The sequence below is a fragment of the Streptomyces sp. NPDC089915 genome (assembly GCF_040684675.1).
Classification (GTDB): Bacteria; Actinomycetota; Actinomycetes; order Streptomycetales; family Streptomycetaceae; genus Streptomyces.
The window spans coordinates 1-55,067 of sequence record NZ_JBFBGN010000039.1 but is presented as its reverse complement, the minus strand read 5'-3'; the positions used below and the strand labels follow the sequence as shown (position 1 = coordinate 55,067).

The 55,067-nt window shown below is 72.6% G+C and carries 55 protein-coding genes, 1 tRNA gene and 1 pseudogene; 28 read left to right on the top strand and 29 right to left on the bottom strand.

All coding sequences use genetic code 11. The annotated features are described in order from the left end of the window. Window positions 1–134: 134 nt before the first annotated feature. Window positions 135–809 carry a DUF5324 family protein gene (locus tag AB0O29_RS14970; RefSeq protein ID WP_365151591.1) on the bottom strand — a complete coding sequence of 225 codons (675 nt, stop codon included), beginning with the start codon at window positions 807–809 and terminating at the stop codon, window positions 135–137. Between the two features lie 175 nt (window positions 810–984). Between AB0O29_RS14970 and AB0O29_RS14965 the strand changes: the two genes are divergently transcribed. Both AB0O29_RS14965 and AB0O29_RS14960 read left to right on the top strand, forming a co-directional pair. Then, a complete protein-coding gene (locus AB0O29_RS14965) occupies window positions 985–1,524 on the top strand; it encodes a peptidylprolyl isomerase (RefSeq protein ID WP_365151589.1) in 540 nt (179 codons plus the stop codon). A 119-nt stretch (window positions 1,525–1,643) separates the two neighbouring features. Continuing rightward, window positions 1,644–2,519, top strand: coding sequence for a rhomboid family intramembrane serine protease (locus tag AB0O29_RS14960; protein ID WP_365151577.1), 876 nt, complete (start codon window positions 1,644–1,646; stop codon window positions 2,517–2,519). 117 nt (window positions 2,520–2,636) lie between these two features. Here the strand turns inward: AB0O29_RS14960 and crgA are convergent, their stop codons facing one another. Continuing rightward, window positions 2,637–2,894 (bottom strand): cell division protein CrgA, encoded by a 258-nt coding sequence (gene crgA, locus AB0O29_RS14955; protein WP_079428582.1) that lies wholly within the window; start codon window positions 2,892–2,894, stop codon window positions 2,637–2,639. Window positions 2,895–2,986: 92 nt separating this feature from the next. Here crgA and AB0O29_RS14950 point away from each other — a divergent pair, with 92 nt between their 5' ends. The 6 genes and pseudogenes from AB0O29_RS14950 (at window position 2,987) to AB0O29_RS14925 (ending at window position 6,936) form a co-directional block, all read left to right on the top strand. Then, window positions 2,987–3,760, top strand: coding sequence for a DUF881 domain-containing protein (locus AB0O29_RS14950; RefSeq protein ID WP_365151575.1), 774 nt, complete (start codon window positions 2,987–2,989; stop codon window positions 3,758–3,760). After that, window positions 3,729–4,460, top strand: a complete 732-nt coding sequence (locus AB0O29_RS14945; protein ID WP_365151573.1) for a class E sortase — start codon at window positions 3,729–3,731, stop codon at window positions 4,458–4,460. Before AB0O29_RS14950 ends, AB0O29_RS14945 begins: the two co-directional genes overlap by 32 nt. 91 nt (window positions 4,461–4,551) lie before the next feature. Continuing rightward, entirely contained in the window at window positions 4,552–4,728 is a 177-nt protein-coding gene (locus tag AB0O29_RS14940) for a hypothetical protein (RefSeq protein ID WP_045945358.1), read from the top strand. Then, window positions 4,725–5,363, top strand: a complete 639-nt coding sequence (locus tag AB0O29_RS14935; protein ID WP_365151571.1) for an aminodeoxychorismate/anthranilate synthase component II — start codon at window positions 4,725–4,727, stop codon at window positions 5,361–5,363. The genes AB0O29_RS14940 and AB0O29_RS14935 overlap by 4 nt, the downstream gene beginning before the upstream one ends. A gap of 140 nt (window positions 5,364–5,503) precedes the next feature. Further along, window positions 5,504–6,184: pseudogene (locus tag AB0O29_RS14930) on the top strand (class E sortase); the annotation flags it as partial. A 23-nt stretch (window positions 6,185–6,207) separates the two neighbouring features. Continuing rightward, window positions 6,208–6,936, top strand: a complete 729-nt coding sequence (locus AB0O29_RS14925; RefSeq protein WP_365151569.1) for a class E sortase — start codon at window positions 6,208–6,210, stop codon at window positions 6,934–6,936. Between the two features lie 79 nt (window positions 6,937–7,015). Here AB0O29_RS14925 and pknB read toward each other — a convergent pair whose 3' ends face one another. From pknB to AB0O29_RS14895, 6 genes are all read right to left on the bottom strand, one after another. After that, on the bottom strand, window positions 7,016–9,061 hold the full coding sequence (gene pknB / locus AB0O29_RS14920; protein WP_365151567.1) for a Stk1 family PASTA domain-containing Ser/Thr kinase: 2,046 nt from the start codon (window positions 9,059–9,061) through the stop codon (window positions 7,016–7,018). A 156-nt stretch (window positions 9,062–9,217) separates the two neighbouring features. After that, window positions 9,218–10,681, bottom strand: a complete 1,464-nt coding sequence (locus AB0O29_RS14915) for a penicillin-binding protein 2 (protein ID WP_365151565.1) — start codon at window positions 10,679–10,681, stop codon at window positions 9,218–9,220. Next, a complete protein-coding gene (locus tag AB0O29_RS14910) occupies window positions 10,678–12,102 on the bottom strand; it encodes an FtsW/RodA/SpoVE family cell cycle protein (protein WP_042814706.1) in 1,425 nt (474 codons plus the stop codon). The genes AB0O29_RS14915 and AB0O29_RS14910 overlap by 4 nt, the downstream gene beginning before the upstream one ends. A 31-nt stretch (window positions 12,103–12,133) precedes the next feature. Then, window positions 12,134–13,597 carry a PP2C family serine/threonine-protein phosphatase gene (locus AB0O29_RS14905; protein WP_365151563.1) on the bottom strand — a complete coding sequence of 488 codons (1,464 nt, stop codon included), beginning with the start codon at window positions 13,595–13,597 and terminating at the stop codon, window positions 12,134–12,136. Between the two features lie 144 nt (window positions 13,598–13,741). After that, complete coding sequence (locus tag AB0O29_RS14900; RefSeq protein WP_344160193.1) at window positions 13,742–14,242, bottom strand: FHA domain-containing protein; 501 nt, start codon at window positions 14,240–14,242, stop codon at window positions 13,742–13,744. Window positions 14,243–14,252: 10 nt separating this feature from the next. Continuing rightward, window positions 14,253–15,059: a DUF3662 and FHA domain-containing protein gene (locus tag AB0O29_RS14895; protein WP_365151561.1), complete on the bottom strand. Its 807-nt coding sequence runs from the start codon at window positions 15,057–15,059 to the stop codon at window positions 14,253–14,255. A gap of 293 nt (window positions 15,060–15,352) precedes the next feature. On the opposite strand from AB0O29_RS14895, the gene AB0O29_RS14890 reads away from it, so the two are divergent. The 6 genes from AB0O29_RS14890 to AB0O29_RS14865 all read left to right on the top strand — a co-directional run bounded on the left by AB0O29_RS14890 (window position 15,353) and on the right by AB0O29_RS14865 (window position 20,829). Next, a tRNA-Leu gene (locus AB0O29_RS14890) sits at window positions 15,353–15,435 on the top strand. Between the two features lie 173 nt (window positions 15,436–15,608). After that, complete coding sequence (locus tag AB0O29_RS14885; protein WP_365151587.1) at window positions 15,609–17,291, top strand: sensor histidine kinase; 1,683 nt, start codon at window positions 15,609–15,611, stop codon at window positions 17,289–17,291. Between the two features lie 20 nt (window positions 17,292–17,311). Next, window positions 17,312–17,959, top strand: coding sequence for a response regulator transcription factor (locus AB0O29_RS14880; RefSeq protein WP_365151585.1), 648 nt, complete (start codon window positions 17,312–17,314; stop codon window positions 17,957–17,959). 115 nt (window positions 17,960–18,074) lie between these two features. Further along, window positions 18,075–19,523 (top strand): DUF2252 domain-containing protein, encoded by a 1,449-nt coding sequence (locus AB0O29_RS14875; protein ID WP_365151559.1) that lies wholly within the window; start codon window positions 18,075–18,077, stop codon window positions 19,521–19,523. Between the two features lie 71 nt (window positions 19,524–19,594). Then, window positions 19,595–20,422: a J domain-containing protein gene (locus AB0O29_RS14870; RefSeq protein WP_365151557.1), complete on the top strand. Its 828-nt coding sequence runs from the start codon at window positions 19,595–19,597 to the stop codon at window positions 20,420–20,422. Between the two features lie 62 nt (window positions 20,423–20,484). Continuing rightward, window positions 20,485–20,829, top strand: a complete 345-nt coding sequence (locus AB0O29_RS14865) for a rhodanese-like domain-containing protein (RefSeq protein WP_365151555.1) — start codon at window positions 20,485–20,487, stop codon at window positions 20,827–20,829. Between the two features lie 37 nt (window positions 20,830–20,866). Here AB0O29_RS14865 and AB0O29_RS14860 read toward each other — a convergent pair whose 3' ends face one another. The 6 genes from AB0O29_RS14860 to paaA form a co-directional block, all read right to left on the bottom strand. Next, entirely contained in the window at window positions 20,867–22,009 is a 1,143-nt protein-coding gene (locus tag AB0O29_RS14860) for an acyl-CoA dehydrogenase family protein (RefSeq protein WP_365151553.1), read from the bottom strand. Window positions 22,010–22,108: 99 nt separating this feature from the next. After that, complete coding sequence (locus AB0O29_RS14855) at window positions 22,109–23,212, bottom strand: 2Fe-2S iron-sulfur cluster-binding protein (RefSeq protein ID WP_365151551.1); 1,104 nt, start codon at window positions 23,210–23,212, stop codon at window positions 22,109–22,111. Then, window positions 23,213–23,719, bottom strand: a complete 507-nt coding sequence (gene paaD, locus AB0O29_RS14850; RefSeq protein ID WP_365151549.1) for a 1,2-phenylacetyl-CoA epoxidase subunit PaaD — start codon at window positions 23,717–23,719, stop codon at window positions 23,213–23,215. Next, window positions 23,713–24,447: a 1,2-phenylacetyl-CoA epoxidase subunit PaaC gene (paaC, locus tag AB0O29_RS14845; protein ID WP_365151547.1), complete on the bottom strand. Its 735-nt coding sequence runs from the start codon at window positions 24,445–24,447 to the stop codon at window positions 23,713–23,715. Before paaC ends, paaD begins: the two co-directional genes overlap by 7 nt. After that, window positions 24,444–24,728 carry a 1,2-phenylacetyl-CoA epoxidase subunit PaaB gene (gene paaB, locus AB0O29_RS14840; protein ID WP_042801229.1) on the bottom strand — a complete coding sequence of 95 codons (285 nt, stop codon included), beginning with the start codon at window positions 24,726–24,728 and terminating at the stop codon, window positions 24,444–24,446. The genes paaC and paaB overlap by 4 nt, the downstream gene beginning before the upstream one ends. Further along, entirely contained in the window at window positions 24,725–25,729 is a 1,005-nt protein-coding gene (paaA, locus tag AB0O29_RS14835; protein ID WP_365151544.1) for a 1,2-phenylacetyl-CoA epoxidase subunit PaaA, read from the bottom strand. The genes paaB and paaA overlap by 4 nt, the downstream gene beginning before the upstream one ends. A gap of 148 nt (window positions 25,730–25,877) precedes the next feature. Here paaA and AB0O29_RS14830 point away from each other — a divergent pair, with 148 nt between their 5' ends. Genes AB0O29_RS14830 through AB0O29_RS14820 form a run of 3 tightly spaced genes read left to right on the top strand, consistent with a single transcriptional unit; the run spans window position 25,878 to window position 28,472 of the window. Further along, the gene (locus tag AB0O29_RS14830; RefSeq protein ID WP_365151542.1) at window positions 25,878–26,546 is read left to right on the top strand and encodes a DUF5819 family protein; all 669 of its coding nucleotides are present in this window, start codon (window positions 25,878–25,880) and stop codon (window positions 26,544–26,546) included. Next, window positions 26,534–27,709 (top strand): HTTM domain-containing protein, encoded by a 1,176-nt coding sequence (locus AB0O29_RS14825; protein ID WP_365151540.1) that lies wholly within the window; start codon window positions 26,534–26,536, stop codon window positions 27,707–27,709. Before AB0O29_RS14830 ends, AB0O29_RS14825 begins: the two co-directional genes overlap by 13 nt. A 25-nt stretch (window positions 27,710–27,734) precedes the next feature. After that, on the top strand, window positions 27,735–28,472 hold the full coding sequence (locus AB0O29_RS14820) for a TrmH family RNA methyltransferase (protein ID WP_365151538.1): 738 nt from the start codon (window positions 27,735–27,737) through the stop codon (window positions 28,470–28,472). Between the two features lie 31 nt (window positions 28,473–28,503). Here AB0O29_RS14820 and paaN read toward each other — a convergent pair whose 3' ends face one another. Next, the gene (gene paaN / locus AB0O29_RS14815; protein WP_365151536.1) at window positions 28,504–30,186 is read right to left on the bottom strand and encodes a phenylacetic acid degradation protein PaaN; all 1,683 of its coding nucleotides are present in this window, start codon (window positions 30,184–30,186) and stop codon (window positions 28,504–28,506) included. A gap of 168 nt (window positions 30,187–30,354) precedes the next feature. Between paaN and AB0O29_RS14810 the strand changes: the two genes are divergently transcribed. After that, window positions 30,355–31,899 (top strand): 3-hydroxyacyl-CoA dehydrogenase, encoded by a 1,545-nt coding sequence (locus AB0O29_RS14810; RefSeq protein WP_365151534.1) that lies wholly within the window; start codon window positions 30,355–30,357, stop codon window positions 31,897–31,899. Next, window positions 31,896–32,483, top strand: coding sequence for a TetR/AcrR family transcriptional regulator (locus AB0O29_RS14805; protein ID WP_365151532.1), 588 nt, complete (start codon window positions 31,896–31,898; stop codon window positions 32,481–32,483). Before AB0O29_RS14810 ends, AB0O29_RS14805 begins: the two co-directional genes overlap by 4 nt. A gap of 48 nt (window positions 32,484–32,531) precedes the next feature. Here the strand turns inward: AB0O29_RS14805 and AB0O29_RS14800 are convergent, their stop codons facing one another. Then, window positions 32,532–33,194 (bottom strand): Lrp/AsnC family transcriptional regulator, encoded by a 663-nt coding sequence (locus AB0O29_RS14800; RefSeq protein ID WP_365151583.1) that lies wholly within the window; start codon window positions 33,192–33,194, stop codon window positions 32,532–32,534. 121 nt (window positions 33,195–33,315) lie between these two features. Between AB0O29_RS14800 and pdhA the strand changes: the two genes are divergently transcribed. Genes pdhA through AB0O29_RS14785 form a run of 3 tightly spaced genes read left to right on the top strand, consistent with a single transcriptional unit; the run spans window position 33,316 to window position 36,766 of the window. Continuing rightward, window positions 33,316–34,449 (top strand): pyruvate dehydrogenase (acetyl-transferring) E1 component subunit alpha, encoded by a 1,134-nt coding sequence (gene pdhA / locus AB0O29_RS14795; protein WP_365151530.1) that lies wholly within the window; start codon window positions 33,316–33,318, stop codon window positions 34,447–34,449. After that, window positions 34,449–35,447 (top strand): alpha-ketoacid dehydrogenase subunit beta, encoded by a 999-nt coding sequence (locus AB0O29_RS14790; RefSeq protein ID WP_365151527.1) that lies wholly within the window; start codon window positions 34,449–34,451, stop codon window positions 35,445–35,447. The genes pdhA and AB0O29_RS14790 overlap by 1 nt, the downstream gene beginning before the upstream one ends. Further along, window positions 35,447–36,766, top strand: coding sequence for a dihydrolipoamide acetyltransferase family protein (locus tag AB0O29_RS14785; protein WP_365151524.1), 1,320 nt, complete (start codon window positions 35,447–35,449; stop codon window positions 36,764–36,766). Before AB0O29_RS14790 ends, AB0O29_RS14785 begins: the two co-directional genes overlap by 1 nt. 65 nt (window positions 36,767–36,831) lie before the next feature. On the opposite strand, the gene AB0O29_RS14780 is transcribed toward AB0O29_RS14785, so the two are convergent. Genes AB0O29_RS14780 through AB0O29_RS14765 form a run of 4 tightly spaced genes read right to left on the bottom strand, consistent with a single transcriptional unit; the run spans window position 36,832 to window position 41,102 of the window. Continuing rightward, window positions 36,832–37,809 (bottom strand): NAD(P)H-quinone oxidoreductase, encoded by a 978-nt coding sequence (locus AB0O29_RS14780; protein WP_365151521.1) that lies wholly within the window; start codon window positions 37,807–37,809, stop codon window positions 36,832–36,834. A gap of 22 nt (window positions 37,810–37,831) precedes the next feature. Next, entirely contained in the window at window positions 37,832–38,932 is a 1,101-nt protein-coding gene (locus AB0O29_RS14775) for a potassium channel family protein (protein WP_365151518.1), read from the bottom strand. Beyond that, window positions 38,920–40,188, bottom strand: coding sequence for a molybdopterin molybdotransferase MoeA (locus tag AB0O29_RS14770; protein ID WP_365151581.1), 1,269 nt, complete (start codon window positions 40,186–40,188; stop codon window positions 38,920–38,922). Before AB0O29_RS14770 ends, AB0O29_RS14775 begins: the two co-directional genes overlap by 13 nt. 23 nt (window positions 40,189–40,211) lie before the next feature. Further along, window positions 40,212–41,102 (bottom strand): NTP transferase domain-containing protein, encoded by an 891-nt coding sequence (locus AB0O29_RS14765; protein ID WP_365151515.1) that lies wholly within the window; start codon window positions 41,100–41,102, stop codon window positions 40,212–40,214. A 72-nt stretch (window positions 41,103–41,174) separates the two neighbouring features. Here AB0O29_RS14765 and AB0O29_RS14760 point away from each other — a divergent pair, with 72 nt between their 5' ends. Then, on the top strand, window positions 41,175–41,912 hold the full coding sequence (locus tag AB0O29_RS14760; RefSeq protein WP_365151579.1) for a VOC family protein: 738 nt from the start codon (window positions 41,175–41,177) through the stop codon (window positions 41,910–41,912). Here the strand turns inward: AB0O29_RS14760 and AB0O29_RS14755 are convergent. Then, a complete protein-coding gene (locus tag AB0O29_RS14755; RefSeq protein WP_365151512.1) occupies window positions 41,909–42,277 on the bottom strand; it encodes an ATP-binding protein in 369 nt (122 codons plus the stop codon). The genes AB0O29_RS14760 and AB0O29_RS14755 overlap by 4 nt on opposite strands. Window positions 42,278–42,417: 140 nt before the next feature. On the opposite strand from AB0O29_RS14755, the gene AB0O29_RS14750 reads away from it, so the two are divergent. Next, the gene (locus AB0O29_RS14750; protein ID WP_365151509.1) at window positions 42,418–43,242 is read left to right on the top strand and encodes a helix-turn-helix transcriptional regulator; all 825 of its coding nucleotides are present in this window, start codon (window positions 42,418–42,420) and stop codon (window positions 43,240–43,242) included. Further along, entirely contained in the window at window positions 43,239–43,418 is a 180-nt protein-coding gene (locus tag AB0O29_RS14745) for a DUF397 domain-containing protein (protein ID WP_365151506.1), read from the top strand. The genes AB0O29_RS14750 and AB0O29_RS14745 overlap by 4 nt, the downstream gene beginning before the upstream one ends. Here the strand turns inward: AB0O29_RS14745 and AB0O29_RS14740 are convergent. From AB0O29_RS14740 to AB0O29_RS14705, 8 genes are all read right to left on the bottom strand, one after another. Then, window positions 43,408–43,680, bottom strand: a complete 273-nt coding sequence (locus AB0O29_RS14740) for a DUF1876 domain-containing protein (protein ID WP_365151503.1) — start codon at window positions 43,678–43,680, stop codon at window positions 43,408–43,410. The two genes, AB0O29_RS14745 and AB0O29_RS14740, sit on opposite strands and share 11 nt — an antisense overlap. Before the next feature lie 57 nt (window positions 43,681–43,737). Further along, a complete protein-coding gene (locus tag AB0O29_RS14735; RefSeq protein ID WP_365151500.1) occupies window positions 43,738–44,232 on the bottom strand; it encodes a carboxymuconolactone decarboxylase family protein in 495 nt (164 codons plus the stop codon). A 149-nt stretch (window positions 44,233–44,381) separates the two neighbouring features. Continuing rightward, complete coding sequence (hemB, locus tag AB0O29_RS14730) at window positions 44,382–45,383, bottom strand: porphobilinogen synthase (protein WP_365151497.1); 1,002 nt, start codon at window positions 45,381–45,383, stop codon at window positions 44,382–44,384. A gap of 173 nt (window positions 45,384–45,556) precedes the next feature. Then, complete coding sequence (locus AB0O29_RS14725) at window positions 45,557–47,227, bottom strand: uroporphyrinogen-III synthase (RefSeq protein WP_365151494.1); 1,671 nt, start codon at window positions 47,225–47,227, stop codon at window positions 45,557–45,559. After that, window positions 47,224–48,192, bottom strand: coding sequence for a hydroxymethylbilane synthase (gene hemC / locus AB0O29_RS14720; RefSeq protein WP_365151491.1), 969 nt, complete (start codon window positions 48,190–48,192; stop codon window positions 47,224–47,226). The genes AB0O29_RS14725 and hemC overlap by 4 nt, the downstream gene beginning before the upstream one ends. Then, window positions 48,189–49,916, bottom strand: a complete 1,728-nt coding sequence (locus AB0O29_RS14715; RefSeq protein WP_365151488.1) for a glutamyl-tRNA reductase — start codon at window positions 49,914–49,916, stop codon at window positions 48,189–48,191. Before AB0O29_RS14715 ends, hemC begins: the two co-directional genes overlap by 4 nt. Next, window positions 49,913–50,734, bottom strand: coding sequence for a redox-sensing transcriptional repressor Rex (locus tag AB0O29_RS14710; RefSeq protein WP_365151485.1), 822 nt, complete (start codon window positions 50,732–50,734; stop codon window positions 49,913–49,915). Before AB0O29_RS14710 ends, AB0O29_RS14715 begins: the two co-directional genes overlap by 4 nt. A 273-nt stretch (window positions 50,735–51,007) precedes the next feature. Next, complete coding sequence (locus AB0O29_RS14705; RefSeq protein ID WP_365151482.1) at window positions 51,008–51,286, bottom strand: glutaredoxin family protein; 279 nt, start codon at window positions 51,284–51,286, stop codon at window positions 51,008–51,010. A 99-nt stretch (window positions 51,287–51,385) separates the two neighbouring features. Between AB0O29_RS14705 and AB0O29_RS14700 the strand changes: the two genes are divergently transcribed. The 3 genes from AB0O29_RS14700 to AB0O29_RS14690 all read left to right on the top strand — a co-directional run bounded on the left by AB0O29_RS14700 (window position 51,386) and on the right by AB0O29_RS14690 (window position 55,009). Next, window positions 51,386–52,396 carry an HAD-IB family hydrolase gene (locus AB0O29_RS14700; protein ID WP_365151479.1) on the top strand — a complete coding sequence of 337 codons (1,011 nt, stop codon included), beginning with the start codon at window positions 51,386–51,388 and terminating at the stop codon, window positions 52,394–52,396. Window positions 52,397–52,736: 340 nt separating this feature from the next. Then, window positions 52,737–53,546, top strand: coding sequence for an ECF subfamily RNA polymerase sigma factor, BldN family (locus AB0O29_RS14695; protein ID WP_365151476.1), 810 nt, complete (start codon window positions 52,737–52,739; stop codon window positions 53,544–53,546). Window positions 53,547–53,791: 245 nt separating this feature from the next. Continuing rightward, a complete protein-coding gene (locus AB0O29_RS14690; RefSeq protein ID WP_365151473.1) occupies window positions 53,792–55,009 on the top strand; it encodes a DUF5667 domain-containing protein in 1,218 nt (405 codons plus the stop codon). Window positions 55,010–55,067 lie beyond the last annotated feature (58 nt).

The following is a 55,067-nucleotide window of genomic DNA, read 5'->3' as shown; positions in this document are numbered from 1 at the left end:
CCGGGGGGTTTAGCGCCCCCACCCCCCCCCTCAACCCCCCCGCACTGGGCGGCCCGCCCCCCGGCTCCCCGCGCCCCCCCGGCAGGGGCCCGGATCCTCCAGGATCCGGGCCCCTGCCGTACGTCGCGGGCCGCTCAGTGCGCCCCGTTCTCCTTCTCCTTCTCCGCCAGCTCGTCGTCGAAGCTCGCCGGCGCGGCGTCCCGGTCCGACAGCTCGGTGGCGGCCGGGGGCTCGACGAGCCAGTCCGGGTTCGACTGCCGGTCCCACCACTTCCAGGCCGCGTACGCCCCTCCGGCGAGGACGCCGGCCAGCGCGAGCCCCTTGAACATTCGGCCGCACCTCGCGCGCCGCTCGCCGCGCCGCACCAGCCGCTGCACCTCCTTGGCGGAGACCTGGCCGCGCAGTGCGGCGAGGGCGGCCATGGACCGGTTCGAGGCCTCCTCGGCCACGGGCTGCGCCGCGGCGATGGCGCTCTCCAGGCGGGGCGTCGTGTAGTCGACGGCGTGCCGGCAGGCGAGCCTGGTCTGGTGGACGGCCTTGGTGGCGGCCCGGTCCACGTTCGGCGGCAGATGGGTGCGGGCCGCGTGCATCCTGGGATGCAGATGGGCGTCGTAGGCGGCGCGGGCCTGCTGGGACGCCTGGGCGGCCGCGTAGGAGACCTTCGGCGCCAGCCGGGCGTTCGCCTCGTGGGCGTACTGGACGGCCGCGTCCCTGGCGGTCCCCGCGTAGGGTGCCACCACTTCCGCCGCGTGCCTCATGGCGTCCCTGGCGTTCTCGGCGGCCAGGCTCACGCTGTCCTTGCGGGTCACGGGATCCTCCTCCTCGGTGGCGGACACGGTTCACCTTTCCACCCTTTGTCGGATCATGCCTGGCATAGCGGCGCGGGGCGCGCGCGACAGGGCATCCGGGTGGAGGAATTTCCGCCGCGTACCGCCCCCCGTGGGAGGATCGGGGCCGACAGTGATGACTATGGAAGGCAGATCCGTGGCCGAGAAGCTCTACGCCACCCTGAAGACCAACCACGGCGACATCGAGATCGAGCTGCTGGAGAACTTCGCGCCGAAGACCGTCCGCAACTTCGTGGAGCTCGCCACGGGCGCCCGCGAGTGGACCCGCCCCACGGACGGCCAGAAGACCACGGCCCCGCTGTACGACGGCACCGTCTTCCACCGCGTCATCAGCGGCTTCATGATCCAGGGCGGCGACCCGCTCGGCAACGGCACCGGCGGCCCCGGCTACCGGTTCGCCGACGAGTTCCACCCCGACCTGGCCTTCACCAAGCCCTACCTGCTCGCCATGGCCAACGCCGGCCCGGGCACCAACGGCTCCCAGTTCTTCATCACCGTCGCGCCCACCGCCTGGCTGACCCGCAAGCACACCATCTTCGGCGAGGTCACCGGCAAGGCCAGCCAGAAGGTCGTGGACGCCATCGCCTCCGGCGCCACCAACCCGCGCACCGAGCGCCCGCTGGACGACGTGATCATCCAGTCCGTGACCGTCGAGCGGCGCGAGGCCACGCGCTGACGGGAACCAACGCGGCCCGTCCGTCCGTACTGCATGTGTACGGACCGCATGTGTACGGACCGCATGGGTACGGACCGGCAGGGGCGCGCCCCCTGCCCCGCCGCTGACCGAGGGGACCGATGGACACCGAGCGCCTGCCGGGCTGCTACCGCCACCCGGACCGGGACACGGGCATCAGCTGTGCCCGGTGCGACCGGCCCATCTGTCCCGACTGCATGATCAGCGCCTCGGTGGGCTACCAGTGCCCCGAGTGCGTCCGGGGCGGCTCCGGCACGGGGCACGCCCCGGCGGCCAACGCCCCGCGGACGGTCGCGGGCGGGCTGGTCTCCGCCGATCCGCAGCTCCTGACCAAGATCCTGATCGGGATCAACGCGGCGGTGTTCCTCGCCGCCTACGCCGTACCCGGCCTGGCCGTGCAGCTGGAGCTGCTGGGCCGGTACGTGGAGTACTACGGGGCGCCGGTGGAGGGGGTCTCCACCGGGCAGTACCACCGGCTGCTGACCTCGGTGTTCCTGCATGTGGAGTGGTGGCACGTCTTCGGCAACATGATCGCCCTGTGGGTGATCGGCGGCCCGCTGGAGGCGGCCCTGGGCCGCGCCCGCTACCTGGCCCTCTACCTGCTGTCGGGCCTGGGCGGAAGCGCCCTCGTCTACCTGCTGACCGCGCCGAACACCCCGACGCTCGGCGCGTCCGGCGCCATCTGCGGGCTGCTCGGCGCCACGGTCGTCCTCGCCCGCCGGCTGCGGTACGAGATGCGGCCCGTGCTGATCACCCTCGGGCTGATGCTGCTGGTGACCTTCGTACCGCTGGGCGGCGGCTGGTCGGTCTCCTGGCAGGCGCACATCGGCGGCCTGGTGACGGGTGCGCTGGTAGCCCTGGGGCTGCTCGCCCCCGTCACGGGCGGGAAGCGCACGCTCGTCCAGGCGGGGGCCTGTGTGGCGGTCTTCCTGCTGGCGGCGGCCCTGATCATGGTGCGTACGGCCGCACTCACCTGATCACACCGGCGTCAACTCTCCACAGAGTTATCCACAGATCTTCTGTCTTTTCCTCAGGTGTGGATGACGCTGTGGATAACTCATGGGGAGAGGTTGCGCCGCTGGGCTATCCGTGTACTACTTCCACTGGGTGGACACGCCGAAGCCGGCTGCGATGAATCCGAAACCGACCACGATGTTCCAGTTGCCCAGCGCCTCGATCGGCAGCTGGGTGTCGGTCACGTAGAAGACGACGATCCACGCGAGACCGATCAGGAAGAAGGCCAGCATGACCGGGGCGACCCAGCCGCGGCTCCCCAGCCTGATCTGCTGCGCCTGCTGCTTCGCCGGCGGCGGCGTGTAGTCGTCCTTCTTGCGGATACGTGACTTCGGCACGAGGGGCTCTCCTGTCGATGCGCTGGGGGACCTTGCCTGCCCCGGGCGTCCGTTAGCGTAGTGGACCTGTGGCGTTGAAGGAGAAGGGTACGTTGACCAATTCCGACGACTCCTCCGCGGGTCCCCGCCGCCTCCGTCCCGTGAGGCTGCTGACGGCCGTGGTGTTCGCCCTGGCGGGGCTCATCTTCGTCACCAGCTTCAACACGTCCAAGGGTACGAACATCCGCACGGACGCCTCCCTCCTCAAGCTCTCGGACCTGATCCACGAGCGCAGCGCCAACAACGCCGAGCTGGAGAAGAGCGCCGCGGCCGTCCGCGCCCAGGTCGACGCCCTCGCCGACCGCGACAACGGCAGCACCAAGGCCGAGGACGCCAAGCTCGCCGCCCTGCGCAAGGCCTCCGGCACCGAGGAGCTCACCGGCAAGGGCCTGAGCGTCACCCTGAACGACGCACCGCCCAACGCCACCGCGCGCGTCCCGGGCGTGCCCGACCCGCAGCCCAACGACCTCGTCATCCACCAGCAGGACCTCCAGGCCGTGGTGAACGCCCTGTGGCTGGGCGGCGCCGAGGGCATCGAGGTCATGGGCCAGCGGCTGATCGCCACCAGCGCCGTGCGCTGCGTCGGCAACACCCTGATCCTCCAGGGCCGGGTCTACTCGCCCCCGTACAAGGTGTCGGCCGTCGGCGACCCGGGCGCGCTGCGCAAGGCCCTGAACGGCTCCCCGGCCATCCAGAACTACCAGCTGTACGTCAACGCCTACGGACTCGGCTGGAAAGTCGAGGAGGACAAGCGGCTGACACTTCCCGGGTACTCCGGCACAGTGGACCTCCACTATGCGAAGCCGCTGGAGTCCGCCTCGCCCTGACGCCGTACTGCGCCTGACGGTACGGACGTTCAGCGAGCTGTGCCTGACCGCCGGAACGCTGATCGTGCTCTTCGTCGTGTACGTCCTGCTGTGGACCGGGGTCAAGGCCGACCGGGCCATGGACGGGGAACGGGCCCGGCTGCGCGACCGCTGGGCGGCGGCGGCCCCCGCCGCCGCACCCGCGCCGGCCGCCCCGGCTCCGCAGGCCCCGGCGCCCCCGGCCGCCGCGCAGCCCTACCCCGCCGGACGGGCCTTCGCCGAGATGTACGTCCCCCGCTTCGGCGCGGACTGGAGCAAGCCGGTCCTGGAGGGCACGGACACCGGCCTGCTCAAGAAGGGCCTCGGCCACTACACCGGCACCGCCCGCCCCGGGGGCGAGGGCAACTTCGCCGTCGCGGGGCACCGGCGCACCTACGGCGACCCGTTCAAGGACCTCGACGAGCTCCGCCCCGGCGACACCGTGATCGTCCGCGACGCCGTGAACCGGTACACCTACACCGTCCGCGGCGGGCCCCTGCGCGTGCTGCCCACCGAGACCGGCGTGGTCGACCCGGTCCCGCGCCGCTCCCCCTTCGCCGTCCCCGGCCGGTACCTCACCCTCACCACCTGCGACCCCGAGTGGGGCCACAGCCACCGCCTGATCGTCTGGGCCGAGCTCACCGCCACCGCGCCCGCCGATCCCGGGGGATTGCCCGGGTGACCCCCGCCGCGGGGGCCCCGGCCCGTAGTCTGGTGCGGTACCGCCCCCGCGGTGCGTGAGTGAATCGTGGACGACGAAGGAAACAGACGGAATGTACGGCTGGATCTGGCGGCATCTGCCGGGCAACGCGTGGGTGCGGGCGCTGATCTGTCTCGTACTGGTCCTCGCGGTGGTGTTCGTGCTCTTCCAGTACGTCTTCCCGTGGGCCGAGCCGCTCCTTCCCTTCAACGATGTGACGGTGGACGAGGGATCGGGAGCCACTCCGTGAGCGCGCGCATTCTGGTTGTCGACAACTACGACAGCTTTGTCTTCAATCTGGTCCAGTACCTCTACCAGCTCGGCGCCGAATGCGAGGTGCTGCGCAACGACCAGGTCGAGCTCGCCCACGCCCAGGACGGCTTCGACGGCGTCCTCCTCTCCCCCGGCCCGGGTACGCCCGAGGAGGCCGGCGTCTGCGTCGACATGGTCCGGCACTGCGCCGACACCGGGGTCCCGGTCTTCGGCGTCTGCCTCGGCATGCAGTCCATGGCCGTCGCCTACGGCGGGGTCGTGGACCGCGCCCCCGAGCTGCTGCACGGCAAGACCTCCCCCGTGGTCCACGAGGGCCTCGGGGTCTTCTCCGGACTCCCCTCGCCCTTCACCGCGACCCGCTACCACTCGCTGGCAGCCGAGCCCGCCGCCCTGCCCGACGTGCTGGAGGTCACCGCCCGCACCGAGGACGGGATCATCATGGGCCTGCGGCACCGGCAGCACGACGTGGAGGGCGTCCAGTTCCACCCCGAGTCGGTGCTCACCGAGTGGGGCCACCGGATGCTCGCCAACTGGCTCGTGCGCTGCGGTGACGCCGGTGCCGTCGCCCGGTCGGAAGGCCTGGCCCCGGTGGTGGGCAAGGCCGTCGCGTGACGGCCGTCGCGCCGTCCGCGCCCAGCGAGGGCCGGGCCGCGCGGCGCAGGGCGGCCCAGGAGGCCGCGAAACGCTCGCAGGCGCGGGCCCGTAAACGGGGCGGGCGGGGCCGCAGGCGCGCCCGTCCGCGCTCCGGAGGGCCGGTGGTGGTGCTCAGCAGGGCCGTCGGAGAGCTGTTCATCACCACCGGAGTGGTGATGCTGCTGTTCGTCGCCTACCAGCTCTGGTACACCAACCTGCTGGCGGAGCGTACGGCGAGCGGGGCCGCGGGCTCGCTGCGGCAGAACTGGGAGCACCCCCCGGCGGCGGCCGCGCCGCCCGTGGCCGCCTTCGAGCCCGGGCAGGGCTTCGCGATCCTGCACATCCCCAAGCTGGACCTCAAGGTGCCGGTGGCCGAGGGGGTCAGCAAGGCGAAGGTGCTCGACAAGGGGATGGTCGGCCACTACTCCGAGGGCGCGCTGAAGACGGCCATGCCGGCCGACCCGCAGGGGAACTTCGCGCTCGCCGGGCACCGCAACACCCACGGCGAACCGTTCCGGTACATCAACCGGCTGGTGCCGGGTGACGCCGTCGTGGTCGAGACCCGGGACGCGTACTACACGTACAAGATGACCTCGGCCCTGCCGCAGACCTCCCCGGCGAACGTGTCCGTCATCAAGCCGGTGCCGGAGGGTTCGGGCTTCACCGGGCCCGGCCGGTACATCACGCTGACGACCTGCACCCCGGAGTTCACGAGCACCTACCGGATGATCGTATGGGGCAGGATGGTCGACGAACGCCCGCGCAGCCAGGGTGCTCCGCCCGCGCTGAACAGCCGCTGAACAGCCGTAAGGACGAATCCGCAGTGTCTCGTGCCCGCCGCCGCTCCGCTCCGCCGCCCGCCGACCGCAGTGTGATCGCGGGGGCCCTGAGCCTGCTGGGGGAGCTCCTGATCACGGTGGGGCTGATCCTGGGCCTCTTCGTCGCGTACTCGCTGTGGTGGACCAACGTCCTCGCCGACCGCGACGCCTCGGCCCGGGGGGACCAGGTCCGCCGGCAGTGGCAGGCGCCTGCGGCCCCGGGGGCGGCCGCGCAGCCGGGGGCCCTCGACACCCAGGACGGGATCGGCTTCCTGCACGTCCCCTCGATGAAGAACGGCGAGGTGCTGGTCAAGCCCGGCACCTCCCCGGAGGTCCTCAACGACGGCGTGGCCGGCTACTACACGGACCCGGTGAAGTCGGCCCTGCCCTGGGACGACAAGGGGAACTTCGCACTGGCCGCGCACCGCGACGGGCACGGGGCGAAGTTCCACAACATCGACAAGGTGAGGAAGGGCGACGCCGTCGTCTTCGAGACCAAGGACACCTGGTACGTCTACAAGGTCTTCGCCGAGCTCAGCCAGACCTCGAAGTACAACACCGACGTGATCAACCCGGTCCCGAAGGAGTCGGGCAAGACCGGTCCCGGCCGCTACATCACGCTGACGACCTGCACCCCGGTCTACACCTCGAAGTACCGCTACATCGTCTGGGGCGAACTGGTCCGCACGGAGAAGGTCGACGCGAACCGCACCCCGCCGGCCGAGCTGCGCTGATCACGCGGCGCACGTGAAACAGGGCCCGGCCCCCGCGAGGGGGGCCGGGCCCTGTTTCACGTGAAACACCGCTCCGCGGCTACCGCCGGCCGCCGCCGGTGAGGCCGCCGAAGAAGCCTCCGCCGCCCTGCTGGCCGCCGTCCTGCGGCTGGTTCGGGTTCGCCATGGTGCGGACGTTGACGACCGTGCCGCCCGGCACCGGGGTACCGGCGGCGGGGTCGGAGGACATCACGATCGCGTTGTCGTCGGTCGGACCGCCCAGGACCGCCCCGAAGTTCAGGTTGGCCTGCTTGAGGGAGTTCTTGGCCTGGGCCACGGTCTGCCCCGTCAGTACCGGAACGGCGGACGGCTGCGAGGACGCCTTGGAGATGGTGACGTTGACCGGGGTGTCCTTGGGGAGCTGCTGGCCGACCGCGTACTGCTGCCCCGTGATCGTCTTCGGCGCGGCTCCGGGCTGGTCGACCTCGGTGGTGCTGCCGAGCTTGAGCTTGGCGTCCTGGAGGGCCTTGACCGCCGCCTCCTTGGTCATGCCGGTGAGGTCCGGGACGACGCCCTTCGCGACCTCCTTGGCGACCTGGAGGGTGACCACCGAGCCCTGTTCGGCCTGGGTGCCCGCCTTGGGGTTCTGGTCCAGGACGGTGCCGGGGTTGGCGCCGTCGGACTCGACGAGCTTCTTCTCGACCTGGAAGTTGCTCTTCTTCAGAAGGGCCTCGGCGTCCTCGAACTTCAGCCGGGACGCGTCGGGGACGGCCGCCTTGGGCGCGCCCGAGGAGACCTTGACCTTGACCGAGGTGCCCTTGTCGACCTTGGTGCCCTCGGCCGGGTTCTGCGAGCAGACGTTGCCCTTGGGCTGGTCCGCGCAGGGCTCCTCGGCCTCCTTCTCCACCGTGAGGCCCATGTTCCTGCCGCTGCCCTGCGCCTGCTCGAAGGTCTGGCCCACGAGTCTGGGCACGGCGGGGCGGTTGTCCGTCCCGCTGAAGAGGGTCCGGCCGATCAGGATCGCGCCGACCAGGACGAGCACCGCGGCCACGGCCAGCAGGATCGTCGAGGCCCGGCTCTTCTTCTGCTGGCGGCGGCCGTGACCCTGGTCGTAGCCGCCGTGGCCCTGGTCCTGGTACCCGTATCCGCCGTCGCCCCCGGGGGGCATCGGCGGCATCATCGAGGTCTGGCCCGCGTCCGGGGAGCGCAGGGCGGTGGTGGGCTGGTCGTAGCCCTGGTGCCCGTATCCGCCCTGGTCGGGGTAGCCGTAGCCGGCGCCGCCCATGGTGGCGGTCGCGGCGACGGGCTGGCCCTCCAGGCAGGCCTCGATGTCGGCCCGCATCTCGTCCGCGGACTGGTACCGGTAGTCGGGGTCCTTGACCAGCGCCTTGAGGACGATGGCGTCCATCACGGGCGTGATCTCGGGGTCGAAGTTCGACGGCGGCTGCGGCTCTTCCCGGACGTGCTGGTAGGCGACCGCCACGGGGGAGTCGCCGACGAACGGGGGCCGCACGCACAGCAGCTCGTAGAGCAGGCAGCCCGCGGAGTACAGGTCGGAGCGCGCGTCGACCTGCTCGCCCTTGGCCTGCTCCGGGGAGAGGTACTGGGCGGTGCCGATCACGGCGGCCGTCTGCGTCATGGTCATCCCGGAGTCGCCCATGGCGCGGGCGATGCCGAAGTCCATGACCTTGACCTGGCCGGTCCGGGTGAGCATGACGTTGGCGGGCTTGATGTCACGGTGGACGATGCCCGCGCGGTGCGAGTACTCCAGGGCCTGGAGGATGCCGATGCACATCTCCAGGGTCCGCTCGGGCAGCAGCTTGCGGCCCGAGTGCAGCAGCTCGCGCAGGGTGGAGCCGTCGACGTACTCCATCACGATGTACGGGATGGAGATGTTGTCGACGTAGTCCTCGCCGGTGTCGTAGACCGCGACGATGGCCGGGTGGTTGAGCGACGCGGCCGACTGGGCCTCGCGGCGGAACCGGGCCTGGAAGGACGGGTCACGGGCGAGGTCGGCGCGCAGGGTCTTGACGGCTACGGTACGGCCGAGCCGGGTGTCGTGCCCGAGGTACACCTCGGCCATGCCACCACGGCCGAGCACGTGGCTCAGCTCGTACCGGCCGCCGAGGCGACGCGGCTCTTCCATAACGTTCCAGCCCTCTCCGTCAGTCCCGACCGCACCCGTGTGTGGTCCGGCGGTGTGCTGTTCGCGGCAAGGCTACCGGCCGATCGTCGGTGATCGGTTCGTGACCACAGGCTGATATCGGACCGGTACCGAGCGCTCGGATCCCGTCTGCGGGTGTCATCCCTTGTTCTTCAGGACGGCTTCCATGACCGCCTTCGCGACCGGGGCGGCCAGGCCGCCGCCGGTGATGTCCTCGCGGTCCTGGACGGCGCTGTCCTCGATGACGACGGCCACGGCCACGGGGGAGGAACCGTCGGGCAGCTCGGCGTAGGAGATGAACCAGGCGTAGGGGCGCTTGGCGTTCTTCTCGCCGTGCTGGGCGGTACCGGTCTTGCCGCCGACCTTCACGTTCTTGATCTTGGCCGTGGTGCCCGTGCCGTTCTCGACGACGTTCACCATCATCTGCTGGACCTTCTGCGCGTTCGCCGCGCTGAGGGGCCGGCTCATCTCCTGCGGCTCGTGCTTCTCGATGGTGTCGAGGTTCGGGGCGGTGAGCTGCTCGACCATGTACGGCTTCATCAGCTTGCCGTCGTTGGCGATCGCCGCGGTGACCATGGCCATCTGGAGCGGGGTGGCCGCCGTGTTGAACTGGCCGATCGAGCTCAGCGCGTTGCCGTCCTTGCCCATCGTCTTGTCGTAGACGCTGGCGAAGGCGCGGACCGGGGTGTCGATGGTGCTGTTGAAGCCGAACTTCTGGGCCGTCTCGACCATGCCGTCGCGGCCGACCTTGTCGCCGATGTGCGCGAAGACCGAGTTGCAGGAGACCTGCAGCGCGTAGTTCAGCGTCGCCTTCTCGCAGCCCGTGGCGTGGTTGACCATCGGGGTCTTCGTGCCCGGCAGGATGTACGGCTCGGGGGTGTCGGTCGGCGCGTTGATGTCGCTGACGACGTTGTGCTCCAGCGCGGCCGCGGTGGTGACCACCTTGAAGGTGGAGCCCGGCGGGTAGGTCTCGCGCAGGGCGCGGTTGACCAGGTTCTTGTCGGCGCTGTCGTTCAGCGTGCGCCAGGCCTTCTCGTCGTTCTTGGAGTTGCCCGCGAAGGTCGACGGGTCGTACGACGGGGTGCTGGCCAGGGCCAGGATGGCGCCGGTGCGCGGGTCGATGGCGGCGACCGCGCCCTTCTTGTCGCCGAGCGCGCCGAAGGCGGCCTTCTGGGCGTCGGCGTTCAGGGTGGTGATGACGTTGCCGCCCTGCTTCTTCTCACCGGTGAACATGCCGATCGTCCGGTCGAAGAACAGCCGGTCGTCGTTGCCGGTCAGGATGCCGTCGTCGATCTTCTCCAGCTGGGTGGAGCCGAAGGCCTGCGAGGCGTAGCCGGTGACCGGAGCCCACAGCGGGCCGTCGAGGTAGGTCCGCTTGAACTTGAAGTCGCTGCCGTCGGTGACCGCCGAGCCCGTGATCGGCTGGCCGCCGACGATGATGTTGCCGCGCTCGGTGGCGTACTGGGCGATCTGGACCCGGCGGTTCTCCTTGCGGGTGCTGAGGTCCTCGGCCTGCACGTACTGCAGCCAGTTGGTCCGGATCAGCAGGGCGAGGACGAGGAGCCCGCAGAACAGCGAGATGCGTCGCAGGGGCTTGTTCATGACGGGCGGACCACCTGGGTCATCTCGGAGTCGGGGGACGGGGCGGGGGCCGGGGCGGGGCGGCGTGCGGTGTCGCTGATCCGGATGAGGATGGCGATGAGCACCCAGTTCGCCAGGACGGAGGAACCGCCGGAGGCGAGGAAGGGCATGGTCATGCCGGTGAGGGGGATGAGGCCCATGACCCCGCCGGCGACGACGAAGATCTGGAGGGCGAAGGCGCCGGAGAGCCCGATGGCGAAGAGCTTGCCGAAGGGGTCGCGGGCGGCGAGGGCGGTGCGCACGCCCCGCTCGATGATCAGGCCGTAGAGCAGGAGGAAGGCCATGACGCCGGTGAGGCCGAGTTCCTCGCCGACGGTGGAGAAGATGAAGTCGGAGTTGGCGGCGAAGCCGATGAGGTCCGAGTTGCCCTGGCCCCAGCCGGTGCCGAGGACGCCGCCGGAACCGAAGCTCATGATCGACTGCCCGACCTGCTCGCAGGCGCCCGAGGTGGTGTAGCAGGCGAAGGGGTCGAGCCAGGCGGTGACGCGGACCTTGACGTGGCTGGCGGTCATGCCGACGACGGTGGCGCCGCCGACCGACATCAGCAGGCCGATGACGATCCAGCTGGTCCGCTCGGTGGCCACGTACAGCATGATCACGAACATGCCGAAGAACAGCAGCGAGGTGCCGAGGTCGTTCTCGAAGACGAGGACGAGCAGGCTCATCGCCCAGATCATCAGGATCGGGCCGAGGTCGCGCCCGCGCGGCAGGTAGAGGCCCATGAAGCGGCGGCTGGCCAGGGCCAGGGCGTCGCGCTTCACCATCAGGTAGCCGGCGAAGAAGATCGCGATGACGATCTTGGCGAACTCACCGGGCTGGATGGAGAAGCCGCCGACGCTGATCCAGATCTTCGCGCCGAAGACGTCCGCGCCCAGACCCGGGACCACGGGCAGGATCAGCAGGACCAGGGCGCCGGCCATCGAGATGTACGTGAACCGCTGGAGCACGCGGTGGTCCTTGAGGACCAGCAGCACGACGGAGAACAGGGCGATGGCGAGCCCCGTGTACATCATCTGCCGCGGGGCGGACTCCGAGAAGGTGCCGAAGCTGCGCTTGGCCAGGGTCCGCAGCCGCTCGGACTGGTCGAGCCGCCAGATCAGGACGACGCCGAGACCGTTGAGCAGGGTCGCGATCGGGAGCAGCAGCGGGTCGGCGTACTTGGCGTAGCGGCGTACGACGAGGTGCGCGATGCCGGAGAGCACGGCGAAGCCGAGCCCGTAGACCAGCATGCCCGGGGGCAGCTCGCCGTGGATCGACAGGCCCACGTTGGCGTAGGCGAAGATCGGGATGACCACGGCGAAGGCGAGCAGCAGGAGCTCGGTGTTCCGCCGGCTCGGCGCCTCGATGGCGCCGATGGTGGTCGTGTTGGTGACAACGCTCATGGTGTGGCGGGCCCCCTGTGCCCGCGTATGTCTACTGCTTCTCGCACTGGCCGACGACAGCCTGCTCCGCGGGAGTCAGGCTGGGGCCGGGCGTCTGATTGCCCTGCGCTTCGGCGGCGCGGCGGGCCTCTTCCTGCTTGCAGGCGGAGACCTGGGTGCCGAGCTCGTCGATCTTCTTGCGCGCCCCGTCGAGGCTGTCTTCGCTGATGGTGGCCTCGACCTGCTTCCGCTTGAAGGACGGCAGGTACTTCAGTTCGATCTCGGGATGATCCGTCTCCACCTGGGAGAGGTGGATCCAGGCCAGGTTCTGGCTGATGCCGCGGTACAGCGCGACGTGGTCACCCTTGACGCCCACGTAGTACTGGGTCTGCGTCCAGCGGTGCGCGGCGTACAGGCCGCCGCCGACGACACCGGCGACGAGCAGCAGGATCAGGGTGCGGGTGGTCCACTTGCGCCCTTTGCTGCGCCGCCTGCGCGGGTGGTCGTACGAGTCGTCGTACTGGCCGTCCGCGTCGTACGCCTCGGGTTCGCCGAAGGTTCCGTACGGGGCGCCGCCGCCCTGGCTCTGGTCGGGGTATCCGTAGCCGGCGGCGTCACCGCTGCCCGGGGGGCCGAAGGCGCCCGGGGACGGCGGGGTCTGGCGGCCGAGGCCGGAGGCCCGGCCGGCCGGGGTCTGCATGGCGTTGCCGTCGAAGAGCTGGTGCGGGTTCTCGGCGACCGCGCCGACGACGACCGGGGTGTCGTTCGGCTGGGCGGCCATGGTGTCGCCGCTGTCGGTGTCGAGGACGTCCGCGACGATGCAGGTGATGTTGTCCGGTCCGCCGCCGCGCAGGGCGAGCTGGATGAGGGACTGCACGGTCTCGTGCGGGCCGTGGTAGTCGGCGAGGGTCTCCTCCAGGGTCTGGTGGGAGACCACGCCGGAGAGGCCGTCGGAGCAGATCAGGTAGCGGTCGCCGGCCCGGACCTCGCGGATGGAGAGGTCGGGCTCCACGACGTCGCCGCTGCCGAGCGCCCGCATCAGCAGGGAGCGCTGCGGGTGGGTGGTGGCCTCTTCCTCGGTGATCCGGCCCTCGTCGACGAGCCGCTGGACCCAGGTGTGGTCCTGGGTGATCTGGGTGAGGACGCCGTCGCGCAGCAGGTAGGCGCGGGAGTCGCCGACGTGGACGAGGCCGAGCCGCTGACCGGTCCACAGCAGGGCGGTGAGCGTGGTGCCCATGCCCTCGAGCTGGGCGTCGTCCTCGACCATCACGCGCAACTGGTCGTTGGCGCGCTGCACGGCGACGCCGAGCGCGGTGAGGATGTCGGAGCCCGGGATGTCGTCGTCGAGCTGGACGAGCGAGGAGATGACCTCGGAGCTGGCCACCTCGCCGGCGGCCTGGCCTCCCATGCCGTCGGCGACGGCGAGGAGCCGGGGACCGGCGTAGCCGGAGTCCTCGTTGCCCTCGCGGATCATCCCCTTGTGCGATCCGGCGGCGAAACGCAGGGTCAGACTCATGCGCACCTGCCCTGTCGACGACGCCTCGGGGTACAACCGGTCTCGAGCCACACTGCCCACCCTCCGGTCGGGAGCGCGCTCGCGTCCGCGTCCCCGATGGGACGGACCGCTGCGGCTCGCTCGCTCCGCTCGCTCATTCTCGTACTACTTCCGCAGCTCGATGACGGTCTTGCCGATGCGGATCGGGGCGCCCGGCGGGATGGGCGTCGGGGTGGTGAGACGGGTCCGGTCGAGATACGTGCCGTTGGTGGACCCGAGATCCTCGACGATCCACTGGCCGTCACGGTCGGGGTAGATCCTGGCATGGCGGCTGGAGGCGTAGTCGTCGTCCAGCACGATCGTGGAGTCGTGGGCGCGGCCCAGCGTGATCGTCTGCCCGGCGAGGGTCACGGTGGTGCCCGTGAGGGTTCCCTCGGAGACGACGAGCTTGGTCGGCGCGCCCCGGCGCTGGCGCTGCTGCGGCGGGGCGGCCTGGCGCCCGGTCTGCTGCGGCGCCGCGGCCGCGCCGCCGCCGCGGCGCGAACCGCGCTGCGTGACGCGCGTACCGAACAGGTCGCTGCGGATGACCTGAACGGCCACGATGACGAACAGCCACAGAACGGCCAGGAAACCCAACCGCATGACCGTCAGGGTCAGCTCTGACATTGCCCCCGCTTCACCCTTCGGCTTGCCGGTAAATGATGGTGGTGCTGCCCACGACGATCCGCGAGCCGTCGCGGAGCGTAGCGCGGGTGGTGTGCTGCCCGTCCACCACGATGCCGTTGGTGGACCCGAGATCCTGGATCGTCGGGGGCGTTCCGGTCCGGATCTCACAGTGCCGGCGGGATACGCCGGGGTCGTCGATCCGCACATCGGCCTCGGTGCTTCGGCCGAGTACGAGCGTGGGACGCGAGATCTGGTGGCGGGTGCCGTTGATCTCGATCCAGCGGCGCATGGTGCCCGGAGCGCCGGAAGACGGGGGGGCGGCGCCGGGGCGGCCGCCGGGAGCGCCCGGGGGCGGACCCGCGGGCATGGGAGGGGCGGCGACCGGCGGGTAGCCGTAACCGCCCTGCTGGCCCTGCGGGGCCTGGGAGGGGTCCTGGGAGGTGCTGGAGGCCAGGGTGCGGCTGCGGACCCGGTAGAGGCCCGTGTCCAGGTCCTCCGCCTTCTCCAGGTGGACCTTGATGGGTCCCATGAAGCTGTAGCGCTGCTGCTTGGCGTAGTCGCGGACGAGGCCCGCGAGCTCGTCGCCGAGCTGCCCGGAGTAGGGGCTCAGGCGCTCGTAGTCGCCGGCGCTCAGCTCCACGATGAAGTCGTTGGGGACGACGGTCCGCTCGCGGTTCCAGATGGTGGCGTTGTTGTCGCACTCCCGCTGGAGGGCGCCGGCGATCTCCACCGGCTGGACCTCGGACTTGAACACCTTGGCGAAGGTGCCGTTCACCAGACCTTCGAGACGCTGCTCGAACCGCTTCAGGACTCCCATCGGGCACCTCCTCCGTCGCTGTCGCCCTGTACTGCTTACTGATCGTATCCACGCGTGGCGGATTCGGGTGGTTCCCCTTCGCTCCTGTCCACAGGAGTGTTGGTCCTCACAAGGGATCGTAGGGGCGCTCCAGGGACAGTGTCCCGCACCCGGAGGGGACTGCGGGAGGGGCCGTCGGGAGGTCCACCGAGGGTGACGGGAAAGCGATTTCAATCCACCCCGTCTGACGTGCTACTGTTCCGATGTCGCCAGGGGGAACGGGCCGCAAGGCAAGATCCACTGGAGAGCTACTCGGGCGAGTGGCGGAACGGCAGACGCGCTGGCTTCAGGTGCCAGTGTCCTTCGGGACGTGGGGGTTCAAATCCCCCCTCGCCCACATCGGGGAAGCCCCGATCCGGAATCCGGATCGGGGCTTCTCGCTGTTTCCAGACCGTTCCCGTTCCTCCCGCGTCCGGCCGTCCGACTTTCGTCGCGCGGGGCGCGACGAAAGAGGGCGGGCGCCGGGCGGCGGTGCTGTCTAGGGTCGGTCGCGTGGATGCCGAGGCGATGATGCGTGCGGGCCGGGACTGGCTGAAGGGGCCGGAGCCCTGGTCCCGGCGGATGCTGGCGGGGGACCTGACCGTCGCCGGGGTGCTGGCCCTGCTGGGGCTGGGCGTCGACGAACTCAGCGACAGCTCCGGCGTCAAGATGGTGCTGGGCGCCGTCTCCGTGCTCGCGCTGGTGCTGCTGCGCAGGCGGCTGCCGGCGGCCACGCTGGTGCTGGGGGCGGCCGCGAGCGCCTTCTTCCCCGCCGTGTTCCTCGTGACGATCGTGCTGGGCTGGTCCGGGGGCCACCGGATCGTCGGCGTGGGCCGGGCGCTGGGCGCTTTCGTGCTGGCCTTCCTCGCCTCCGTCGGGCTCACGCTCGTCGACCAGTGGGCGCAGATGCGGCCCCTGCTGACGGTGGTGTTCACCACCCTGCTGTTCCTGGCCGCGACCGTGATGCCCGGTCTGACCAGCCGGTACTGGCACCAGCGCCGCACCCTGCTGAGCGCCCTCCAGGAGCGCAACGACCGGCTGGTGCGGGAGCGGACCATGGTCGCCGGGCAGGCACGGCTGCGGGAACGGCAGCGCATCGCGCAGGACATGCACGACAGCCTGGGACACCAGCTGGCGCTGATCTCCGTGCACACCGGGGCGCTGGAGGTGGACCCGTCGCTGACCGGCCGGCAGCGCGAGGCGGTCGGGGTGCTGCGGCAGGCCTCGGTGGCGGCGATGCACGAGCTGCGCGAGGTCGTCGGGATCCTGCGGGACGGGGTGGAGGCCCCGGCGCCGGTGGAGGAGGCGCAGCCGGCCGCGCGGGGGGTGGCCGGGATCGCGGGCATCGTGGAGGCGGCGCGGGCGGCGGGGACCGACGTCCGGCTGGGTACGGCGGGGCGGCCCCGGCCGCTGGTCGCGGCCTGTGACCACGCGGCGTACCGGATCGTGCAGGAGGCCCTGACCAACGCCTACAAGCACGCGCCGGGGTCGGCGATCGCCGTGGAACTCCGCTACGAGGACGACTCGCTGGTGGTGGAGATCGCCAACGGCCCGGCGGCCGGCCGGGGTTCCGGCGAGGTGGTCTCCGGCGGGCAGGGTCTGACGGGGCTGCGGGAGCGGGCCCGGCTGGTCGGCGGCATGGTGCACGCGGGCGCCACCGAGGACGGAGGGTTCCGGGTGGCCGGCGTCCTGCCGTACGGGACCGAGCCGGCCGGGCTGGCCGAGGAGGCCGCCGACGACTTCGGGCAGCGGTCGCAGGCGCGGATGCTGGCCCTGCGGGGCGAGCCCAAGGCGGCGCCGCCGATGGACTGGGCGGCGCTGGACCGGGAGCTGTCGGTGCCCGTCCGCAGCCGGGCCGGGGGTGTCGCGGTGGGCTGCGGGATCGCCGTCGCGGCCGTGGTGCTGCTGGTCATCGTGCTGGGCGCCGGGATGGCCCTGCTGGTGGGCTCCGCGGGCAAGGCGATGATCGGCAGGAGCGAGTACGACGCCGTGCACGTGGGCGAGTCCGAACAGGACGTCCGCGGGCGGCTGCCGGACGGCGACAGCGTCCTGACGTCGGGCCTGGAGCGCAAGGGGCCGCCGAGGCCCGAGGGGGCGGACTGCGTCGCGCTGCTCTCGGCGGAGGACAGCAGGATGACGACCGACACGGTTTTCCGGTTCTGCTTCCGGGACGGCAAGCTCGTCGAGAAGCAGGCGTACGAGGTCAAGCAGTAGGAGCGCGGGTGACAGCCAAGGTGATCCGAGTGGTGATCGCTGACGACGAGCCGCTGATCCGGGCCGGGATCAGGATGATCCTGACCTCGGCGCCGGACATCGAGGTCGTCGCGGAGGGGGCCGACGGCCGGGAGGCCGTCGAACTGGCCCGCTCCCACGCCCCGGACGTGGTGCTGCTGGACATCCAGATGCCGGTGATGGACGGGCTGACCGCGCTGGGCGAGCTGGGGCGGGCGGTCCCGGGCACCCGGGTGCTGATCCTGACCACCTTCGGGGAGCGGGAGAACGTCCTGCGGGCCCTGAGCCAGGGCGGGGCCGGGTTCCTGCTGAAGGACTCGGCGCCGGGCGAGCTGATCGGCGCGGTCCGGGCGGCCGCCGCCGGGGACGCCTACCTCTCCCCCGCCGCGACCCGGCACGTGGTGGACCAGCTGGCCGCCGGGCCGGCCGCCGGCCGGGGCGCGGAGGCCCGGCGCCGGCTGGAGGGGCTGAGCGAGCGGGAGCGCGGGGTGCTGGCGCTCCTCGGGGAGGGCCTGTCCAACGCGGACGCCGGCCGCAGGCTCCACATGAGCGAGGCGACGGTGAAGACGTACGTGAGCCGGATCCTCGCGAAGCTGGGCTGTGAGAACCGGGTGCAGGCGGCGCTGCTGGCCCGGGACGCGGGTCTGTAGCAGGGCTGTGGCGCCCCTGTGGCGGTGCCGTGTACGGGACTTGGGGTACGGTCGGGCCCACCTGACCGGCGGAGGAGCCGCCGGCGGGACGCGACGAGGTGCGGGGGCAGCGCAGATGGTGACGGCTTCGGGACAGTACGCGACGGACGCGGCGCACTCCGCCGGCGCGGCACGGGCCGACGGACGGATCCCGCGCGTCCCGGGCTTCGCGCCGAGGGCCGTGACCGGTTCCCCGAGGGAGGCCGGCAAGGCCCTGCGGCTGCGCGTACCGCGTTCCGCGCACGCCGGCTTCGAGATGCCCGCCGACCGTCCGGGCGCCGTGCGCGCCGTGGAGGAGTCCAATGTCGGGCGGGTCGCCGAACTGACCCCGATACGCGTCGGCCGGATGGCCGCCAACCCCTTCGCCTTCCTGCGCGGAGCCGCCGGGCTGATGGCGCACGACCTGTCCGGCGGGCCGGTGACCGGGGTGGGCGCGCAGATCTGCGGCGACGCGCACGCGGCCAACTTCGGCCTCTACGGTGACGCGCGCGGCCGCCTGGTGATCGACCTCAACGACTTCGACGAGACCGTCTTCGGCCCGTGGGAGTGGGACGTCAAGCGGCTCGCGACCTCGCTGGTGCTGGCCGGACGCGTGGCCGGCGCCGACGAGGACACCTGCCGGGCGGCGGCGCGTGACGCCGTGGGCGCCTACCGGCGCACCATGCGGCTGCTGGCCAAGCTCCCCGCGCTCGACGCGTGGAACGCCATCGCCGACGAGGAGCTCGTCTCCCACACCGACGCCCGCGACCTGCTGGGCACGCTGGAGCGGGTCTCGCAGAAGGCCCGCAACAACACCTCCGCCCGCTTCGCCGCCAAGTCCACCGAGGCGGCCGAGGACGGCGGCCGCCGCTTCGTGGACGCGCTGCCGGTGCTGCGCCGGGTCGGCGACGGGGAGGCCGCTGCGGTGGCCGCCTCGCTCGGCCCCTACCTGCAGACCCTCTCGGGCGACCGGCTGCCGCTGCTGGCCCGCTACTCGATCCACGACGTGGCCTTCCGCGTCGTCGGTACCGGCAGCGTCGGTACCCGCTCGTACGTGGTGCTGCTGCTGGACCACCGGGGCGAGCCGCTGGTGCTCCAGGTCAAGGAGGCCCGGCCCTCCGTGCTGCTGCCGCACCTGCCCGCGCTGGGCTTCCACTCCCCGGAGGAGGAGCACGAGGGCCGCCGCGTGGTGGCCGGGCAGAAGCGGATGCAGGTGGTCTCCGACATCCTGCTGGGCTGGACCACCGTCGAGGGGCGCCCGTACCAGGTCCGCCAGTTCCGCAACCGCAAGGGCAGCGTGGACCCGGCGGCGCTGGCCCCCGACCAGATCGACGACTACGGCCGGATGACCGGCGCCCTGCTGGCCCGGGCGCACGCGCACAGCGCCGACCCGCGGCTGCTGGCCGGGTACTGCGGCAAGAACGAGGAGCTGGACGAGGCGGTGGCCGCCTTCGCCGTGGCCTACGCCGACCGCAGCGAGGCCGACCACGCCGACCTGGTGGCCGCGGTGCGCTCCGGCCGGATCGCGGCGGAGTTCGGGGTCTGACCGGTCCGGTCGCCAGGGTCGGGAGATGTTTCACGTGAAACGTCTCCCGGGCCGGGCCGTAGGCTGGCCGGGTGAGCGAGCAGAGCGAACAGACGGCACAAGAGCCCACCGCCTCCGGTGACGAGCGGCCCGAGGCGCGCCTGGAGCGGGCCGTACGGGCCGCCGAGCAGGCACTGATCGAGTTCGAGATCGCGGTCGAGACCTTCCGGGTGGAGGTGGAGAACTTCTCCCGGCTCCACCACCAGAAGCTCGGCCCGATGTACTCGCGCCTCGACGAGCTGGACGCACTGATCGCGGAGGCGAAGGCCGCCCGCAGCGGGGACCCCGAGGACCTGCGGAGGGCCCGTGAGGCCCGTTCGCTGGTCATGCCGATGCCGGGGGTGGACGAGCTGTTCCACGACTGGCTGGACTCGGACGGGATCTCCGACGACGCGGCCGCCATGCTCACCGACCGGCCGGTGCGCCCCCCGCAGCGGGTGCGGCCCACGGAGGAGGTCCGCCGGCTCTACCGTGAGCTGGTCCGCCGGGCCCACCCGGACCTCGCCCAGGACGAGGCCGAGCGGGAGCGGCGCGACGCCTTCATCGCGCGCGTGAACGCCGCCTACGGCCGCGGTGAGGAGCGGCTGCTGCGCGAGCTGGCCGAGGAGTGGGACGCCGGCCCGGTCCAGGAGGCCCCGGCGCCGAGCGAGAGCGAGGAGCTGTACGCCCGGCTGGAGTGGCTGTCCCAGCGCAAGGAGCTGCTGTCGATGGTGGCCAAGGAGCTGGAGGACAGCGCGATCGGCGCGATGCTGCGGATGGCCCCCGACGACCCGGACCGGCTGCTGGAGGAGATCGCCGAGCAGCTGCTGGCCCAGGTCTCCGAGCGCGAGGCGGAACTGGCGGACCTCGCGACTCCGTGAGCCGCGCCCCCGGGGTCGGATAGGTTGGCGGGGCAGATCCGTGAAGAGAGAAGGCGACAGTCATGAACTTCGGACCGCTCCCCTCGGTGGAGGCCTCCGCGGTGCCCGCAGAAGGCCTCGTCCTGGACGTCCGTGAGGACGACGAATGGGCGGCCGGTCATGTCGAGGGTGCGCTGCACGTCCCGATGAGCGACTTCGTCGCGCGCTTCGGCGAGGTGACGGAGGCGGTCGCGGACGGCCGCACGGCGTACGTGATGTGCCGCGTGGGCGGGCGCAGCGCCCAGGTCACCCAGTACCTGATGGGCCAGGGCATCGAGGCCGTCAACGTGAACGGCGGGATGCAGGCCTGGGACGGTGCCGGGCGCCCGATGGTGACGGACAACGGGAACCCGGCCTTCGTCCTCTAGTCCGTCTCCGCGGGGGACGGCCCCGGCCCGGTCCGGTTCAGCCGAGGGGGTGGGCGGCCAGCAGGTCGCCCAGGGCCTCCTCGTGCGCGGCGGCCGGGCCGAGCTGGAGCTCCAGCTGCTTGGCCCAGGCGTGGTAGCGGTGGAGCGGGTAGTCCGTGTCGGCGCCGAAGCCGCCGTGCAGGTGCTGTGCCGTCTGCACGACCCGCCGTACGCCCTCGGAGGCCCAGATCTTGGCGACGGCCACGTCCCCGGAGACGGGCAGCGGGCCGCCCGCCGCTCCGGTCGCGGCGTCGAGCCGCCAGGCCGCCTGCCAGAGGGTGACCTCCATGGCCCGCAGGTCGATGTAGCGGTCCGCGGCCTGGACCGCGACGGCCTGGAAGGTGGCCACGGGGAAGCCGAACTGCTCGCGCTTGCCCGTGTAGTCGGCGGTCATGGCGAGGACGCGCTCCCCGAGGCCGAGCGCGAGGGCGCAGGTCCCGGTGGCCAGGACCTGGCGCAGCCGCTCCCAGGCCCCCGGGGCGTCGATCACGTGGGCGGCGGGCGCGCGGACCCCGTCCAGGGTGAGTTCCGCGAGCCTCTCCCCGCTGGTGGAGTACTGGCCGGCGAGGGTGAGCCCCCCGGTGGTGCGGGGGAGCAGGGCGAGGACGGCCTCGCCGTCGCCCGCGTGGGCGGGTACGGCGATCCAGTCGCAGGTCTGCGCCCAGGGGACGGCCGTCTGCACCCCGTCCAGGATCCAGTCGGAGCCCTCGCGGCGTGCGGTGACGGCGAGTTCGGCCGGGTCGTGGCCGGTGCGGCCGTGCGCGGCGACGGTGAGGACGAGCGTGCCCCGTCCGGCGTCGGGCAGCAGGGCGGCGGCCAGTTCGGGTCCGCCGTGGGCCTGGACGGCCATGGCGGTGGCGCAGTGCTCCAGCAGCGGTACGCGGGCCAGCACCCGGGCCGCCTCGCGCAGCACCAGGCAGAGGGCGACGGTGTCGAGGCCGGCCCCGCCGTACTCCTCGGCGAGGACGAGGCCCAGCAGGTCGGAGCCGGCCAGCGTGGCCCACAGGGGCCGGTCGAAGTCCTCCGCGACGGCTCCCGGCGTGAGCGCGGGGCTGGGCACGCCGTCGGGGGCGACGTCGGCGAACACGGCCCGCGCCGCCTCGACGGCCGCCTGCTGTTCCTCGGTGAAGGTGAAGTCCACTGCCTGTCCTCCCGCGTGCACCGGTGCCGATCCGGTCATGGATCTGACGGGCCGTCAAGATAGAGCAGGAGGCGGCAAAAACACAGCCCGCCGGAGGGCTCAGCGGTCGAAGTCGATCTCCACTTCCTCCGTCACCGGGTGGGACTGGCAGGCCAGCACGAACCCGGCCTCCGTCTCCTCCTCCTCCAGCGCGAAGTTGCGGTCCATCCGCACCTCGCCCGAGACCACGAACGCCCGGCAGGTCCCGCACACCCCGCCCTTGCAGGCGTACGGGGCGTCCGCGCGGTTGCGGAGCACGGCGTCCAGCAGCGACTCCCCGTCCCGCACCGGCCAGGTGCCCGAGCGGCCGTCGAGCCGGGCCGTGACCCGCCCGTGGGCCGCCACCGGCGCGGAGGGCCGTACGGGGTCCTGCGGGGCGGTCTCCTCGACGTGGAAGATCTCCTCGTGCACCCGGGTCCGCGGGACGCCCAGCGCGCCCAGGGCCCGCTCCGCATCCGTCACCAGCCCGTACGGGCCGCACAGGAACCAGCCCGCGACCTCCCCGACCGGCAGCAGCGCGGGCAGCAGGGCCGTGAGGCGGGCCTCGTCGAGCCGTCCGGACGGCAGTCCGGCCTCCTGCTCCTCGCGGGAGAGGACGGTCACCAGCTGGAAGCGGTCGGGGTGGCGGTCCTTGAGGTCGGCGACCTCCTCCAGGAACATCGTCGAGGCCGCCGTGCGGTCGCTGCGCACCAGGCAGAACCGGGCGTCGGGGCGGGCCGCGAGCAGCGTCGCGGCGATCGACAGGACCGGGGTGATGCCGCTGCCGCCGACGATCGCGGCGTAGTGCGGGGAGGCCGGGGCCGCGGCCGGGTCCAGGGTGAACCGGCCGGCCGGGACCATCACGTCCAGGACGTCACCGGCGGCGATCTCCTTGTGGGCGAAGGTGGAGAACTCGCCGCCCTCCACCAGGCGCACCCCCACGCGCAGCTCGGCCGGGCCCGGGCCGTCGGGGGCCGGGGCGGGGGAGCAGATCGAGTAGGTCCGGCGGACCTCGGGGCCCTCGGCCGGGGTCCGGCGCAGCGTCAGGTGCTGGCCGGGGGCGTGCCGGTACTCGGCGCGCAGCTCCGCCGGCACCGACAGGGTCAGTGCCACCGAGTCGTCGGTGAGCCGGTCGACCGCCGCCACCGTCAGGGGGTGGAACGCGCCGTGGCGGGGTGCGGCCATCTACAGCTCCTTGAAGTGGTCGAACGGTTCGCGGCAGGCGACGCACCGGCGCAGCGCCTTGCAGGCGGTGGAGGAGAACCGGCTGAGCAGCTCGGTGTCGGTCGAGCCGCAGTTGGGGCAGCGCACCGACAGGGTGAGCGGGACTGGTCCGCCGGCGGAGTGCGGGCGGGGCGGGGCGATGCCGAACTCGGAGAGCTTGCGGCGGCCTTCGGCGCTGATGTCGTCGGTGGACCAGGCGGGGGACAGCACCGTGGTGACCCGCACGCGCGGTATGCCGTGCTCCGTGAGGACCCGCTCGATGTCGGCGGACATGGCCTCGATGGCCGGGCAGCCGGTGTAGGTGGGGGTCAGGAGCACCTCGGCGTGCCCGTCGTCATGCATCCGCACGCCGCGCAGGACGCCCAGCTCGGTCAGGGTCAGGACGGGCAGCTCCGGGTCGGGGACGCTGCCGGCCAGCTCGGCCAGCTCCGTCTCCAGGCGGGTCGTCCCGGCCGTGGCGGTCACCACGACGCTCCCGGGTGGCTGCGGTGCAGGTGCTGCATCTCGGCGACCAGGCGCCCGAACGGTTCGGTGTGCAGGCCCTCGCGGCCCGCCCCGGCGGCCCAGGCTCCCGTACGGGGGCCCTCGGGCAGGGCGAGCCCGGCCCGCTCCAGCACGTCGCCCACGGCGGCCAGCCAGCGGGCCTCCAGGGCGGCCGGGTCCACGTCGAGGCCCTCGACCGGCCGGAACGGCTCGCCGGTGTACTTCCAGAGGGCGTCCAGCGCGGCGCGCATCCGCCGCCGGCTCTCCTCCGTGCCGTCGCCGAGCCGCAGCGTCCACTGCTCGGCGTGGTCGCGGTGGTAGGCGGTCTCCTTGACGGCCTTGGCCGCCAGCGGGGCGAACGGGCCGTCCCCGGCGGCCAGTTCCGTGTACAGCTCGTGCTGGTACAGGGAGAAGTACAGCTGGCGGGCGATGGTGTGGGCGAAGTCCCCGTTGGGCTGCTCCACCAGCTGGACGTTGCGGAAGGCCCGCTCCTCGCGCAGGAAGGCCAGCTCGTCCTCGTCGCCCGCCATGGACAGCAGGACGCGGGCCTGGCCGAGCAGGTCGAGCGCGATGTTCGCGAGGGCGACCTCCTCCTCCAGGACCGGGGCGTGGCCCGCCCACTCGCCGAGGCGGTGGGAGAGGATCAGCGCGTCGTCGGCGAGGGCGAGGACGGCGGCCGTGGCCGCGGGCGTGGTGGCGGTCTCGGCGCTCACAGGTGGCGCACCCCCTCGGGGATCTCGTAGAAGGTGGGGTGCCGGTAGGGCTTGTCGGCGGACGGGGCGAAGAACGGGTCCCGCTCGTCCGGCGAGGAGGCGGTGATCTCCGCCGAGGGCACGACCCAGATGGAGACGCCCTCGTTGCGGCGCGTGTAGAGGTCGCGCGCGTTGCGCAGGGCCATCTCCGCGTCGGGGGCGTGCAGGCTGCCCGCGTGCGTGTGCGAGAGGCCGCGGCGCGAGCGCACGAACACCTCCCACAGGGGCCAGTTCTGCGTCATGCCTGTACCTCTCGTCCTGTGCCGGTGTGCTTCTGCGCGTACGCCGTGGCCGCTTCGCGGACCCAGGCGCCTTCCTCGTGGGCCTTGCGCCGCTGGCTGATGCGCTGCTCGTTGCAGGGGCCGTTGCCCTTGAGCACGTCCCAGAACTCCGCCCAGTCGATGGCGCCGAAGTCGTGGTGCCCGCGCTCCTCGTTCCACCGGATGTCCGGGTCGGGCAGGGTCAGGCCGAGCGACTCGGCCTGCGGGACGGCGATGTCGACGAAGCGCTGGCGCAGCTCGTCATTGGAGTGCCGCTTGATCCGCCAGGCCATCGCCTGGGCGCTGTGGACCGACTCGTCGTCCGGCGGGCCGAACATCATCAGGGAGGGCCACCACCAGCGGTCCACGGCGTCCTGGGCCATCGCGTGCTGGGCCTCGGTGCCCTTCGAGAGGGCGAGGAGCAGCTCGTACCCCTGGCGCTGGTGGAAGGACTCCTCCTTGCAGATCCGGACCATCGCGCGGGCGTAGGGGCCGTAGGAGCAGCGGCAGATCGGGACCTGGTTGGTGATCGCCGCGCCGTCCACGAGCCAGCCGATGGCGCCGACGTCCGCCCAGGTCAGGGTGGGGTAGTTGAAGATCGAGGAGTACTTCTGCCGGCCGGAGTGGAGCTTGTCGAGCAGCTCGTCGCGGCTGGTGCCGAGGGTCTCGGCGGCGCTGTAGAGGTAGAGGCCGTGCCCCGCCTCGTCCTGCACCTTGGCCATCAGGATCGCCTTGCGGCGCAGGGAGGGCGCGCGGGTGATCCAGTTGGCCTCGGGCTGCATGCCGATGATCTCGGAGTGGGCGTGCTGCGCCATCTGGCGGACCAGGGAGGCGCGGTACTCCTCGGGCATCCAGTCGCGCGGCTCCACGCGCTCCTCCGCCGCGACGGCCGCGTCGAAGTCCGCCCTCAGCTGCGCGCCGAGGTCGGAGGACCCTCCGTCCACCCCGCCCGACGTCCCCGTCTCCGGAGTCACTGCGACCATCACGGCTCCCTGTCCGAATCTGCGTCCGAGACCGCCCGTCCGCCCGACCGACCGATCGTTCGGTTCATGCTCTTCAATGGTGAGACGGCGGCCCGTAGGGTGTCAACCTCTGTGGGCAACCCTGTGGACGCCGGATGATCGGGGCGGGATGGATTCGAACGAGCGCGAGCGCGAGGACGAGCCCTCCACCGCGCCGCCCCGGGCGCCCGGGATCGCCGGCCTGTCCCTCCCGTACCGGGTCCTGGCGGCCGTGGTCCTCGCGGCGCTGGCCGTCGCCGCCTGCCTGCACCTGGGGCTGGTCTTCCTGCACGTCGCCCCGTCCAACACGCTGAGCAAGCGGCACGCGGGCCTGGTCGACGGCTGGGTCTACCCCGAGTTCGAACAGAACTGGAAGCTCTTCGCCCCCAACCCCCTCCAGCAGAACATCGCCGTGGAGGCCCGCGCCCAGGTCCGCGACGCGGCCGGGACCCTCGTCACCACCGGCTGGCGCGACCTGTCCGCCGAGGACGCGGCGGCCATCCGGCACAGCCTGCTGCCCAGCCACACCCGGCAGAACGAGCTCCGCCGGGCCTGGGACTTCTTCACCGGCTCCCACGACGAGGAGAACAAGGCCACCAACGCCGAGCGCGGGGAGCTGGCCGAGGCGTACCTCAAGCGGATCGCGGACGCCCGGCTCGGGGCGGGACTGCCCGCCGGCGACCGGATCGTACGGGTCCAGCTGCGCTCGGCGACCCGGGCCGTGGCCGCGCCCGCCTGGAGCGACGAGAAGACCGACACCCAGACGTACTACCGGGAGCTGCCGTGGTGGACCGTCTGAGGCGGGCGCTCGCGCAGGTCAGCGGGCAGGCGCTCGGCCCGTACCAGAGCGCCGTAGTCCGCATCGGCTTCGCCGCGACCTGGCTGTTCTTCCTAATGCGCGAGTTCCCGAACCGGCACGAGCTGTACGGGCCCGACGGGCCGTGGAGCTGGCAGCTCGCCGAGCGGCTGGTCGCCGGGAACCACGCCTTCACCGTGCTGCTGTGGTCCGCGTCCGGCTGGTGGTTCGAGCTGGTCTACGGCCTCGCCGTGGCCGCGAGCGCCCTGCTGGCGCTGGGCTGGCGGACCCGGGCGACGTCCGTGGTCTTCATGGCCGGGGTGCTGTCGCTGCAGAACCGCAGCGTGTTCATGGGGGACGGCGGGGACAACGTCATCCACCTGATGGCCGTCTACCTGGTGCTGACCCGGTGCGCGCAGGTGTGGTCGCTGGACGCCCGGCGCGCGCGGCTGCGCGGCAGCGCCGCGGCCGGGGCGGCGGGGCCGGTGCTGTGGGGCGCGCTGGGCGCGTTCTTCGCGTACGGGGCGGTGAGCGGGCGGCTGAGCGACGGGTGGACGGCCGTCTTCGCGGCGCTGTGGGCGGGGGCGGCGCTGTGGTGGCTGGTCGAGCGGTACGAGCCGGAGGGGGAGCGGCGGGCCGCGCTGGACGTGCTCGCCAACCTGCTGCACAACGCGGGCATGCTCGTGATCATGGCCGAGGTCTGCCTGATCTACGCGACGGCCGGCTGGTACAAGATCCAGGGCTCGCGGTGGCAGGACGGGACCGCGCTGTACTACCCGTTGCGGCTGGACTACTTCACCCCGTGGCCGGGGCTGTCGGGGGCGCTGGCCGGGAGCGGGGTGCTGGTGATGCTGCTGACCTACTGGACGGTGGTGGTGCAGGTCGCCTTCCCGTTCACGCTGTTCAACCGGCGGGTCAAGAACGTGCTGCTGGCGGCGATGATGCTGGAGCACGCGGGGATCGCGGTGCTGCTGGGGCTGCCGTTCTTCTCGCTGGCGATGATCGCCGCCGACACGGTGTTCCTGCCGACGGGGCTGCTCGTGTGGGTGGGGGCGCGGGTCGGAGCGCTGCGGGTGCGGGTGCCGCGGCAGCTGCCGGTGCGCGGAGCGCTGCTGGGGGCTCCGCCCCCGGACCCCCGCGCCTCGAACGCCGGCGAGGCCGGGTAGTCCTGAGCGGCCTTAGGGTCGGGGCATGAGTGATGTGGTGCGGGAGTGGGCCGGCGCGGCCGGGCGGGACGACGTCGTGTTGCTGGACGGGTTCCACGCCCTGAAGCACGCCCTGCGGTTCGGGGCCGAGGTGCTGCTCGTCGTGGCCGAGGAGCCCGAGGGCGTACGGGCCCTCGCCGCCGAGCTCGCGCCCGACGTGGAGGAGGCGGTGGCGCGGCTCGTGCGCCCCGGGTCGCTCAAGGGGCTGCTGCCGCGCGTGCACCCCACCGGGGTCGCGGCCCTCGCCGTACGCCCCGGCCGGGACGCCGGGCGGGCCGCCCTCGCGCGGACGCCCCGCCCCGCCCCGATCGTCCTGCTCGACAACCCGCGCAACCTAGGCAACGTCGGAGCCGTCGTCCGCCTCGCCGCCGGCTTCGGCGCCACCGGCGTGGTGACCCGGGGCGACCTGGACCCCTGGCACCCCAACGTGGTCCGCGCCGGGGCCGGGCTGCACTACGCGACCACCGTGGACCGGCTGGAGCCGGAGGAGCTCCCGCCCGGGCCCCTGTACGCGCTGGACCCGGAGGGCGAGGACATCCGTGCCCTCACCCTCCCCGACGACGCCCTGCTCGCCTTCGGCTCCGAGCGGCACGGCATCTCGCCCGAGCTCCGGGCCCGCGCCGACCACCTGGTGTCGCTGCCGATGCGGCCCCAGGTCTCCAGCTACAACCTGGCCACCAGCGTGGCCATGACCCTCTTCCACTGGGGCGGGCCCAGGCCCTGAGGCCCAGGCCCTGAGGCCCGGGCCCGAACGGCTAGGCCTGGCGGCGGACCTCCACCACGCGGAAGCGGTTCGAGACGAACGCGCCGTCGCACAGGGCGGCGTTCGCCGCCGGGTTTCCGCCCGAGCCGTGGAAGTCGGAGAAGGCCGCGGTCTGGTTCACGTAGACCCCGCCCGTCAGGTTCAGCGACAGCTGCGCCGACTCCTCCAGGCAGACCTCCTCGATCGCCCGCTCGGTGTCCGCCGACGTCGTGTACGCGCCGACCGTCATCGCGCCCTTCTCCCGCACCGTGCGGCGCAGCAGCTCCAGGGCGTCGGCCGTGGAGTCCACGGCCACCGCGAAGGAGACCGGGCCGAAGCACTCCGACAGGTAGGCAGCCTCCGGGTCCGGCTTGCCCGCGTCCAGCTTCACGATCACGGGGGTGCGCACGACCGCGTCGGGGAACTCGGGGTTGGCGACCTCGCGCGAGGCCAGCGCGACCTCGCCCAGTCCGGCCGCCGCCTCCAGGCGCGCCTTGACGTCCGGGTTGACCAGCGCGCCGAGCAGCGCGTTGGCCCGGGCGTCGTCGCCCAGCAGGCCGCCGACGGAGGCGGCGAGGTCGGCGACGACCTCGTCGTACGACTTGTGGCCGGCGTCCGTCGCGATGCCCTCGCGGGGGATCAGCAGGTTCTGCGGGGTGGTGCACATCTGGCCGCTGTAGAGGGAGAGCGAGAAGGCCAGGTTGGACAGCATGCCCTTGTAGTCGGAGGTCGAGTCGACGACGACCGTGTTGACGCCCGCCTTCTCCGTGTAGACCTGCGCCTGGCGGGCGTTGGCCTCCAGCCAGTCGCCGAACTCCGTCGAGCCGGTGTAGTCGATCAGCTTGATCTCGGGCCGCACCGCGAGGGACTTGGCGATGCCCTCGCCCGGCCGCTCGACGGCGAGGGCCACCAGGTTCGGGTCGAAGCCCGCCTCGGAGAGGACCTCGCGGGCCACCTGGACGGTCAGCGCCAGCGGGAGGACGGCACGCGGGTGCGGCTTGACCAGGACGGCGTTGCCGGTGGCGAGGGAGGCGAACAGGCCGGGGTAGCCGTTCCAGGTGGGGAAGGTGTTGCAGCCGATCATCAGAGCGATGCCGCGCGGCACCGCCGTGAACGTCTTGCCGAGCTCCAGCGGGTCCCGCTTGCCCTGCGGCTTGGACCAGTCGGCCTGTCCGGGGACCCGGGTCTGCTCCTCGTACGCGTAGGCGACGGCCTCCAGGCCGCGGTCCTGCGCGTGGGGGCCGCCCGCCTGGAACGCCATCATGAAGGCCTGGCCGCTGGTGTGCATGACCGCGTGCGCGAACTCGTGGGTGCGGGCGGAGATGCGGGCGAGGATCTCGATGGAGACCAGGGCGCGGGTCTCGGGGCCGGCGTCGCGCCAGGCGGGGATGCCGGCCTTCATCGCGGGCAGCAGCACGTCCGCGTCGGCGTGCGGGTACTCCACGCCCAGCTCCGGGCCGTACGGGGAGACCTCGCCGCCGGTCCAGCCGTCGGTGCCGGGCTGGCCGAGGTCGAAGCGGGTGCCGCGCAGGGCCTCGAAGGCGGCCAGCCCGTCGGCCGGGGCGGTCTCGCCGTAGGCCTTGGGGTGCTCGGGGTGCGGGGACCAGTAGGCGCGGCTGCGGATCGCGGCCAGCGCCTGGTCCAGGGTGGTCCGGTGCTTCTCGGTGAGCTGGGAGGGGGTGAGCGCGGCGGCCATCAGGGACCAACTCCTCGTTGAGCCGGGCAGGATCGGGCTGGTTCTCAGCGCGAGATCAGGCAGGGGCGGGTGAAGAAGAGCAGACTGGAGTTAGAGTAACCGAACGATCGGTCGGGACAAGAGGGCCCGGCAGGACCTGTGGACAACCCGGTGCGGGAGGATCAGGACATGACAGCAATCGAGCGGTCCCGCACTGTGGCGGTCGTCGGCGCCGGAACCATGGGGCAGGGCATCGCCCAGGTGGCCCTCCTCGCAGGTCACCGCGTGCTGATCCACGACATCGACCCCGCCCTCGCCGCCACCGGGGCCGGTCTCGTCCGCGACCGCGTCGAGCGGATGGCCGCCAAGGGGCGCCTCGACCGCGCCGAGGCCGAGGACGCGGTCGGCCGGATCGAAGCCGCCGCGGGCCTGGCCGACCTCGCCGGGGCCGCCCTGGTCATCGAGGCCGTCGTCGAGGACGTCACCGTCAAGCACGCCCTCTTCGCGGCCCTCGAAGAGGTGGTTTCGCCGGACGCCCTGCTGGCCACCAACACCTCCTCCCTCTCCGTCACCGAGCTCGCGGCCGGCCTCGCGCACCCCGGCCGCTTCCTCGGCCTGCACTTCTTCAACCCGGCCCCGCTGCTCCCCCTCGTCGAGGTGGTCAGCGGCTTCGCCACCGACCCGGCCGCCGCCGAGCGCGCGTACCGCACCGTCCTGGGCTGGGGGAAGACCCCGGTCCGCTGCGCCGACACCCCCGGGTTCATCGTCAACCGGATCGCCCGCCCCTTCTACGCGGAGGCCTTCGCGGTCTACGAGGAGCAGGGCGCCGACCCCGCGACCATCGACGCCGTCCTGCGCGAGAGCGGCGGCTTCAAGATGGGCCCGTTCGCGCTGACCGACCTGATCGGCCAGGACGTCAACGAGGCCGTCACCCGCTCGGTCTGGGAATCCTTCTACCGCAGCCCCAAGTTCACCCCCTCGCTCGCCCAGCGCCGGCTCGTCCAGTCCGGCCGCCTCGGCCGCAAGACCGGGCACGGCTGGTACCCGTACGGCGAGGGCGCGCAGCCGCCCGTCCCGAGCACCGCCGGGCCCGAGGAGGCGCCGGAGAAGGTGACCGTCGTCGGCGACCTCGGCCCGGCCGCCGTCCTGGCGGAGCTGATCGAGGAGGCCGGGATCGCGGTGACCTCCACCGCGCACGGCGGCCCGTACATCCAGCTGCCCGGCGAGGGCCAGCTGGTGCTCGCCGACGGCAAGACCGCGGTCGAGTTCACCGACGTCGTCTACTTCGACCTCGCGCTGGACTACCGCGACGCCACCCGCATCGCCCTGTCGGTCAGCGCGGACACCAGCGAGCGGACCCTCGCCGAGGCCGTCGGCCTCTTCCAGCGGCTCGGCAAGCGGGTCTCCGTCATCGGCGACGTCCCCGGCATGATCGTCGCCCGGACCGTGGCCATGCTGATCGACCTCACCGCCGATGCCGTGGCCCGCGGGGCGGCCTCCGCCGAGGACGTCGACACCGCGATGCGGCTCGGCGTCAACTACCCGCTGGGCCCCTCCGAATGGCACGCCCGCCTCGGCCGCGACTGGGCGTACGACCTCCTGCACCACCTGGACGAGCGCTGTCCCGGCGGCCGCTACGCCCCCTCGCTGGCCCTCTTCAAGCTGGGCTACGCCGACGACGGCGGAGCGGACGGGGACGAGGGCGCGGACGAGGCGGAGGAGGGCACCGGATGACCACGGCCAGGCGGGACACCTACACCCCCGAGACGCTGCTGACGGTGGCGGTGCGGGTCTTCAACGAGCGCGGCTACGACGGCACGTCCATGGAGCACCTCTCCAAGGCCGCCGGCATCTCCAAGTCCTCGATCTACCACCACGTCGCGGGCAAGGAGGAGCTGCTGCACCGGGCCGTCAGCCGGGCGCTGGACGAGCTCTTCGCCGTGCTGGAGGAGCCCGGCGCGGTGCGCGGCCGGGCGGTCGCGCGCGTCGAGTACGTCACCCGGCGCACGGTCGAGGTCCTGGTCGCGGAACTCCCCTACGTCACCCTGCTGCTGCGGGTGCGCGGCAACACCCGCACCGAGCGCTGGGCGCTGGAGCGCCGCCGCGAGTTCGACCACCAGGTCGCGGAGCTGCTCAAGGCCGCCGCGGCGGACGGGGACCTGCGGGCGGACGTGGACATCCGGCTGGCCACCCGGCTGCTCTTCGGCATGGTCAACTCGCTGGTCGAGTGGTACCGCCCGCACCCGGGCACCACCCCCGACCAGCTCGCCGACGCGGTGGTCGGCATGGCCCTGGACGGGCTGCGCGCGAAGCCCTAGCGGGCGGCGCGGGAAGCGGGGGGCCGGATTCCGGCCCCCCTTCTCCGTTCAGTCCTCCGTGAGCGCCGGGCCGCCGCCGGCGCCCGGGTCCAGCAGGTCCGTCTCCTCGAACACCAGCAGGGTGCGGGTGGAGAGCACCTCCGGGATGGACTGGAGGCGGGTGAGCACCAGCTCCCGCAGGGTGCGGTTGTCCGCCGTGTGGACCAGCAGGAGGACGTCGAAATCCCCGCTGACGAGGGCGATGTGCGCGGCCCCCGGCAGCTCGCGCAGCTTCTCCCGCACGGTCCGCCACGAGTTCTGGACGATCTTCAGGGTGATATAGGCGGAGGCCCCCTGACCTGCCCGTTCGTGGTTCACCCGGGCCGTGAACCCGCGGATCACCCCGTCGTCGATCAGCCGGTTGATCCGCGCGTACGCGTTCGCGCGCGAGACGTGCACCTGCTCGGCCACCGACCGTATCGACGCGCGGCCGTCCGCCTGGAGCAGCCGCATGATCGACCGGTCGATCGGGTCGAGGGGGCGCGGCGGCACGGGCGGCGCCTGCGGGGCGGGAACCGGCTGCGCGGGCGGGGCCGGCGGTGCCGCGGGGGCTGCCGGGGCACCTCCCGCCGAAGCCGGTACGGAGCCCGTTCCGGCCATTTGTTCATCCGGCATTGCCCACTGCCTCCCTCTCCTGGACGTCCTGCACCCATCCCAGGGCCCCGTCGCCAGTTTGTCCACAGCCTGAAGCCGCCTGTAGCCAAATTGCGCCGACGACCGAACAATCGGTAGGTGAGGCACCCCACAACCGGGGCCTCCCCTGCCCGCTTCCCACGAGGAGGTGTACGCCGCCATGACGGTCCAAGAGCTGCCCGGTGCCGGTGCGTCCCACCGTGTCACCCCGCCGCCCGCCTGGAGGCCCCGTACGGAGGCCGCTCCGCTGCTTCCGGACCCCGAGCCCCACCGGGTCCTGGGCACCGCGGCCGCCGAGCACCTCGACCCCGCGCTGATGCGCCGCTACTACGCGGAGCTGGTCCGGGGCCGCCGCTACAACGCCCAGGCCACCGCGCTGACCCGGCAGGGCCGTCTCGCCGTGTACCCCTCCACCGTCGGGCAGGAGGCCGCCGAGATCGCGGCCGCGCTGGTCCTGGAGGAGCAGGACTGGCTCTTCCCCAGCTACCGCGACACCCTCGCGGCCGTGGCGCGCGGGCTGGACCCCGTGGAGGCGCTCACCCTGCTGCGCGGCGACTGGCACACCGGCTACGACCCGCGCGAGCACCGCATAGCCCCCCTGTGCACCCCGCTCGCCACCCAGCTCCCGCACGCGGTCGGCGTGGCGCACGCCGCGCGGCTGCGCGGGGACGAGGTCGTCGCGCTCGCCATGGTCGGCGACGGCGGCACCAGCGAGGGCGACTTCCACGAGGCGCTGAACTTCGCCGCCGTCTGGCAGGCCCCGGTGGTCTTCCTGGTCCAGAACAACGGCTTCGCCATCTCCGTCCCGCTCGCCAAGCAGACGGCCGCACCCACCCTGGCCCACAAGGCCGTGGGCTACGGCATGCCCGGCCGGCTGGTCGACGGCAACGACGTCGCCGCGCTGCACGAGGTCCTCACCGAGGCCGTGCAGCGGGCCCGCTCCGGCGGCGGCCCGACCCTGATCGAGGCCGTCACCTACCGGATGGAGGCCCACACGAACGCCGACGACGCGACCCGCTACCGGAGCGACTCCGAGGTCGAGGCCTGGAAGGCGCACGACCCGGTGGAGCTGCTGGAGCGCGAGCTGACCGCGCGCGGCTGGCTCGACGAGTCCGGCGTCCGGGAGGCGCGCGACGCGGCCGAGGCGATGGCGGCGGACCTGCGCGAGCGGATGAACGCCGAACCCGTGACCGACCCGATGGACCTCTTCGCGCACGTCTACGCGGAGCAGACCGGCCGGCTGCGCGAACAGGCCGCCATGCTGCGCGCCGAGCTGGAAGCGGAGGGGGAGTGATGACGACCGTTGCCGCGAAGCCCGCGACGATGGCGCAGGCCCTGACCCGGGCCATGCGCGACGCGATGGCCGAGGACCCCACGGTCCACGTGATGGGAGAGGACGTCGGCGCGCTCGGCGGGGTCTTCCGGATCACCGACGGGCTCGCCAAGGAGTTCGGCGAGGACCGGGTCACGGACACCCCGCTCGCGGAGGCCGGCATCCTCGGCACCGCGGTCGGCATGGCCATGTACGGGCTGCGGCCGGTCGTGGAGATGCAGTTCGACGCGTTCGCCTACCCGGCGTTCGAGCAGCTCATCTCGCACGTGGCGAAGATGCGCAACCGCACCCGGGGCAAGATGCCGCTGCCGATCACCATCCGCGTGCCGTACGGCGGCGGGATCGGCGGCGTCGAGCACCACTGCGACTCCTCCGAGGCCTACTACACGGCCACCCCCGGGCTCACCGTCGTGACCCCGGCGACCGTCGAGGACGCGTACGGGCTGCTGCGCGAGTCGATCGCCAGCGACGACCCGGTGGTCTTCCTGGAGCCGAAGCGGCTCTACTGGTCCAAGTCGCAGTGGTCGCCGGAGGCACCCGCGGCCGTCCCGGGCATCGGGAAGGCCCTGGTCCGCCGGGCCGGCACGAGCGCCACCCTGATCACGTACGGCCCCTCGCTGCCGGTCTGCCTGGAGGCCGCCGAGGCGGCCCGCGAGGAGGGCTGGGACCTGGAGGTCGTCGACCTGCGCTCCCTCGTCCCCTTCGACGAGGAGACCGTCGTCGCGGCGGTCCGCCGGACCGGGCGCGCGGTCGTGGTCCACGAGGCCGGAGGCTTCGGCGGGCCGGGCGCGGAGATCGCCGCCCGGGTGATGGAGCGCTGCTTCCACCACCTGGAGGCGCCGGTGCTGCGCGTCACGGGCTTCGACATCCCGTACCCGCCGCCGATGCTGGAGAAGCACCACCTGCCCGGTGTGGAGCGGATCCTGGACGCGGTGGCCCGCCTGCAGTGGGAGAACTGATGCCGCAGGTGATGGAGTTCAAGCTGCCCGACCTCGGCGAGGGGCTGACCGAGGCCGAGATCGTGCGGTGGCTGGTGGCGGTGGGCGACGTGGTCGCCATCGACCAGCCGGTCGTCGAGGTCGAGACGGCCAAGGCCATGGTGGAGGTGCCCTGCCCGTACGGCGGTGTGGTCACCGCCCGGTTCGGCGAGGAGGGCGAGGAACTGCCGGTCGGCGCCCCGCTGATCACCGTGGCGGTGGGCGCGGAGTCGGTGCCCGCCGGGGCGGACGCCGAAGGCCCCGCCGACGCGCCCCGGCCGCTGATCGGGTACGGCTCGGACCACTCGCGCCCGGCGCGTCGGCGACGGGTGCGACCCGTCACCGCCGCGGTGTCGGCGCCCGCCGCGGCCCCGGCCGCGGCTCCGGCCCCGGTCCCGGCGGCTCCCGTGGCCGCGGCTGCTCCCGCCGGGCCGGTGCCCGTCATCTCGCCGCTGGTGCGCAAGCTGGCCCGGGACAACGGGGTCGACCTGCGGGCACTGCGCGGCTCCGGGCCGGAGGGCCTGATCCTGCGGGCCGACGTGGAAGCCGCGCTCCGGGCCCCCGAGCCCGTGGCCGCCCCCGCGGCGGTGGCCGCCCCCGCGGTGGCCACTCAGGGCGAGCGCATCCCCCTCAAGGGGCTGCGCGGCGCCGTGGCGGAGAAGCTCTCGCGCAGCCGGCGGGAGATCCCCGAGGCCACCTGCTGGGTGGACGCCGACGCCACCGAGCTGATGGCGGCCCGGGCCGCGATGAACGCCGTGGACGGCCCGAAGATCTCGGTACTCGCGCTGCTGGCCCGGATCTGCACGGCCGCGCTGGCGCGCTACCCGGAGCTCAACTCCACGGTGGACCTCGCGGCGAACGAGATCGTCCGGCTCCCCGCCGTCCACCTGGGCTTCGCCGCGCAGACCGAGCGCGGGCTGATGGTCCCGGTCGTCAGGGACGCCCAGACGCGCAGCCCGGAGTCCCTGTCGGCGGAGTTCGCCCGGCTGACGGAACTGGCCCGGGCGGGGAGGCTGGCCCCGTCGGACCTGACGGGCGGGACGTTCACGCTGAACAACTACGGGGTGTTCGGGGTGGACGGCTCCACGCCGATCATCAACCACCCGGAGGCGGCGATGCTCGGGGTGGGCCGGATCATCCCGAAGCCGTGGGTGTACCGGGGCGAGCTGGCGGTGCGCCAGGTCGTGCAGCTGTCCCTGACGTTCGACCACCGGGTGTGCGACGGGGGCGCGGCGGGCGGGTTCCTGCGCTACGTGGCCGACTGCGTGGAGAACCCGGCGGTGCTGCTGCGCGGCCTGTAGGGGCCGCGCCCCGCCCTTCCGCCGCTTCCCCGGGCGAGTCCCCGGGGAGCGGCGGAACGCGCGCGTCAGAACGTCAGGAGCAGCTTGCCCACATGGGCGCTGGACTCCAGGACCCGGTGGGCCTCGGCCGCCTCCTCGACGGGGTACGCGGCGTGGACCACCGGCCGGACCCGGCCCGAGCCGATCAGGGGCCACACGTGCTCCCGTACGGCCGCGATGATGGCCGCCTTCTCCTCCAGCGGGCGCGCCCGCAGCGAGGTCGCCGTGATCGCGCCGCGCTTCGCCAGCAGCATCCGCAGGTCCAGCTCCGCCTTCACGCCGCCCTGGAAGCCGATGACCGCCAGCCGGCCGTTCATGGCCAGCGCCTCCAGGTTCCGCGCGAGGTACTTCGCGCCCATGATGTCCAGGATCACATCGGCCCCGGCCCCGTCGGTCGCGGCCTTCAGCTCCTCCACGAAGTCCTGCTCGCGGTAGTCGATGAGGACGTCCGCGCCCAGCTCCGCGCAGCGTTCCAGCTTCTCCTTGCCGCCCGCCGTCACCGCCACCCGCGCGCCCACGGCCTTGCCCAGCTGGACCGCCATGGTGCCGATGCCGCTCGAACCGCCGTGCACCAGGAGGGTCTCGCCCGGCCGCAGCCCCGCGACCATGAACACGTTGGACCACACCGTCGCGACGACCTCCGGCAGCGCGGCCGCCGCCACCAGGTCCACGCCCTGCGGGACCGGCAGCAGCTGGCCCGCCGGGACGGCGACCTTCTGCGCGTACCCGCCGCCCGACAGCAGCGCGCACACCTCGTCGCCCACGGCCCAGCCGGAAACCCCCGGCCCCAGCGCGGCGATCCGTCCGGAGCACTCCAGGCCGGGATGGGGCGAGGCGCCCGGCGGCGGATCGTAGAAGCCCTGCCGCTGCAGGACGTCGGCGCGGTTCACGGCGCTCGCCGCGACCTCGACGAGCACCTCGCCCTCGCCCGCCACCGGATCGGGTACTTCGGCCCAGACGAGGGCCTCGGGGCCGCCCGGCTGTTCGATGGTGATCGCATGCATGGCCCGGAATCTACCGCGCCCGCTACTCCGCCGGGCCGAGCGTGACCTGAGGGGTCGTCGGAGGGCCCGCACGCACGATGGTGATCAGCCGGTCCGTCAGCTGGAGGGGGCTGGCGTGGGGGTCGTCATAGGGGAGCAGCCGGTGCCCGCGCACCACGCTGACCACCAGGTCGTCGGTCTCCCGCACCCCCCGCCCGACCTCGGCCCGGTTCACGGGGCGTTCGATCAGGTCCAGGCCGCTGCCCTGCTGGATCAGGTCCTCCATCACCGCGCCCGCCCGGGGGCTGAGCACCGACAGCCCCAGCAGCCGTCCGGCCGCGCTCGCGCTCGTGATGACGGCGTCCGCGCCGGACTGCTTCAGCAGCGGCGCGTTCTCCTCCTCGCGGACCGCCGTCACGATCTTCGCGCCCCGGTTGAGCTGCCGGGCCGTCAGCGTGACCAGGACCGCGGTGTCGTCCCGCTGGGTGGCGATGATGATCTGACGGGCCTTCTGGAGCTCCGCGCGCAGCAGCACGTCCGAACGGGTGGCATCGCCGACGACCCCCGTGAACCCCTCCGCGTTGGCCATGTCGATGACCTTGGCGCTCGGGTCGACGATGACGACCTGCTCCTTCTGGAGGCCGGTCGCCAGGAGCGTCTGGAGCGCCGAGCGGCCCTTGGTGCCGAAGCCGACGACGACCGTGTGCTCGCGCAAGTTCTTCCTCCAGCGGTTCAACCGCCACTCTTCCCTGGTGCGTTCGGTCAGGACCTCCAGGGTGGTCCCGACCAGGATGATCAGGAACAGCACGCGCAGCGGGGTGATCAGCAGGACGTTCACCAGCCGCGCGCTGTCGCTGTACGGGACGATGTCGCCGTAGCCCGTCGTCGACAGGGTGACCGTCGCGTAGTAGACGCAGTCGAGGAAGTCGACCTTGTCGTTGGCGTTGTCGTGGTAGCCCTCCCGGTCGAGCCACACGATCAGGACGGTCAGGCACAGCACGAACAGCGCCATCAGCAGCCGCCGCGTGACCTGGCGCAGCGGCCTTTCCACCACCCGCTTGGGGAGCTTGATCCGCCGCGCGACGAGCCTCTCGTCGGCGCCGCGCGCCATCGCGTCCTGGCCGTGGAGTTTCACGTGAAACATCCCCCCGCGGCCCACGGCAGGTCGAGGACCTCCAGCTCCTGCCCGGAGCGCGCGCCGTGCGGCGGTACGACGGCCAGCGCGTCGGCGGCGGCCACCCCGCGGAGCATCGCCGGGCCGTTGTAGCGCAGCGGTACGGCGTGCTCGTCGGTCAGCAGGACCGGCACCAGCCGGGTGTCGTGCGGGTGCCCCGGCACGTCGCCCTGGACCGGCACGGCGTAGCGGGGCCGCTGGCGGCGGCCGGCGAGGGCCCGCAGCAGCGGCTCGGCCAGGGTCAGCAGCCCGGACACGGCGGCGAGGGGGTTGCCGGGCAGGCCGACGACGTGGCGGCCGTCGGTCCGGTCGCCGATCCGGGCCAGCAGCATCGGGTGCCCGGGGCGTACGGCGACCCCGTCCACGAGGAGTTCGGCGCCGGCCCGTTCCAGGACCGGGTGGACGTGGTCGACGGGGCCTGAGGCGGTGCCGCCGGTGGTGACGACCACGTCGGCGGTGGACTCGGTCACCGCCCGGAAGAGGGCCTCGGCCCCGGCCGGGTCGTCGCCGAGCCGGCGGGTGGAGAGCACCTCGGCGCCGATCCGGGTGAGCCAGGGGCCCAGCATGGGGCTCAGGGCGTCGCGGATCAGCCCGTCGTGCGGCCGGCCCTCGGTGAGCAGTTCGTCGCCGAGGACGAGGATCTCCACGCGCGGCCGGGGCCGGGTGGCGAGCTCGTCGTACCCGGCGGCCGCGGCCAGCCCGAGCACGGCGGGGGTGACGAGGGAGCCCGCCGGGAGCAGCGGGTCGCCGGAGCGGCACTCCTGGCCGCGCGGGCGGATGTCCTGGCCGGTGCTCACGGTGCGGGTGGCGTACAGCTGGCCGCCGGCCTCGCGGGCGTGCTCGCTGCGGATCACGGCGGTGGTGTCCGCGGGGATCCGGGCGCCGGTGGCGATCCGGACGGCCTCGCCGTCGCCGAGGGGTGCGGAGGCGCCCTCGCCGGTGCCGCCGGCGAGGATCCCGTCGCCGGGGCGGACGCTCCAGGGCCCGGGTCCGGCGACGGCCCAGCCGTCCATGGCCGAGGTGTCGAAGGACGGCAGGTCGCCGAGGGCGTCCAGGGAGGCGGTCAGCACCTCGCCGAGCGCGTCCGCGAGGGGCACGCGGTGGCCTCGCGCCCGGACGGTCGTACCGGCCAGGGCGGCGGTCTCCCGGGCCCGCTGCCAGGCGGTGGCGCGGTGGGTCCCGTCCGCGGGGGTCGTACGGCTGACGAGGGCGAGGGCCTCGTCCAAGGCGCCGTCGGCGTCGGTCCGGGTCACGGCGAGCCGTTCCCCTCGGGGCCGGCGGGCCCGGGGTCGAGGGACTCGGCCTCCGCCGCCCAGCGCAGGGCCAGGTCGGCGGCCTTCCGGGAGGCCTCGGCGACGGCCTGCGCGGGGTCGGCTCCGGCCGCCTCGGCGCGGGCGGCCGCGTAGCCGACGAGGAAGGTCGTCAGCGGTGCGGCGGGCCGGGCGACACCGTGGGCGGCGTCACGGGCGAGGTCGAGCAGGGTCTTCACGTCGACGTCGAGGTCGATGCCGAGCTCGTTCTTGGCGGCGTTGATCCATTGATCCAGCACGGTCCCATGCTCTCTGATGCGGGCGCGCGCCGTCGCCAGGTCCTCCCAGGTGTCGCAGTCGAAGGAGGCGAGTGGCGCAGCGGGGGTGATCCTGGACAGCTCCAGCTCGGCGGTGAGCGCGCGGAGGGGGAGGCCGTGGAGGGTGCCGTGCTCGGTCGCGAGCAGGGCGATCTCGCGGCGCAGGGGCTCGGCGCGGTATGCGGCGACGAGGGGCTGGTCGCGGCCCTCGGGGTCCCTGACCAGGGCCCCGTCGCCCGGGCCGGCGGCGGCCTCGGCGAGGAGGGCGTGGACGGTGTCCCGGTCGAGGAAGGGGAGGTCGGCGGAGAGTACGAGGACCAGCCCGGCGGTCGTGCGCCGCAGCCCGGCGTCCAGCGCGGCCACGGGGCCGCCGCCGGGAGGGGTCTCCAGGGTCCACTCGACGGGGCGGGCGGTGGTCCTGCGGGTGCCGACGACCACGGTTTCGCCGGCGTCCGGGCAGGCCGCCAGGACGCGGTCGAGGAGGGTGCGGGTGCCGACCGGGAGGGTGGGCTTGTCGGCCCCGCCTAGGCGCCGGGCGGCGCCGCCGGCGAGGACGATGGCGTCGTAGCTCATGCCCTTGAGTATGCGGGGGGCTTGTGCGGGGCGCCGTCCTACAAGCCCGGCACCCCCTGCTGGATCGACCTGATGGCCCCCGACCAGCAGGCCGCCCTCGACTTCTACCGCGACCTCTTCGGCTGGCAGGGCGAAGTCGGCCCCGCCGAGACCGGCGGCTACTCCGTCTGCACCCTCAAGGGCAGGCCCGTCGCCGGGATCATGCGGGCCACAGAGCCGGGCATGCCCACCGTGTGGACCACCTACCTCGCCACCGACAGCGTCGACGCCACCCTCAAGGCCGCCACCCACGCCGGCGCGACCGTCATGATGGGCGCCCAGGACGTCATGGACCTCGGCCGCATGGCCGTCGTCCAGGACCCCACCGGCGCCGTCTTCGGCCTCTGGGAGCCCGGCACCTTCCACGGCGCCGGCATCGTCAACGAGCACGGCGCCCTCATCTGGAACGAGCTGACCACCCCCGACACCCACAAGGCCGCCGCGTTCTACGGCGCCATCCTCCCCATCAGCCCCGAGCCCACCACCCTCGAAGGCGCCGAGGGCTACACGGAGTTCAAGGTCGGCGGGCGCGGGGTCGCCGGGATGATGGACATGTCCAACCTGCCGCCCGGCGTGCCCCCGCACTGGATGCCGTACTTCAAGGTGGACGACGTGGACGAGATCCAGGCCGCCGCCGTCCGCGCGGGCGCCACCGTCCTGGCTCCCGCCTTCGACATGCCGGCCGGGCGCATGGCCGTCCTCGCCGACCCGCAGGGCGGCGGGTTCTCCGTCATCAAGGAGAACGCGGCCGCCGCGCCGTCCCCCGCCTAGCAGTCGCCCGACCGGAACTCGGCCCACACCACCTTCCCGGGCGACCGGGGCAGCACCCCCCACAGGTCGGAGACCGCCCCCACGATCCGCAGCCCGGTCCCGGGCGGCCGCCCCATGATCCGCGACCGCCCGGGCCCGCTGTCGTGCACCTCGACGCGGAGGCAGCACCCGAAGTTCAGCAGCCGCACCCGGTAGGAACGGCCGCGCGGCACCCCGTACCGCAGGGCGTTGGTCGCCAGCTCGCTGACGCACAGCACGACGTCGTCCCGCCGGCCCGGGAGCTCCCAGTTCGCGAGCGTCTCGCGCGTGAAGTCCCGCGCGGAGGCGACGGTTTGGAAGGCCCGGGGGAACAACCGCTCGCGCATGAGCCCGGGTTGAGTATTTAGATTCACGGGACGATGGTCGCGCGGCGTGACTAGGCTGCTACAGAGAGCCGACCCGTACTCTGCGATGAGTACGGGCGCCCCAGGGATAGTCCACGCCCGGAGACGGGGAGTTCATCGCCATGCCACCGAAGAAGCGCCCCAGGCCCAACGCGACGACGATGAAGATGGTCGGCAAGCTGGTGGCCGCGGCCAGGCTCGCCAAGAACCTGACCCAGAAACAGCTCGCTGAGCTGATCAAGGTGGACTCAGAGACAATCGGCTCCATCGAACAGGGCCGCCGCACCCTCATGCCGCACGTCGCCGAGCTGATGGACCTGCACCTGGGCCTTCCCGGCATGCTGACCGTGGCTGCTCTAGGGATGCCCGAAAGGGACCCGAGCCCCCCGTGGTCCGACGAGTACATGGAACTTGAGAAAAGCGCGATCGCGATGAGCCGTTACGACTCCATCGTGCTTCCGGGGCTGGTGCAGACCGAGGCATACATGCGGGCCCTTTTCGGCTGCAACATCCCGGCCCACCTGCCGGAGGAAATTGAGAGCCTGACCGTCAAGCGACTTGCCAGGACGGAGATCTTGCACCGTAAGCAGCCGCCGAGCCTCACCTTCGTCATCTCGGAGGCTGCACTCCGGGACCGCATCGGCGGCAATGCCGTCTACACCGATCAGGTGCGCCATCTGCTGGCCTGCATGGAGATTCCGCAGGTCACCCTGCAAGTACTGCCGCTGGGCCTGACGTACCACCCGGGAACGTCCGGCTCGTTCAGCATGCTGGAAACCCCGGAACACGAACACATCGGTTACTTCGAAGGCCAGCGCGGCAGCAAGCTGATCACCGACCCCGACGACGTCAGCATTCTGACCCAGAGGTATGCCATGCTGCGTACTCAGGCCCTCAACCCCCAAGACACACAAGACTTGTTGAGGGTGCTGCTAGGAGAGCTATGAGCGCCGCACTGAAGTGGTTCAAGTCCAGTTACAGCAGCAGCGAAGGCGACGCGTGCGTCGAGGTCGCCACCACCCCCACCACCATCCACATCCGGGACAGCAAGGTCGAGGACGGTCCCGTCCTCGACCTCGCCCCCGCCAGTTGGGCGGCACTCACCGGGTGGGTCAGCGAGTGATCGGGTACGACGTGCGCCCGGACGCGTCGTCGATCTCGTTGTGCGCCTTGCTGAGCAACTGCTCCTTCATGTCGTTGAGCGCACGGGCCGCCGCGATCTCCTCGCCCACCCGGGCCTGATTACCGTCACTGGGGTGGCGGCTGGCATACCCGTGCCCGCGGATCTCGCTCCCGTCAGGCAGTCGGACCAGGGCCGCCGCGCGGGTGCGCTTGGGATCCTCCTGGAACTCCATCTCCACATGCCATCCGACGGCATCCTTCATGGCGATCACCTCCGTGGCCGCTGAATTCCAGCGTGCACCCGGCGGAGCCTCCCCGCATCAGGTCCACTGCTTGGAGGCGGCCTGGCCCGGGAGCGGCTTGCCGATCAGGGCGAGCGGGATGAAGAAGTTGACCTGGCTGATCGCGAGGACGAGGGTCGTCAGGGCCTTCTCGTCGTAGTGCTCCGCGGCCTCCGCGAACACCGCGTCCGACACCCGCTCCCGGCCGGCGGCCGGGGCCGTCAGGACCGCCTCGACCAGGGCCAGTGCCGCCCGCTCGGCCGGGGTGAAGTACAGGGCGTCCGCCCAGGAGGAGACGGCGGTGATGCGCGCCTCGGTCTCGCCGGCGGCGCGCAGGGCCTCGGTGTGCATCGCCGTCAGGTAGGTGTTGGCGACGATCTGGCCCGCCCGCAGGTGCACCAGCGAGATCGTGGACTGCGGGACCGTGCCGTTGCCGATCACCTTGTACATCATCCCGGTCAGCGCCCCGAGGTCGGGCAGCGTCTTCACCGGGTTGGACATGCGGGAGCGGGGGGTCTCGTGGATCTCGGTCATGATCGGCCTCTTCTCGGGTCGGCGCGTCAGCGTGTGGTTCTCACTGCACTGACCCGTCCCGCGAGGCGGATGTGACAGCCCGGGCGAAAAAAATCCGGGCGGAGCGGGGGGCGGCCGCCGGAGCGAGATCCCCCCGCCACCACCGGAGGTCACCGCTCGTTGCGCAGCCAGCCCGCGACCTCGGTCGCCCAGTACGTCAGGATCGTGTCCGCGCCCGCCCGCTTGATGCCGAGCAGGGTCTCCAGGATGGCGCGGTCGCGCTCGATCCAGCCCTTCTCCGCGGCCGCCTCGATCATCGCGTACTCGCCGCTGATCTGGTACGCGGCCACCGGCACGTCCACGGCCTCGGCGACCCGGTGCAGGATGTCCAGGTAGGGGCCGGCGGGCTTGACCATGACCATGTCGGCGCCCTCCTCCAGGTCCAGCGCCAGCTCGCGCAGGGACTCGCGGGCGTTCGCCGGGTCCTGCTGGTAGGTCTTGCGGTCGCCCTGGAGGGAGGAGGCGACGGCCTCGCGGAAGGGGCCGTAGAAGGCGGAGGAGTACTTGGCCGTGTAGGCCAGGACCGCCACGTCCTCGTGGCCCGTCTCGTCGAGCGCGTCGCGGATCACGCCGACCTGGCCGTCCATCATGCCGCTCGGGCCCACCACGTGGACGCCCGCGTCGGCCTGGACCTGGGCCATCTCCGCGTACCGCTCCAGCGTCGCGTCGTTGTCGACGCGGCCGTTCTCGTCCAGGACCCCGCAGTGGCCGTGGTCGGTGTACTCGTCCAGGCACAGGTCCGACATGATCACCAGGTCGTCGCCGACCTCCGACTTCACGTCGCGGATCGCCAGCTGCAGGATGCCGTCCGGCTCGGTGCCCGCCGTGCCCAGCGCGTCCTTGTTCTCGTCCGCCGGGACCCCGAAGAGCATGATCCCCGAGACGCCCGCCTCGACCGCCTCCACGGCCGCCTTCCGCAGCGTGTCCCGGGTGTGCTGGACCACGCCCGGCATCGCCGAGATCGCCAGCGGCTCGCTGATGCCCTCCCGGACGAACGCCGGCAGGATCAGATCCGAGGGGTGCAGCCGGTACTCGGCGACCATCCGCCGCATCGCCGGGGTGGTGCGCAGCCGGCGGGGCCGGGAGCCGGGGAAGGATCCGTACGCGCTCATCTTCTAGTCGCCTCTTCGAGCATCGACAGCAGTCGCCCCCAGCCTAGGCCGTCGCTCCCCCGCCCCCGCGCCCAGCACCCGGGGCCGGCCGCCCCGGACACGCCGAAGGGGCCCGGGCGCTCTGCGCACCCGGGCCCCTTCCGCCACTAACCCCGCTAACGCGGCCGGCCCGCTCACGTCGTACGACGGCGCCGCGCGCCGGGACGGCGCTCGCTCGGCCGGGCCACGGCCTCGCCGGCCTCCTTGGCCGCCTCGCGCCGGGCCTCCCCGTACGCGGCCAGCGCCTCCGCCAGCTTGCCCACGCTCGGCTCCGGCGACAGCACGTCCACGCGCAGGCCGTGCTCCTCCGCCGTCTTGGCCGTCGCCGGCCCGATACAGGCGATGACGGTCACGTTGTGCGGCTTGCCGGCGATGCCGACCAGGTTGCGCACCGTCGAGGACGACGTGAAGAGAACGGCGTCGAAGCCGCCGCCCTTGATCGCCTCACGGGTGTCCGCCGGCGGCGGCGAGGCGCGCACGGTCCGGTAGGCCGTGACGTCGTCGACCTCCCAGCCCAGCTCGATCAGCCCGGCCACCAGCGTCTCGGTGGCGATGTCGGCGCGCGGCAGGAAGACGCGGTCGATCGGGTCGAAGACCGGGTCGTACGGCGGCCAGTCCTCCAGCAGACCGGCGGCCGACTGCTCACCGCTGGGCACCAGGTCCGGCTTCACGCCGAACTCGACCAGCGCGGCCGCGGTCTGCTCGCCGACCGCGGCGACCTTGATGCCCGCGAAGGCGCGCGCGTCGAGCCCGTACTCCTCGAACTTCTCCCGCACCGCCTTGACGGCGTTCACCGAGGTGAAGGCGATCCACTCGTAGCGGCCGGTGACCAGGCCCTTGACCGCCCGCTCCATCTGCTGCGGGGTGCGCGGCGGCTCCACGGCGATGGTCGGCACCTCGTGCGGCACGGCGCCGTAGGAACGCAGCTGGTCGGAGAGCGAAGCGGCCTGCTCCTTGGTGCGCGGTACGAGCACCCGCCAGCCGAACAGCGGCTTCGACTCGAACCAGGCCAGCTCCTCGCGGCGCGCGGCGGCGCCCTGCTCGCCGACCACGGCTATGACCGGCCGGGAGCCCTCGGGGGAGGGGAGCACCTTGCCCTGCTTGAACACCTGGGCGATCGTGCCCAGGGTCGCGGTCCAGGTCCGCTGCCGGGTCGTCGTACCGCCGACGGTCACCGTCAGCGGGGTCTCCGGCTTGCGGCCCGCCGACACCAGCTCGGCGGCCGCGGCGGCGACGGTCTCCAGCGTGGCGGAGACGACCACGACGCTGCCCTCGCTGGCGCCGACCTCGGCCCAGCAGCGCGGCGACGCGTGCCGGGCGTCCACGAAGCGCACGTCCGCGCCCTTGTCCCCGCGCAGCGGCACACCCGCGTACGCGGGCACGCCGACGGCGGTCGCGACACCGGGGACGACCTCGAAGGGGATCCCCTCGTTCGCGCAGGCCAGCATCTCGGCGGCGGCGTTCCCGTCCAGCCCCGGGTCGCCGGTGACGGCACGGACGACCCGCCTGCCGGAGCGCGCGGCCTCCATGACAAGATTGGCCGCGTCGCGGATCACCGGGACCCCGGCGGCGGCTGACTTCTCGTCAGCGACCGTCAGCTGCGGCGTGTCGACGCCCGCGCGCGCGTGGGTCCGTACGACGTCGAGCACCTCGGGCTCGGCGACCAGTACGTCCGCGGCGCCGAGCGCCTCGACGGCGCGCAGCGTCAGCAGACCCGGGTCGCCGGGGCCGGCACCCAGGAAGGTGACCAGCCCTTGGACCGCGACGGCCGGGAAGGCGGAGGTGGTGGGGCTTGAGGGGTTCAAAGGGATCGCTCCCCCATCAGACCGGCCGCGCCCTTGGCCAGCATCTCGTCCGCGAGTTCGCGGCCGAGCGCCATGGCCTCGTCGTACGACTGGGGCACGGGACCGGTGGTGGACAGCTGCACCAGCGTGGAACCGTCGAGGGTTCCCACGACACCACGCAGGCGCATTTCATTGACAATCTGGCCGTCGGCGAGCAGGTCGGCGAGCGCGCCCACGGGAGCGCTGCAGCCCGCCTCCAGCGCGGCGAGCAGGGCACGCTCCGCGGTGACCGCGGCGCGCGTGTGCGCGTCGTCGAGCTGCCCGAGCGCGGCGATGAGCTCCGCGTCGGACGCCAGGCACTCCACGGCCAGGGCTCCCTGGCCGGGCGCGGGCAGCACGTTGTCGACCGACAGCAGGTCGGTCGCCTCGTCACCGCGCCCGATCCGGTTCAGCCCGGCGGCGGCCAGCACGACCGCGTCGAGCTCACCGTCGCGCACGAACTGGATCCGGGTGTCGACGTTGCCGCGGATGGCGACGCACTCGATCGACTTGCCCAGGCCCTTGGCGTACGCGTTCAGCTGCGCCATGCGCCGGGGCGAGCCGGTACCGACCCGGGCCCCGTCCGGCAGCTGCTCGAAGGTCAGCCCGTCGCGCGCCACGAGGGCGTCGCGCGGGTCCTGGCGCACCGGCATGGCCGCGATGACCAGCTCGTCGGGCTGCGCGGTCGGCAGGTCCTTCAGCGAGTGCACGGCGAAGTCGACCTCGCCGCGCACGAGCGCGTCGCGCAGGGCGGTGACGAACACGCCGGTGCCGCCGATCTGCGCGAGGTTCTCGCGGGACACGTCGCCGTACGTCGTGATCTCCACGAGCTCCACGGGCCGGCCGGTGACCGCCCGGACCGCCTCGGCGACGTGCCCGGACTGGGACATGGCCAGCTTGCTGCGCCGCGTGCCAAGCCTGAGGGGCTGGTCGGGACGTGAGTTCATGATGCCCGTCCTGGGTCGTCGTTCTTCGGATCGGCCGCGTCCGCCCGGCTGACGGATGCCACCGTCTGAGGGTCGAGGTCGAAGAGTTCACGCAGCGCCTCGGCGTACCCGGCGCCGCCGGGCTCGCTCGCGAGCTGCTTCACGCGCACGGTCGGCGCGTGGAGGAGCTTGTCGACGACGCGGCGCACGGTCTGGGTGACCTCCGCGCGCTGCCGTTCGTCGAGGTCGGGTACCCGCCCGTCGAGCCGCGCCACCTCCATGGCGACGACCTCGGCGGCCATCGCCCGCAGGGCGACGACGGTGGGGGTGATGTGCGCGGCCCGCTGCGCCGCCCCGAAGGCCGCGACCTCTTCGGCCACGATCCCCTTCACGGCGTCGACGTCGGCCGCCATGGGCGCGTCCGCGCTGGCCTCGGCCAGGCTCTCGATGTCGACGAGCCGCACGCCCGGGATCCGGTGCGCGGCGGCGTCGATGTCCCGGGGCATGGCCAGGTCCAGCAGCGCGAGCCGCACGGGCGCCCCGTCACCCTGGCTCCGGTTCCCCCGCCGCGGCTGCTGCCGCTGCGCGGCGGCCTCGCCCTGATCGGCCCAGGCCCCGTGCAGCTCCAGCGACCCGGCGTCCACCCCGGCGAGCGCGGACCGCCCGTCCCCGACGGGACAGGCCTCCTCGGCGAGCGCGGCGGGCGCGATGGTCCGAGCGGCCCCGGCATCGGCGAGCCGCCGCTGCCCACCTTCGGCGGCGACGACGAGCCGCGCCAGAACGTCGACATCGGCCAAATCCAGCCCCGCCGGCGCGTGAGGCGCGGGGGTCTGGGGGCGGAGCCCCCAGGGGGTCCGGGGCGCAGCCCCGGTTTCGGGAAGGGGCGGGGTGGGGGAAAGCCCCGCAGGGCCCCCCGACACCGCGGCGGCCACGTCATCCCCGGTCAGCACCAGCCCGGTGGCCCCGGTACAGGACACCACCACGTCGGCGAGCACCAGCTCATCGGCCACGGCGGACATCGGCACGGCCCGCGCGGCGACACCGGTGCCCGAGGCAACCAGAATCTCCGCGAGACGCTCCGCCCGCTCCGCGGTGCGGTTCGCCACGACGATCTCCGCGACCCCCACCCGCGCGAGCGTGGCGGCGGCCAGCGAGGACATCGACCCGGCGCCGATCACCAGCGCCCGCTTGCCGGCGGCCCAGTCCGCGACCGGCTCCCGCACGGCCAGCTGCTCCAGGCCGAAGGTCACCAGCGACTGCCCGGCCCGGTCGATCCCGGTCTCCGAGTGCGCCCGCTTGCCGACCCGCAGCGCCTGCTGGAAGAGGTCGTTGATCAGCCGCCCGGCGGTGTGCAGCTCCTGCCCCAGCGCCAGCGCGTCCTTGATCTGCCCGAGGATCTGGCCCTCGCCCACGACCATCGAGTCCAGCCCGCACGCCACCGAGAACAGGTGGTGCACCGCCCGGTCCTCGTAGTGCACGTACAGGTAGGGGGTGAGCTCCTCCAGCGCGACCCCGCTGTGCTGGGCCAGCAGCGTGGACAGCTCGGCGACACCGGCGTGGAACTTGTCCACGTCGGCGTACAGCTCGATCCGGTTGCAGGTGGCCAGCACCGTCGCCTCGGCCGCCGGCTCGGCGGCCAGGGTGTCGTGCAGCAGCTTGACCTTGGCGTCGGCGGACAGCGAGGCCCGCTCCAGCACGCTCACCGGCGCGCTGCGGTGGCTCAGGCCAACGACGAGCAGACTCATGCCGGCATCACCGCCGGGACGTCGCCCTCGGGCCCGTTCTTGCGCGCGGCGGCCGCGCCCCGTCCGGCCGGCGGCTCGACGGCGGCGGCCGGAGCCGCACCGGTGCCACCGGCGCCGGCGGCGGGAGCGGGGGCCTCCGCGGCAGCGCCCGTGTCCTCGCCGGCCTTGCGCTGCTCGTGGAACGCGAGGATCTGCAGTTCGATCGACAGGTCGACCTTGCGCACGTCGACGCCCTCCGGCACCTGGAGCACGGTGGGCGCGAAGTTCAGGATGGAGGTCACACCGGCGGCGATCAGCCGCTCGCTGACCTGCTGCGCGGCGCCCGCCGGGGTCGCGATGACCCCGATGGAGACGCCGTTCTCCTCGATGATCTTCTCCAGCTCATCGGTGTGCTGCACGGGCATGCCGGCCACCGGCTTCCCGGCCATGGCCGGGTCGGCGTCGATCAGCGCGGCCACGCGGAACCCGCGCGACGCGAAACCGCCGTAGTTGGCCAGGGCGGCGCCGAGGTTGCCGATGCCGACGATGACGACGGGCCAGTCCTGGGTCAGCCCGAGCTCGCGGGAGATCTGGTAGACGAGGTACTCGACGTCGTAGCCCACGCCACGGGTGCCGTAGGAGCCGAGGTAGGAGAAGTCCTTGCGCAGCTTCGCGGAGTTCACTCCGGCGGCGGCCGCGAGCTCCTCGGAGGACACCGTGGGTACCGAGCGCTCGGAGAGCGCGGTGAGTGCGCGCAGGTACAGCGGAAGCCGGGCGACAGTGGCCTCGGGAATACCTCGGCTGCGGGTCGCCGGTCGGTGAGTTCGGCCAGTTGCCACGATGCTCCTGCGGGATGAGCGGGGCTGTAGGCGGCCTCTTGTCCCAGGACCGCCCCGTCGGAAGCAGGCTATGTCTTTGTGAACGCGTGCACAAAGATTGTGTCCGCTTTGTCCGAGCAAAGTGACCGGGGTCACGCAGGCCGGGCGCACGGGGCCGGAACCGGGAACGGGCCGAACCCGTTCAAATCCCGAGGGGGGCAAAGCGGTACACACTCCTCATCGATACGCCCCCGAGTCCCCATAAATCGCCCATGATGGTAACGGCCCGGAGGGTCAGGCTCCCAATGCCTTCCGGAGGCGCTCGGAGTTCACCCTCCAGAAGGTGTGCTGTTCACCGTCCACGAGCACTACCGGAATCTGCTCCCAGTGCCTGCGGTAGAGCTCCTCGTCCTGCGAGATGTCCTTCTTCTCCCACCGCGCCCCGGTCTCGGCGCACACCTTCTCGATCACTTCCTGGGCGTCGTCGCAGAGATGACACCCCGGCTTCCCGATGAGCGTCACCATCCGCTCCTCGGGACGCTTCTTTTCCTTACGGCGCAGCAAAGGGCTCATGCCGCCATTGTCCCGCGCCGCGACGGTCCGCCCGAAGAGTTAACCGCCCCGTTTCCCGGCGGTTCGGGAACTCCCGAACACAATGGCTATGCTCGCGTCATGGCCGCTCTGGGATGGCTCACCCCCCGTAGACGCTCCGCGACAGCACGCAGCGTGCTGGCAGGCGAGGCCTCGGCCGAGGCCGCCCGCAAGACCGCGCTGTCCGAAGCCCCGCCGCAGGAGGCCCCGGCGGAGCCGCCGGCCCCCGGGAGAGCAAGCGGAACCGGAACGGAAACGGCCGCCGAGCCCGCGTCCGACGCGCCGGAGACCGAGCCCGAGCCCGAGTTCCCGGTCCCCGGCGACGACCTCGCCGCCGCCTTCTTCGACCTCGACAACACCGTCATGCAGGGCGCCGCGATCTTCCACTTCGGCCGCGGCCTCTACAAGCGCGAGTTCTTCCGCCGCCGCGAACTGGCCCGCTTCGCCTGGCAGCAGGCCTGGTTCCGGCTCGCCGGGGTCGAGGACCCCGACCACATGCAGGACGCCCGCGACAGCGCCCTGTCCATCGTCAAGGGCCACAAGGTCTCCGAACTGATGTCGATCGGCGAGGAGATCTACGACGAGTACATGGCCGAGCGGATCTGGCCGGGCACCCGCGCCCTCGCCCAGGCCCACCTCGACGCCGGCCAGAAGGTCTGGCTCGTCACCGCCGCCCCCGTCGAGACCGCCACGATCATCGCCCGCCGCCTCGGCCTGACCGGCGCCCTGGGCACCGTCGCCGAGTCCGTGGACGGCGTCTACACCGGCCGCCTGGTCGGCGAGCCGCTGCACGGCCCCGCCAAGGCGGAGGCGGTGCGCGCGCTGGCCGCCGCCGAGGACCTGGACCTCGCGCACTGCGCGGCGTACAGCGATTCGCACAACGACATCCCGATGCTGTCACTGGTCGGACATCCGTACGCGATCAATCCCGACACAAAACTGCGCAAGCATGCCCGCGAGCACGACTGGCGGCTGCGCGACTATCGGACCGGACGCAAGGCCGTGAAGGTCGGCGTCCCGGCCGCCGCCGGAGTCGGCGCGATCGCGGGCGGCGCGGCCGCCGCGATCGCCCTCCACCGCCGCCGCAAGTAGCAACGCCGGGCCCCGCCCCGCACAGGGGCGGGGACGTGGTCATTCGCTCCCCTCTACCCGCGCCGTCGGCGCGGCACTCCGGCCTGCCCGACTCGGTCGCGGGGAACCCCGGAAGCGTCCATTCCGCGCACCCAAGTGATCAATAACCGATCACCATCCCGCACTGAATATGCCCTCGACACGCAACAGAAGTGTCGGAACCGGTGATTTCAGCAACTGGGTGTAGTGCTGCCTGTACGAAGCGTTATTCTCCTCAAACGCATGCCGCCGCCCGCCTGTCGCCACGACGGGTGAACGGTCCCGCACTGCACGTGATGGAAGCTCTGCCTCTGGGAGTCCCGTGTACCCACCTGTCGGGGTTGACGCCTCGGGCCTGGCTACGCTGCGCGCAACGGTCCTCGACCACCTGCGCGGCTTCGTCCCCACCGCGTACGCCGTCCCCGCCTTCGCCGCCGTCCCTGCCGGCCTCGGCCCGGCCGGTCCCTGCTACGCCCTGACCGACGGCGGGGCGACGGTGGGCAGACGCGGTCGCACCAGCGCGGGGTCCGCCGCCGGCGCCGGAACGAGCGCGCCCGCCGCCCGCCGCCCCACGGCGGACAGCGACCAGGCCCGCATGATGGACCTGGTCGAACGCGCCCAGGCCGGCGAGGCGGAGGCCTTCGGCCGCCTCTACGACCAGTACAGCGACACGGTGTACCGCTACATCTACTACCGCGTCGGCGGCAAGGCGACCGCGGAGGACCTCACCAGTGAGACCTTCCTGCGCGCGCTGCGCCGCATCTCCACCTTCACCTGGCAGGGGCGCGACTTCGGCGCCTGGCTGGTGACCATCGCGCGGAACCTGGTGGCGGACCACTTCAAGTCCAGCCGCTTCCGCCTGGAGGTCACCACCGGCGAGATGCTCGACGCCAACGAGGTGGAGCGCAGCCCCGAGGACTCCGTCCTGGAGTCCCTGTCCAACGCGGCCCTGCTCGAAGCCGTGCGCAAGCTCAACCCGCAGCAGCAGGAGTGCGTGACCCTCCGCTTCCTCCAGGGCCTCTCGGTCGCCGAGACGGCCCGGGTCATGGGGAAGAACGAGGGCGCGATCAAAACGCTCCAGTACCGGGCGGTCCGCACCCTGGCCCGCCTGCTGCCGGACGACGCCCGCTGACACGGCGCACGACGGTCCGCGAAAAAACACGACAACCTCACACCCGGTGACCCCTCGATGACGCTGTGGTCCGATCATCCTTCGTCCGTAACCCAAGTGCCGCGCCGCTCGTTGTGCGGAATGCAGGCTCCCTGTGGACACGCCCTGCCCGAAGCCGCTCACCCGAAAGTGTGGATGTGCTCAAGGAAGGCAACCTTCCGGACACCTTGGGGAGTCGATCGTCATGACGAGAGGAGGTGCCGCCAGTGATCGCGAACGTGACTCCGCACCGGCGGGCGAACGCCTTCGCCCAGGCCCTGGAGGAGCGGACCCCGTCCGACCTTTCGGAACCGGAACCGGCGGCCGAGCAGTCCGAGGCACCTGCCGAATCTGCCGACCACGACCGGCTGTTGGCCCTGGCGAGCGTGCTCGGCGAAAGAATGCCGCGCCCGGTGCTGGACCCCGAGGTCAAAGTGGTGCAACGAGCACAGCTCGTCGCCGCCATGGAGGCCATGGTGATGGAGGAAAGGGCCGGGGGCGGTGCCGCCGCGGACCCTCAGGTGCCCGAGCAGCGGACCGGCCGCGGCGCCCACCGGGCGACCACGCTCCGGAAATTGCGGCCCCGCTCCCGCTGGTCCAAGGGCATCGCAGCGGGCGGCCTCACCGTGGGTGTGGCCGCAGGGGCCTTCAGCGGAGTGGCCGCTGCCAGCACCGACGCCCTGCCGGGTGACTCCCTCTACCCGGTCAAGCTGGGCATGGAGGACCTCAAGCTGGGCATGGCCGACGAGGACGCGGACCGGGGCGAGCTCTACCTCGACCGCGCCTCCAACCGGCTGTCGGAGGCGCGCAGGCTGATGGAGCGCGGCCGCTCCGGCCCCCTGGACCACGAGGTCCTGGGGCAGATCAGGCGGGCCCTGGCGGGCATGCAGCACGACGCGGCGGAGGGCCACCGGCTCCTCCAGGCGGCCTACGAACGGGACGGCTCCCTCGGCCCGATCCAGACGCTGTCCTCGTTCTCCCGCTCCCACCGCGACGCGTGGGGCCGGCTCCGCTCCAACCTCCCGCCACAGCTCCACGACGTCGGAGACCAGGTGACCTCGGTCTTCCAGGCCATAGACGATGACGTGGAGCCGCTCCAGGGCCTGCTGCCCAAGCCCCCGGAGCAGAGCCGCGGCGGACCGGGCTCCGGCTCCTCCGCCCCCGCCGCACCGGCCCCGGGACAGCACCAGCAGTCCGCCCCCGCGTCCGGAGCCCCGTCGCAGCCGGCGGCCCCCGCCGCGCCCAGCTCCGGCGGCAGCCACGCCCCGGCCCCGGGAACGGGCCTCCTGGGCGGCACCGGCGACCTGCTGCACCCCCCGGCACAGGGCGGCCAGTCCACCCCGGCCACCCCGGCCCCGGGCCTGCCCCAGCCGGACATCACCATCCCGCCCCTCCTCCCGAACCTCCTCCCGGGCTTGGGCATCAAGGCGGAAGACGCCGAATGACATACGAAGAAGGCGAAGAGGTGGCCCACGAACAGGTACGCGATCAGCCGGATGACCA

Excerpts from the sequence above, each read along its gene's own strand:
- AB0O29_RS14960 (WP_365151577.1), top strand. The coding sequence starts at position 1,644 with ATGGACACCGAGCGCCTGCCGGGCTGCTACCGCCACCCGGACCGGGAC.
- AB0O29_RS14945 (WP_365151573.1), top strand. The coding sequence starts at position 3,729 with ATGCGAAGCCGCTGGAGTCCGCCTCGCCCTGACGCCGTACTGCGCCTG.
- AB0O29_RS14940 (WP_045945358.1), top strand. The coding sequence starts at position 4,552 with ATGTACGGCTGGATCTGGCGGCATCTGCCGGGCAACGCGTGGGTGCGG.
- pknB (WP_365151567.1), bottom strand. The coding sequence starts at position 9,061 with ATGGAAGAGCCGCGTCGCCTCGGCGGCCGGTACGAGCTGAGCCACGTG.
- AB0O29_RS14915 (WP_365151565.1), bottom strand. The coding sequence starts at position 10,681 with ATGAACAAGCCCCTGCGACGCATCTCGCTGTTCTGCGGGCTCCTCGTC.
- AB0O29_RS14910 (WP_042814706.1), bottom strand. The coding sequence starts at position 12,102 with ATGAGCGTTGTCACCAACACGACCACCATCGGCGCCATCGAGGCGCCG.
- AB0O29_RS14905 (WP_365151563.1), bottom strand. The coding sequence starts at position 13,597 with ATGAGTCTGACCCTGCGTTTCGCCGCCGGATCGCACAAGGGGATGATC.
- AB0O29_RS14900 (WP_344160193.1), bottom strand. The coding sequence starts at position 14,242 with ATGTCAGAGCTGACCCTGACGGTCATGCGGTTGGGTTTCCTGGCCGTT.
- AB0O29_RS14895 (WP_365151561.1), bottom strand. The coding sequence starts at position 15,059 with ATGGGAGTCCTGAAGCGGTTCGAGCAGCGTCTCGAAGGTCTGGTGAAC.
- AB0O29_RS14885 (WP_365151587.1), top strand. The coding sequence starts at position 15,609 with ATGCGTGCGGGCCGGGACTGGCTGAAGGGGCCGGAGCCCTGGTCCCGG.
- AB0O29_RS14875 (WP_365151559.1), top strand. The coding sequence starts at position 18,075 with ATGGTGACGGCTTCGGGACAGTACGCGACGGACGCGGCGCACTCCGCC.
- AB0O29_RS14865 (WP_365151555.1), top strand. The coding sequence starts at position 20,485 with ATGAACTTCGGACCGCTCCCCTCGGTGGAGGCCTCCGCGGTGCCCGCA.
- AB0O29_RS14855 (WP_365151551.1), bottom strand. The coding sequence starts at position 23,212 with ATGGCCGCACCCCGCCACGGCGCGTTCCACCCCCTGACGGTGGCGGCG.
- paaB (WP_042801229.1), bottom strand. The coding sequence starts at position 24,728 with ATGACGCAGAACTGGCCCCTGTGGGAGGTGTTCGTGCGCTCGCGCCGC.
- paaA (WP_365151544.1), bottom strand. The coding sequence starts at position 25,729 with ATGGTCGCAGTGACTCCGGAGACGGGGACGTCGGGCGGGGTGGACGGA.
- AB0O29_RS14830 (WP_365151542.1), top strand. The coding sequence starts at position 25,878 with ATGGATTCGAACGAGCGCGAGCGCGAGGACGAGCCCTCCACCGCGCCG.
- AB0O29_RS14820 (WP_365151538.1), top strand. The coding sequence starts at position 27,735 with ATGAGTGATGTGGTGCGGGAGTGGGCCGGCGCGGCCGGGCGGGACGAC.
- paaN (WP_365151536.1), bottom strand. The coding sequence starts at position 30,186 with ATGGCCGCCGCGCTCACCCCCTCCCAGCTCACCGAGAAGCACCGGACC.
- AB0O29_RS14810 (WP_365151534.1), top strand. The coding sequence starts at position 30,355 with ATGACAGCAATCGAGCGGTCCCGCACTGTGGCGGTCGTCGGCGCCGGA.
- AB0O29_RS14805 (WP_365151532.1), top strand. The coding sequence starts at position 31,896 with ATGACCACGGCCAGGCGGGACACCTACACCCCCGAGACGCTGCTGACG.
- pdhA (WP_365151530.1), top strand. The coding sequence starts at position 33,316 with ATGACGGTCCAAGAGCTGCCCGGTGCCGGTGCGTCCCACCGTGTCACC.
- AB0O29_RS14790 (WP_365151527.1), top strand. The coding sequence starts at position 34,449 with ATGACGACCGTTGCCGCGAAGCCCGCGACGATGGCGCAGGCCCTGACC.
- AB0O29_RS14785 (WP_365151524.1), top strand. The coding sequence starts at position 35,447 with ATGCCGCAGGTGATGGAGTTCAAGCTGCCCGACCTCGGCGAGGGGCTG.
- AB0O29_RS14780 (WP_365151521.1), bottom strand. The coding sequence starts at position 37,809 with ATGCATGCGATCACCATCGAACAGCCGGGCGGCCCCGAGGCCCTCGTC.
- AB0O29_RS14775 (WP_365151518.1), bottom strand. The coding sequence starts at position 38,932 with ATGTTTCACGTGAAACTCCACGGCCAGGACGCGATGGCGCGCGGCGCC.
- AB0O29_RS14765 (WP_365151515.1), bottom strand. The coding sequence starts at position 41,102 with ATGAGCTACGACGCCATCGTCCTCGCCGGCGGCGCCGCCCGGCGCCTA.
- AB0O29_RS14760 (WP_365151579.1), top strand. The coding sequence starts at position 41,175 with ATGGCCCCCGACCAGCAGGCCGCCCTCGACTTCTACCGCGACCTCTTC.
- AB0O29_RS14755 (WP_365151512.1), bottom strand. The coding sequence starts at position 42,277 with ATGCGCGAGCGGTTGTTCCCCCGGGCCTTCCAAACCGTCGCCTCCGCG.
- AB0O29_RS14750 (WP_365151509.1), top strand. The coding sequence starts at position 42,418 with ATGCCACCGAAGAAGCGCCCCAGGCCCAACGCGACGACGATGAAGATG.
- AB0O29_RS14745 (WP_365151506.1), top strand. The coding sequence starts at position 43,239 with ATGAGCGCCGCACTGAAGTGGTTCAAGTCCAGTTACAGCAGCAGCGAA.
- AB0O29_RS14740 (WP_365151503.1), bottom strand. The coding sequence starts at position 43,680 with ATGAAGGATGCCGTCGGATGGCATGTGGAGATGGAGTTCCAGGAGGAT.
- AB0O29_RS14735 (WP_365151500.1), bottom strand. The coding sequence starts at position 44,232 with ATGACCGAGATCCACGAGACCCCCCGCTCCCGCATGTCCAACCCGGTG.
- hemB (WP_365151497.1), bottom strand. The coding sequence starts at position 45,383 with ATGAGCGCGTACGGATCCTTCCCCGGCTCCCGGCCCCGCCGGCTGCGC.
- hemC (WP_365151491.1), bottom strand. The coding sequence starts at position 48,192 with ATGAACTCACGTCCCGACCAGCCCCTCAGGCTTGGCACGCGGCGCAGC.
- AB0O29_RS14715 (WP_365151488.1), bottom strand. The coding sequence starts at position 49,916 with ATGAGTCTGCTCGTCGTTGGCCTGAGCCACCGCAGCGCGCCGGTGAGC.
- AB0O29_RS14705 (WP_365151482.1), bottom strand. The coding sequence starts at position 51,286 with ATGAGCCCTTTGCTGCGCCGTAAGGAAAAGAAGCGTCCCGAGGAGCGG.
- AB0O29_RS14700 (WP_365151479.1), top strand. The coding sequence starts at position 51,386 with ATGGCCGCTCTGGGATGGCTCACCCCCCGTAGACGCTCCGCGACAGCA.